We start from the raw sequence: 54,378 nt of genomic DNA, 5'->3' as shown, positions 1-54,378 counted from the left end.
TGCTCGGCATCGTGCCGATGAACAAGATCTGCGTGACGCCGCGCGCCAGCCTCGGCTTCCACCAAGCCTACTACGACAAGGCCTTCACCTTCGGCATCAAGGTCACCAGCGCGGAGGGGACGTCCGACCTGATGGCCTATTACCCCGACACGGTGAAGGACTGGATCCGCCGCAATGGCGGGCTCACCACCGACATGAAAAAGATCAAGAACGGCGTCGAGCTCTGGAAGATCATCGATCCCTGTCCGGACGAATGGTGAGCGGCTGAACCGTCCCGTCCGTCGCAGCGCAGCATCGTCCGGACGAAATTGGCCGAAATTCGCATTGCCGCATTGGTCCCCGGTGGGGCAATGAGGCGGCAATGAATCATAATCAAGAAGCCCTGACCGCCCGCGCCGCGCCGATCCTGTTCGTCCTGCTCTGGAGCACGGGCTTCATCGGCACCAAATACGTCGTCAACAATGCCGATCCCCTGACCTATCTCGCCATCCGCATGGCGTTCGTGGTCGGTCTGATGGCGATCATCGTCGCGATTGCGCGGCCGAAATGGCCGGACCGGATCGGCATCGCGCACAGCGCCGTCGCCGGCATTCTGGTCCATGGCTTCTATCTCGGCGGCACCGCAATCGCGATCGCGCACTCGATTCCGGCCGGGCTCTCCGCGCTCATTCCGGGCCTTCAGCCGATCCTGACCTCGACCATCGCCAACCGCTGGCTCGGGGAGAAGGTGACGCCGGTGCAATGGGCGGGGCTCGTGCTTGGCCTCGGCGGCGTCGTGCTGATCCTGCACGGCCGTCCGATGACCGGCGAAGCCGGGCTCGGTTGGCTCGCCTCCGTGGTCTCGCTGATCAGCATCACGCTCGGCACGCTCTATCAGCGCCGCTACTGCAACCACATCGACTGGCGCGCCGGCAATCTCGTGCAGTACGTGTCCGTCACGATCTTCTTTGCGATCGGCGCCTTCCTGTTCGAGGACCGCGTGGTGCACTGGACGCGCGAGTTCATGCTCGCGCTGGCCTGGCTCGCCGTAGCCCTCTCGATCGGGTCGATCGGGCTGCTGTACTGGCTGATCCGCCATGCCGCCGCCACGTCTGTTGCAAGCCTGTTCTACCTGGTGCCCGCCGTGACGGCGCTGATGGCTTATCTGCTGTTTGGAGAAAAGCTCGATGCGCTGGCGATCGCGGGCATGGTGATGTGCGCGGCCGCGGTGTTCGTGGTCAACCGGCGCTTCTAGGACCGGCGGGCCGGGCCGCCAGAATACATCCCTGACGTGCGCGGCAAGATCGTGCTAGGGTCGGCGCATTTCAGTGGCCCTTTCACAGGTGATTTCCATGAAGAAAGCGAGACGCGCATTGCTTGGCAGGTCCCTGAAGCCGGTCCGGATTGCCTGCATCAACTACGCGGAGCCGACGATCAGCGGCCGCAAGATGGCCAGGCTCACAGCGGCGCTCCAGAAATGCTACGACAAGCACTTCCTGCCGGTGTGGGGCTATCCGGTCGACCTCTATGTCAGCGAAAAGCCGAAGCCGGGCGAGTGGCAGCTGGTCTATTTTGACGAGGCCTCCCACAAGAACATGCTCGGCCGCCATGAGCTGACGCATCGCCGCCAGCCGATCTCAAAGATCTTCGTCAAGGCGCTGGGCGACGAGCCGGTCAGCGTGGCGGCCTCGCACGAGCTGTTCGAGATGGTGCTCGATCCCATGGCCAATCTCTGGGCCGACAAAAACCGGAACACCCAATATGCCTATGAGGTCTGCGACGCGGTGGAAGAGGACACCTTCATCGTCGCCGGCTTCGAAATGTCGAACTTCGTCTATCCGTCCTGGTTCGAACCGTTTAGGCATCCCCGGGGCACCAAGTTCGACCACAAGGGAACGCTGAAAGAGCCGTTCTCGATGACCGAGGGCGGCTACGTCATCAAGAAGGTCAACGGCAGGAAGGTGATCAAGGCGTTCGGCTCGCCCGAGAAACGGCGGCGCTTCAACGCCGAGGACCGGCGCGGTCATCGCAGCGAATTCCGCGATCCGCAGGGCGAGCATCACCCGGGCCGGCGCGCGGCTAAGCGGCGGGGGTAGGGCATCGCTGGAGCCGTCTCCGGGCGCGTCCGCCCCCGGAGACTTGAGCGTTGCGATCAGCGCTTGGCCTTCTTGGCCTTCTTTTTCGACTTGGCAGCTTTCTTCGTCGCCTTCTTTGCGGTCTTCTTCGACGACTTCTTGGCCGCCTTCTTCGACGACTTCTTTGCAGCTTTCTTCGAAGTCTTCTTGGTGGTCTTCTTCGAAGTTTTCTTCGCAGCCTTCTTGGCTTTCTTCGTGGAAGCCTTCTTCGGCGCTACTTTCTTCGCAGCCTTCTTGGCGGCCTTCCTGACCTTCTTCACCGCAGCGACAGCGGCGTCCTTGGTCGTTTCCACGGCGGCGGTGATCGTGTCCATCGCCTGTTCGGTGATCGGCTTGTCGTCGTCCATAGTGTCCCCCACGGTTTGCATGGAGCGATGACGATAGCGCGTTTCATAATTGTGTCAAAGCAACGCTCAACCTTTGCGGATCTTGGCGTAGGCCGCGAGCGCGCGCTCTCGTCCCTTGGCATGATCGACGATCGGCTGCGGATAGGTCTTGCCGAGCGTGACGCCGGCGCTCGCAAGCTCGATCGGCGTGGCTTCCCAGGGCTTGTGGATCAACTTGGCCGGCACGTCCTTTAGCTCGGGCACCCAGCGCCGGACATAGGCTCCATCCGGGTCGAATTTCTCGCCCTGGAGCACCGGACTAAACACGCGGAAATAGGGCGCCGCGTCGGCGCCGCAGCCGGCCACCCACTGCCAGTTGGCGGGATTGCTGCCGGCATCCGCATCGACCAGCGTGTCCCAGAACCAGCTTTCGCCGTCGCGCCAGTCGATCAGGAGGTGCTTGACCAGGAACGAGGCGACCACCATCCGCACCCGGTTGTGCATCACGCCGGTGTGCCACAGCTCGCGCAGGCCGGCGTCGACGATGGGATAGCCGGTGCGCCCGCGCTGCCACGCGGCGAGCGCCTTGGCGTCGGGCTTCCATAGAAAGCCATCGAAGTTTGCTTGGAGGTTTTCAGTGGCGAGGGTGGGATGGTCGTGCAGCAGGTGGCGGCAGAACTCTCGCCAGCCGAGCTCGCTCAGGAACTTGTCGATGCCGGATCCGATCGCGGGATTTTCCGCCGCGGCGAACCGCGCGGCGTGCCAGACTTGGCGCGGGCTGAGCTCGCCGAACCTCAAATGCGGTGACAAATGTGAGGTGCCCTCGCGGTCCGGGCGGTCGCGATCGCCGACATAGCCTTGTGCGGTGTGCTTGAGGAAGTCGCGCAGGCGGGCGCGGGCGGAAGCTTCGCCCGGGGTCCATGTCTCGCGCAGGCCGCCGGCCCAATCGGGCTTGTCCGGCTCGAGCTTCCAGGCCTCCAGCGCGTCGCTGGCGACTGTGGGCGCAGGACGCAGCTCCTTCGGTACCGGCAGGGGCTTCGGCGGATCGCCGAGCGCCAGCACGCGCCGCCAAAACGGCGTGAACACGCGCAAGCCGCGGCCTTCCTTGTTGCGGATCGCCGCAGGCGGAACGAGCAAGTCGCCCTGGAAACTTTGCGAGTCCACGCCGCTCTTTGCCAGTGCCGCTTCGAGCTGCCGCTCGATCGCCTGATGCGGCGCCTGTGCGATCCCGTTCCAGTAGACCGAACGCGCTCCGCTCTCACGCGCCACCTCCGCGATTACCCTGGCCGCCGACCCCTTACGCAGGATCAGCGATCCGCCGCGCGTGGCAATATCGGCGCCTAGCGCCCGCAGCGACTGCGCCAGCCACCAGCGCGCCGCGGCGCCCGGCGCTCGCCCGGCCGCGTCGTCCAGCACATAGAGGCATATCACCGGCGCGCCGGTCTTCGCAGCGGTCTTGGCGGCCGCGTGGAGGGCGGGGTGGTCGGACAGGCGGAGGTCATCGCGAAACCAGACGATGATGGGCGGAGCGCTTGGCGTAGTCCTTAGCGTATTTCTGGGCGTGGTCAGGGGTGTCCTCGTTAACGATTTGGAAAGCATGTCGCGATGGGAACCGCGTTAATGCGGCCGTAAGCCGATTGCACGAATATGCAGGAATTACAGGAGTCATTCCATTCATGTACGGACGAGCAACGGCGAAGTTTCTGCCGCAATTCAAACTTGGCACCAAGGCGCTCCTCTGCGCGGTGCTGCTGATCGCCATGAATACGGCGCTCGTGGTCGGCGCCGGCTATTGGTCGCTCAGCTCCGCTTTCAACGATCGTGCGCTCCGCGACATCGAGGTGAGCTTGCGCACGCTGGCGCTGGCCTTTGCCGAGATCGTTCCCGATGCGAAGATCACGATGCGGGATGGCGCGGTGGCGCGCGCCGAGATTCCCAAGATGCCCGACTTTAAGGATCACGCCATCGTCGATCGCGCGGTGTCCTATGTCGGCGGCAACGCCACCCTGTTCGTGTTCGACGATGCGAGCGGGCAGTTCGTGCGGCGCTCGACCAACGTGAAGAAGGAAAATGGCGACCGCGCCGTCGGGACCCAGCTGGCCGCCGATCACCCGGCGCAGGCGCTGCTGCGTCGTGGCGAGGCCTACAAGGGCCCGGCCACCCTGTTCGGCAAGTCCTTCATGACCGCGTATTTCCCGATCGCCGACGCCAGCGGCAAGGTCGCCGGCATCCTCTACGTCGGCATCCCGATGGCGCAGTTCGAGAGCATGCTGGCCCAGACGATCGAAAGCATGGCGGCTGCCGCCGGCCTCGCCGCGTTGCTGGTGCTGGTCCTGACCTTGCTGGTCGTCCGCCGTGTCACCAAGCCGCTCACCTCGGTCACGCGCTCGCTGACGGCGCTCGCCGAAGGTCAAAGCGACGTCGAGATCGATTGCGAGGATCGCGCCGACGAAATCGGCGAGATCGCCCGCACGGTCGCTGTGTTCAGGAGCAATTCGCAGGAGCGGGCGCGGATGCGCAGCGAGCAGGCGGCGGCTTCGGCTGCAGCCGCCGAGCAGCGCAAATCCGACCTGCGCAATTTCGTCGAAGAGTTCCGCGGCGGCGTCGGCGGCATTCTCGACAAGGTGCTGACGTCGTCAGGCGAATTCGAGCGCGCGGCGCGGCAGCTCACCGACACCGCGCGCTCCACCGCCGATCTGTCGGCGCGCTCGGCCGGAGCTTCCGAAAATGCCTCCGAGCACGTGCGTTCGGCGGCGTCGGCCTCGGACGAGCTGTCTCAATCGATCTCCGAAATCACCCGGCGGGTTCAGGAATCGAACGTCATTTCCGCTGAGGCCGTGCGGCAGGCCGAGGCGACCGATCAGCGCATCGCGCAGCTCTCCGAGGCGGGCGCGCGCATCGGCGATGTCGTCAAGCTGATCACCTCGATCGCCGAGCAGACCAACCTCCTGGCGTTGAACGCGACCATCGAGGCCGCGCGCGCGGGCGATGCCGGCCGCGGCTTTGCGGTGGTGGCCCAGGAGGTCAAGACGCTCGCCGGCCAGACCGCCAAGGCCACCGACGAGATCTCGAACCAGATCGCCAGCATGCAGCTTGCGACCGAGGAATCGGTTGTCGCCATCAAGGCGATCAGCCAGACCATCGAGCGTATCAGTGGCATCGCGGGCTCGATCTCGGCGGCCGTCGAGCAGCAGAAGAGCGCGACCCAGAACATCGTCGCCAGCGTTCGCGCGGCGGTATCGGGCACGGCCGATGTCGCCGTCAACGTCCGTCAGGCCGCCGAGGGTGCGAACGAGACGGGTGAGACGTCCAGCCGGATGTTTGCCTCCGCCCAGGCGTTGTCGGGCGAGAGCCTGCATCTGAAGGCCGAGGTCGAGGGCTTCCTCGAACGCGTGCGCGCGGCGTAAGAGCTGACATCGTCATCCGGAGCGATGCCGACGCATCGCCCCGGATGACAGTTTTTATTTCGGCTGCGGCACGATCCGGATGTAGGGCTTCGGCTCCTTCCAGCCCTGCGGATAGATCGTCTTGGCCTCGTCATTGGAGACCGAGCCCGCGATGATGACGTCGTCACCCTGCGACCAGTCGGCCGGGGTGGCGACCCGGTGCTTGGCGGTGAGCTGGAGCGAGTCGATGACGCGGAGGATCTCCTGGAAGTTCCGGCCCGTCGTCATCGGATAGACCAGCACCAGCTTGATCTTCTTGTCCGGCCCGATGACGAAGACGTTCCGAACAGTCTGGTTGTCGGCGGCGGTGCGGACAAGGGGATCGCCTGAGATGGCAGCCGGCAGCATGCCGTAAAGCTTGGAGACGTTGTAATCGGTATCGGCAATCATCGGGAAGTTCGGCGCCGCGCCTTGCGTCTCCTTGATGTCCTCCGACCATTTGGAATGGCGATCGACCGGATCGACCGAGAGGCCCATCAGCTTGACGCCGCGCTTGTCGAATTCCGGCTTCAGCTTGGCGAGCGCACCGAGCTCGGTCGTGCAAACCGGCGTGAAGTCCTTGGGGTGCGAGAACAGCAGCGCCCAGCTATTGCCGATCCAGTCGTGGAACTTGATCTTCCCTTCGGTGGTCTCGGCTTCGAAGTCGGGGGCTGTGGCGCCGATCGGAAGTGTCATGGTTCTACCTCATGCTATTGAATTTACTTAGGAATTCATCTTTGACCGTTATGACCATTATAGGGTCTCCGCGATCCCAAGTGAACGCTAACTGAACCGCTTCAAGTAAAATGTGAATTCCTTCTTTGAAGGCCTGATTTCCTAGCACCTTTTTGTTACAGCGGCGCCTGCGGCGAAACATCTCCACCGGGGCTATACGGGTGCGATTGCCCCGAGAAAGCCTTTTATGACTTCCATCACGCTCGCCCGTCGCTTCCCAGAACCAAACTGGTCCTGACAGCGACCAATTGGCAACTATCTCAAAAAGTCGCGCTCCCCGTACCGAATCATTAACCACCCCTTTACGCCGGCATGAAAATGCTGGCCGATCAGAAGAAATCTGGAAGTGAACTATGTCTGCCGCTGCGCATAAGTCTGTTGAGTCGCCGTCCCTCGAACCGTCCTGCCGCGATACCGCGGCCCATGCACTGACCATCGTGCGCGACGGCGTGATCACGGGCGAAGGCCCGACCACCAAGGGAAGGGTGCATTTCTCCCGCTCGCTCGATGCCGATGACGCCGCCTGGTGCGTCCGCATTCTCACCGCCTCGGCTGTCAACGACCAGCCGGTCAGCCGTGCTGAAGCCGAAGCGCTGTTCGAGATCAACGAAGCTGCGACCGAGCGCACCGATGGTGGCCGGTTCGACGATTTGCTGGCCAAGGCGGTCGCCCATTATGCGGCGAGCGCCTCCGGCCTGAAGGTACCGCCGCGCAGCGTGGCGCTGTCGGCCGAGTCCGATATCGAGGGCTGGGCGCCGTCCTATGCCTCCAAGGTCAACAGCGAAATGCTGGAGTGGATCGCCGGCCAGATGCGCGGCAAGCGCCACAACAACCGTCGCCTGATGGCGATGGTGGCGACCTTCCTGGGCGCCACCGCGCTGCCTCTGGTGGGCCAATTGCCGAACGTGTTCGACATCGGCATGTAAGATTTTGGGCATGTAAGATTTTGGGCCTCTCACGAGGACGCATCTGAACGGCGGGGTTACTTCCCCGCCGTTTTTTGTTTGCCGGTGTCCAACTCGAGGCCGAGCGTGCGGCCCGGGAAACCGGCAGTGTCGAAATAGCGCTGGCTGCCGACGCGCTGGAAGTTCAGCACGGTCTGAAGGCCGTTCTCGGACTTCTTCGACTTCTCGACCCCCTTGTACGCCTTCGGAACGACGCCATTGGGCAACGCCTCCGACATCACACGGCCGACGAGGCCGCCGTTCTGCGATGCGCGCAGGCCGAGGAGCTGGGCGGCGGTCATGCCGACGTCGGCATTGCTGACCGGGATATCGCTGACATAGCCGGCTTTGAAGTCCGGACCGATCGCGGCCATGAAGTTCATGGTGTCGCCGCGGCTGAAGCTGCCATGCATGCCCTGGCCCTGGCGCAGTACGGTGTCGGCGACCTGCACCGAGCAGTTGGTCGGCGCCTCGCCGCAATCGCTGGCATAGGAGCGGAAGTTGACGACGATCGCCGGCGTCGGCGTCGCCGCCTTGCCGCGCAGGTTGATGCTCGACAGCGGCAGGGTGCCGGGGAAGCGGCCGAGCGAGTCGTCGACGAACAGGCCGGAGACGTAATCCTGCTCGAGCAGCAGCTTGATGGTCCTGGCCGCCAGCTTCTTGTCCTTGTTCGGCAGATAGATCAGGTCGGAGCCGCCATTGGTGGCGACGACGAGATCGGGCTTTTCCGGATCCTTGCCGAGCACGCCGTTGCCGGCCTTGGGGTGCTTGTTGCCGTCGACCTTGGCGTTCTTGTCGTTAGGATCGAACAGCGGCAGCTCGAGCGCCTTGGCAAGGTCGAGCGCCAGGAAGCCCATCGGCAAAAAGTCCTTCGGCGTGTCGTCATAGCTGACCTTGGCCGAGGGGCTGGTCTTGCTTTCCTTGGAGATGGTCGAGAAGCCGTGGTCGGCCTGGACCATGATGTTGGTGTTTGCGGCAAGGCCGAGCTCGTCCAGCGCCTTGCGGAGCTGGGCGAGATTGTTGTCGGCATTCTTGATGCCGGCCATCGAGGTCGGCCCGTTGATGCCGGGCATGATCTGGTTGAGGCTGTCGCCGGTGTTGTGCTGACTGCCGTCGGGGTCGCGCGACCAGAACACCAGCACGAACGGCTTGTTGCGGGCCTTGAACATCGGCAGCACGACCTTTGCGGCGACGTCGGCGAAATAGGCCTGCTGGGCGACGTTGGCGACGGTCGTGCCGGGCGTCTTGGCATCGCCCGCCTTGGAGTTGTCGCCGCGCGGCGGCGTGGCGAGGGGCAGGCCGGCCTTGGTGAGAGCGGCCTTGATCTCGTCCGACAGCGCCACGCCATTTTTGCCGCCGGTGGCGTCGTCGAACACGACCGAATGCAGGCCGGCCTTTTCGGGCTTGTCGGTGTGGTCGAACTGATAGGTCGGACCATGCTTGCCGAGCGCGGCGGTGCTGTAGCCCTTGTCCCGCGCCAGCTTCAGGATCGTGTCTTCGTTGAGATAATCGCCCTTGAAATGCTCGTCGATGTCGCCGAGCACGGCGTCGTTCTCGATGAAGGGGACCACGGTGTCGCCAGCGGGCACCGAGGTGTAGTTGGTCCAGATCGTGTTGGAGAACACGCCGGTATCGCCGAGATAATGGCCGGTCGACATCGCCGAGCCGTTGGCCATGGTGAAGGTCGGGAACAGCGAGTGCGAGTTCTTGAAATTGACACCCTTATCGCGGATTTCGGCCATTGCGGGGGCAGTCTCGGGTGTGACCTTCAGCGCCCGCAGACCGTCCGGAATGAACAGGATCAGGTTACGGGGCGTGTTGTTCTCTGCGGAGGCAGGTCCGGTCGAAAGTCCGGCGGACAACACTGTCAGTCCGGCTGACAGCAACACCAGTGAACGGCGCATCAAAATCTCTCCCTGCGAGGCGGCTTGGCCGCCAACCGCGGCCCCCGGCTTCGTTTAGTTTCGCTGCATGACGGTTTTGTTACAAGAGCGGAGCGCCATGCAAAGAAGGGTAGGGACGGTCCGCGTGTCCCGGACGCGCTGTAGCGCACGGCCAAGAGGCGTTGCGCAGCGTCCGGGGCACGAGACAGGAGTTTTGGCGGGCAGCTGCTTCAGCATCGTCATTGCGAGCGCAGCGAAGCAATCCAGAATCTTTCCGCGGCGGCAGACTGGATTGCTTCGCTGCGCTCGCAATGACGGAGTGTAGGCAAGCGCGTCGCTCTTTAAATTCGCATCTCACTCGCAGACACACCTTCGCCATCTCGCGGCTTGTTCGCCCGAGCTTTGCTTCGTCGTCTCACCCTCAATTGAAAGAGGGCGCAGGGAAGACCGGGTGCCGGCTGGCACCCACGGTCCACTGTGCGAGATTGTCGTAAGAACAATGCACAGCGGCATACAGGTGAAGCCCAACACACGGCCTTCCCTGCGCAGTGGCTTTACGGCTTATGTCGCGCTCTCCCCGGGGAGCGATGCACTATTGCCCCCGTCGCCTTGCGGATGGCTGACGCGCGGGCCCGGTTGAGCCATCACATCACCGCAACGCTTGACGCACAGACCCCGGGCGTCAGGACCACACGATTTTGCCGTACGCCGATCACACCGGTCGTGTGCGCGACACTCTCGCTCACGGTTGCCCGCCCTGCGAAGCCTTCGCGCCGATGTGACTAACGTCCACCGCCGTCCGGCCCGCGTTCGTGACGATCGCGATACGCCCCTCTTCCTTGGGCCGGAGTGAGGAATTGCTAACAAAAATCCGAATTCTAATAAAGAGAAATATTTTGTCGCCGGTCCGTTGACCCCGGACTTGGGTGTTTCGCCCGAAATGACGCAAGGGATTGTGGCGGGCGCGGTCAATCCGGCGACGTCGGCACCGGCGTATTCTGCACGACTGCCTTGGCCGGCGCGGTCGTCGCGGGATTGCGGCCGCCATTGGCCAGGTTGCGGCGAAGCGATGGCGGCGCCGCCTGCAGCGCAAAGATGATCGCGATCTGGGTCCGGTTCTGGAGGCGGTATTTGCGCATGATGTTGCCGATATGCGCCCGCACCGTGTTCTCCGAGATCTTGAGCTCGTAGGCGATGTTCTTGTTCTGCATTCCGCGTGCGATCAGCATCATCAGGTCACGCTCGCGTGGCGTTGGTGTGATCGAATGTTTCGGATCCGGACTCATGACTGCTCCTCCGTGGCCTTTGGTCGATGCGAACACTCCAGCATGTTCTCACTCCGTCTTGAGTGCCTCGATCGGACTGAGCTTGGATGCCTTGTGTGCAGGATAAAAACCGAAGATCAGGCCGGTCGCGATCGAGAAGGCGAGGGCAAGGCCGATCGCCTGGCCGTCGATCGAGGTGATCCATCCTGCCATGCGAGCCACCGTCATCGAGAGCGTGACGCCGGCACCGACGCCGATCGCGCCGCCGAGCAGGCAGAGCACGAGCGCCTCGCAGAGAAACTGAAGACGGATGTCCCGCATCCGCCCGCCAAGCGCGCGGCGGATGCCGATTTCGCGCGTGCGCTCTGTGACCGACACGATCATGACGTTCATGATGCTGATGCCGCCAACGAGCAGCGAGACCGAGGCGATGGCGACGAGCAGGAGCGCGACGGTGCGGATCGCTCCTTGCTGCGCTTCCATGGCGGCGGCGGGATCCTGGACCTTGAAGTCGTCCTCCTGCCCAGCGGGGATACGGTGGCGCTGCCGCAGCAGGTTTTCGATCTCGGTTCGCGCCCCGGCCATCTGTCCGTCCGCAGCCACCTTGGCGATGATGTAGGCGACCGAATCCCGGTTGATGTTGCTTGCACTGCCGAGGAAGCGCAGCTTGGCGGTGGTGAGCGGCACGAAGGCGACGTCATCCTGCGCCGGTCCCTTGCGATCGAGAACGCCGACCACTTCGAGCGGCACCTTCATGATCCTGATCTGTGCGCCGATCGGGTCCTCGCCGGGCGCGAACAGCTCATGCGCCACCGTGCTGCCGAGGATCACGACCTTGCCGGCGCCGGCCTCCTCGGTGCCGGAAAAATAGCGCCCGGTCGCAAGCTGCCAGTCGCGCACCATGAAGTGCCCGGTCGTCGTCCCGTTGATCGTCGTGTTCCAGTTCTTGCTCTCGTGGATGATTTGGGCCGTTCCGGCAATCGAGCCGGCCGCGGCCTGGATCTCGGGGATCTGCTCGAGGATCGCCTGCACGTCGCTCTCGGTCATGGTCAGCTTGCTGCCATCCTTGAGACGCACGCCGCCCTGGTACACCGCGCCGGGGTTGATCATCAGCACATTGGCGCCGATCGAGCGGATCTGCTCCTGGAGGCGAAGCTGCGCGCCGGATCCGATCGCAAACACGGTCACGATGGAGGCGACGCCGATCACGATGCCGAGCATGGTGAGGATGCTGCGCAATGGATTGAGGCGCAAGGCGTGCAAAGCGATCTGAAAGCCCTGGAGCATCGTCATGGCGCAGCGCTCCGTTTCGGCAGGATCGGGGCCGGCGTTTCGTCAGCGACGAGCTCGCCGTCGTGCAGGCGAATCGTGCGCCGGCAGTGGGTCGCGATCCCAGGATCATGCGTGATCATCACGATGGTCTGGCCGGTCCGGTTGAGCGCGGCGAACAGGGCCAGGATCTCGGCGCCGGTACGGCTGTCGAGCGCGCCGGTCGGCTCGTCGGCGAGCACGATCAGCGGGGAGGCGATCAGTGCCCGCGCGATCGCGACGCGCTGCTGCTCGCCGCCCGAGAGCTGCCGCGGGAAGTGGTGGGCCCGGTGCACCATGCCGACGGCCTCCAGGCTCTGTTCGGCGCGGGCCAGACGTTCCTTGCGGCCGATGCCGCAATAGACCAGGGGCAGCGCGACGTTCTCAATCGCATTGTGGCGCGCGAGCAGATTGTAGGACTGGAATACGAAGCCGATGCTGCGGGCGCGCAGGGACGACCGGTGGTCTTCCGAGAGGTCGGCGACGTCCGCTCCCTCGAGATAGAGCGCGCCCTCGCTCGGCAGGTCGAGCAGCCCGATCATGTTCATCAGCGTCGATTTTCCCGAGCCGGATGGTCCCATCACCGCGACGATCTCGCCTCGTTCGATGTCGAAGCTGACATTGCGCACCGCGGCCACCGCCACGCCGTCGGCGCGATAGGTCCTGGAGACCGACTGCAGGCTGATGAGGGGCGGGTGGGCTGTCATGATCCGAACCTGATGCCGAGAAATTCCATGCCGGCCGGCCGGATGGCCTGACCCACGGCGACCTGGCTGCCCTCGACGAGGTCTCCGCTCCTGAGCGCGACCTGTTCGGTGCCGGCTGCGCCGACGGTGACGGGAATACGCCGGAGTGAGCCGCTTGCGGTGCGTGCCCACACTCCGCTGCGCGCCGCGGCATCCGGCTGCGTGCCGGAGGGCTGGAAGCGCAAAGCGGCAAGCGGCACTTTCAGCACGTCGTCCTGCCGCTCGATCACGATCTTCACCAGGGCCGTCATGCCGGGCAGCAGCGCGCCGTCGAGATTGGAAGTCGCCAGGACAACGGTGTAGGTCACGACGTGCTGCTGGTTCTGCGGCGCCTTGCGCACCTGCCGCACCACGGCCTCGAAACGGCGGTCCGGGTAGGCGTCCACCGTGAAATGGGCGCGCTGGTCGGGGGCGATGCGCCCGATATCGGCTTCGTCGACCTGGGCGTGAATTTCCATGTCCTCGAGTCGGTGCGCGACCACGAACGTGGTGCGCGATTCCAGTCCGACCGCGAGCGTCTGGCCCTCGTTGACGAACCTGCCGACGACGACGCCGTCGATCGGCGAGCGGATCACGGTGCGGTCGAGATCGGCCTGGGCCGCAGCGAGAACGGCCGCCTTCTCCGGCACGGCCATTCGTGCCTGCTGCAATTCCGCCTCGATCCGGCGGATATCGGCCTGCGCGCCCTCGACTGAGTAGGCGTTCAGGGACATGAGGACTTCGGCCTCGCGCTCTTGGGCAAGCCTCGCGGTGAACTCCGTCTGGGCGTCATCCACCGCCGTTACCGCCACGACGTTTTGTGACTGGAGTGCCAGCTTGCGCTGCAAGGTCTTCTGCGCCGACGCCTTGACCGCCTGCGCGCTGTCGAGCTTGGCCACGAGGACGTCTCTGCTGCCCCTGGCGTTTTGCAGATCGATCCTGGCGCGGTCGAGCTTGGCCCGCTCGATGTCGACAAAGGAGTTCGCCACCGCCACCGCCGCCCTGGCTTCGTCGACCTTGGCCGCAAAGCTGCGCGGATCGATCAGGGCGAGCGGCTGATCCTTGGTGACGGTGTCGTTGAAATCGACATAGACGCGGGCGAGCTGCCCGGACAGCTGGGAACCGACCTCGATCGTCTTGACCGGCTGCAGGGCGCCGGTGACGGTGATGGTCTGCTCGATACTGCCGCGCTGGATCGAGGCATAGCGGAATACGGGGGCGTCCGATCCGAAGCTTCGTGCTTCCGGCCCGACAGGTTTGAGCAGCCGTTGGGTCGATTCGTAGGCGCGGGCCGCTTTCTGAGCCGCGGCCCCGGCCGCGTCGCCGATGACGGCCGGCCCCGCGGCGTAGACCGTGGCGAGGCCACATGCAGTTCCGAGCAAGGCAATAACTGGCACAAATCGCATATCAAAAACCCGCCTCTTGAAATGGCATCGTTGGCGGCACGGAGAAAGATCGCGCTATGGTTGTAAATCTCAGAAAACGCAGTCGATCGTCAGTGTGTCGCCGCTGCCGGGGCGTCGGTCGGGTGCGCTTGATGATCCAGAAGTAAAGTCTGCGGGGTGCTATCTTTCGTGACTTGCCGGAAATGCATACGGAGCGTATCGATATGATGCGCGCGGTATCGAACTCGACAAGCTGACTGAACGTCCCGTCTGCTCTGGCCGAAGCGGCCAGCACCCGGCGTTCAAGTCGGCACGTGGGTGGCGACGCCATGACGCAGCCGGCGATACCGAAGTTCCGACGCCAGATCGTCGTATTCCCGGTCGTCGTATTCCCGATCGCCGCATTGTCGATATCGCGCCTCGCCATGATGCCGCAGCTCGCGAGGGCGAATCCCCGCAATCACGAAACCCGATATGTGAACACCTTCACTCGTCTTGAACGGGTGTTGGCCCTAAGACGTCGAAGCGGCGGATCGGAGCGACTCGCCCGGTCCCCGCGAATTCATCCAAGCACCTTGATCTCGCTTGCAAGAAGAATGGATGGCTCGTTGCTTGTTCATCGAGCCCCAAGCCGGGGAGCCCGTTGCCATGAGTTCAGGTCAAGCTACAGTTTATATCATTGACGACGAAATTCAGATTCGAACTGCGATAGGAAGTCTCTGCGAGGAGACCGGGCATCAGGTAAAATTGTTTGCATCGACGGACGAGTTCGTCGCTGACAGTATTTCGAGCGGACCTTCATGCCTCGTGCTCGACGTCCGCTTTCCCGGCACCGCGCCGACCGGCCTCGAGCTTCAGCGTCGGCTCGCCGAGACCGGCGTGCTCATCCCGATCGTTTTCATCAGCGGCCATTCCGACGTCCGCGTCTCGGTCGAGGCCATGAAGCGCGGCGCAGTCGAATTTCTTCCAAAACCCTTTCGCGAGCAGGAGATCCTCGACGCGATCAGACACGGCATCGAGCGCGACCGCAGGCGGCTCGAACGCGAAGACAGCGTGCGCGAAGCGCGCCAGCGCGTCGAGACGCTGACCGCGAGGGAGCGCGAGATCATGCTGTTGATGGCCGAAGGTCTCGTCGCCAAGCAGATCGCGGCGAGGCTCGGGGTGAGCGAAGTGACGGCCAAGGTCCATCGCACCAGGATGATGCGAAAGCTGGAGCTTCGCTCGCCGATCGAGGTGGTGCGGTTGGTCGACAGCATGGGACGCGAAGACGAGACGGCACGAACCGCCGCGGGCCAACCGTACAGCTAGTGCCGCGGGCCCCAAGGCATCGCGCAACGTCTAGTCCGTACCGATTAGCATGAACTGCAGTCTGTCGCACGCAGCACGATCGGTTCAAAGTCTGTCCTGCGATGTCGGCCTCCTCCAAGACGGCATCCGAACCCCAGTCAGAGATCTTAGCCAGAAAGGATATTCCATGCGCAAATTGTTTTTTGCTTCCGTTGCAGTGCTCGCCCTGTCCTCCGCCGCGCAGGCCGCCAATACCTCGACCACGGTGCAAGTGGGCGTCGTGAACGGTTCCAGCGTCTCGCAGCAGGGCCTCACCAACGACACCTCGTCGACCAGCCAGCTCGGCATCATCAACAGCGCGACCACGATGCAGGGCACCAGCGCGGCCTCGCTCAACAACGGCAGCACGGTCAACCAGGTCGGCGTGCAGAACTCGGCGACGACCGGCCAGGTGGCGTTCGGCAACAACGGCAGCGCGATCACCCAGAACTCGTTCGGGCCTGCGCCGCTCCAGAACAACGCCGCCGCCGTCGGACAGCTCAGCGTGTTCGGCGTCAACGGCAGCACCGTCTCGCAGACGGCGCACTAAGCCAGCCCCGTTTGGCCGGACGCGTCAACTGCGGCGCGTCCGCGCCATCCTTGAAAGTACCGCCTCGGGCCGGACGACTCGGTGAGAGCTTGTCCGCCGACTTTCGCGGAGGAAATGTCATGCATCAAAAATATCTCGTTGCCACGATCGTCGCGTTCAGCTTGCTGAGGGTTGTTGATGCCCAAGCCGGCAATTCGGCCAGCGTGCTGCAATTCGGCACCACCAACAACTCCTTCATCTCGCAGAGTGGCGGCACCAACAACAGCGCCACCACGATGCAATTCGGCGCGACCAATACTGCGACCACGTTGCAGACGGGCTCGCTCCTCACCGTCAACACCTCGGTGATCGGACAGGGCGGCACGACCGCGACGGCGTCCAACACCGCGTTACTCGGCCAGGCCGGTGGCTCCAATTCGAGCTTGATCGGCCAGATCGGCGCGAACAACGCGGCGGCCGTCGGACAGCTCGGAATCCTGAACGGCTCGACAATTTTGCAGCAGACTCCTTGATCGCAAATCCATTTTCAGTCGCGAGGCAAGTCATGAGACATTTTTCCGGCGCCGCGTGTGGCGCATTCCTCACCTTGTGTTGCATGGGCGCCGGATCGGCCGGTGCGCAGACCGCCGACATCAAGACCATCGTGTCGCTCGGCGGCCCGCCCGTCGTGCTGAACCAGACCAGCCAGCTCAATATGGCGGGCGTGTTCATGATCGGCGGTAGCACCAGCGCGACCGTCACCCAAAACGGCACGAACAACGCGACCGGAATCCTGCAATTCGGCGGGACGACGTCGGCATCGGTCGGGCAGGCGGGCGTGAACAATGTCGCGTTTGTCGGCCAGGCCGGCCAGTCCACCAGCAGTTTCCTGTCCCAGTTCGGTGCGTTCAACTCGGCGACTGTTGTCCAGAATAGCCATTGAGCCGGGCGCGACCTCGTCGTCAGAAATGTAATGGGGGCAAGCGATGAAATGCGCTAGGCTACTCCTGGCATTGGCGGCATTGTTCGCCGTCAGCGTCGCGTCCGAGGCATCCGCCGGATCCGTCCAGCGCGGCGTAACGAACCGGAACGTGAGCATCGAAACGGTCGTGCAGTTCGGCAACAATGTCCAGCCGGTCACGATCGAAGAGAACAGCCGCATCAATATCGCGCGTGTCATCCAGATCGGTGGCACGGGGACGGTCGATGCGACGATCATCCAGAACGGCACGCGAAATTATGTCGATGTGATCCAGGTGGGTGGCACCACCAATGTGGCGATCGGTCAGTCGGGCGTGAGCAACATTGCCGATATCACCCAGGTCGGCACTTCCACCAACGCCCTTCTGCTCCAGATCGGAGACATGAACACGGGAACGGTGCGACAATTCGGGCACTTCAACTGGCTGTCGATATTTCAGTTCAACCGGTGATCGAGAAGGCGAGGTGCAATATGAGGTTCATCGCGCTTGCAGCGGGAACGAGCATCATGATGGCAATGACAGCGGGGCCGGCCGGAGCCGGCGAGTCAGGTGACGGCCATACGACCGTAGTTCAGGATGACAACGGCACGTCCGTCATCACCCAGAGCGGCGATCCGGCGCAGGCCGAGGTCAAGATCGAGAAGGAGCCTGGGCGCACCACGGTCTATCGCCGCAGCGGTGGCAACACCGCCATCGTGACGCAGGGCACTGGAAATGCACAGGATATGCTGGACTGGCTGCGCAAGCAGCAGGGCCGCTGACGCACGAAGGCCCATCGTCCGTGATGGACGATGGGCCACATCGCAAGCGGGCGTTACCAGCTGCGATAGACGCCGGTCAGCGTGCCGTTGTTGTTGCCCTCCGGGCCGACATCGCCCTGCGTCGAGCTCGGCGCCGGATGGTTGGTGCCGTTGAGCGCACCGTATGGTCCAGCGACATCCGGATAGTACGCGCGGGGCTGAACCGGCTGGTAGGCCGGGGCGGTGCGGTCCCATCCCGCGCGCGATCCGTTCCAATCATAGCCCTGGGCCGAGGCGGCCGTCGTGCCCGCGACGAGTGAAGCCGTGATCAGGCAGAGGAGTTTCGACTTGTTCTGCATTGGAGATGCTCCTTGCTGGTGTCGGGAGCCAACGACCGCAGTGCGGGAGCGTTCCGGGCGTTGTCGGCCGAAGCGATCAACTCCGATCAACTGGTTATGAAGTCCGTTTTCCCGGAACACGAGCGACATCAGCCGGAATACCGGGCGTCTTGCCGCAGCTTGTTCCCCGTTAATGCCGTGCCTTAACCAATAATTAATTATACGTTTGCGGGTGGGCGACAGCCCGGCCTAGCGTGTCGTGGGGAGCCGCTATCCGCGAAGCCAAACGAGTTGGTGCGTATCATGATGTCCAGATCATTTGGGGCGTTGCTCGCCTCACTCAGCGCAGCCGCGCTGCTCCTTGCCCCCAGCGACAGTTTTGCCCGACCCGGCGGCGCCGTCGCACATGCCGCCACGCCTTCCGGTCCGGCGGCGCGTCCGCCGATTGCGCCGGGCGCCAGGTTCCGTGGCCGCAACACGCCCTGGGTCTACTGGCCGGGCGGCGGCGGGTTCTACTATGACAATGCAGGTTACGGCCAGCCTTTCGCCGAGACCGCCCAACCCGTATCGAACGACGTGCGCTACACCTATACGTACGACGTTCCCTGGGATTGGACGCATCGCTTCCCGCCGAACGTGGTGCCGTCCGATCGGCCCTACGTGCCGAGCTGTCCGACGGAGCAGGTGACTGTGCCCGGCCGCGGCGGCGGCGAGCACACCGTCAACATCATGCGCTGCTACTGAGCTAGCCCAGCTCGAAACTGGTCACGCCGAAGACGCGGCCGATCCGCAGCGGCGCGATCGGTCCGGTGTACATCCGTGCCGTCTCGAACACCGGCTTCAGCCCGAGCGATTCCACGAGCGCAATCGCCTCGCGATTGATGGCGGGGACGTCGAGGAAGATTTCGCCGCCGTTTGCGCTTTCCAGCAAGGCCTGCGCGATCGCCTCCGCCGCCGCGCGGTCGTCGGCGACGAGCGGGCCGATCTTGCGGCCGGTGCGGCACGGCCGGATCACACCCCATGCGGCGAGCTTGCCGTCGCGCAGCAACGCGCGGCCGACATGTCCTGATGTGCCGATCCAGGCACGCAGGAAGGCACTGCGCGGAGCCGGGAACACCGCGGCATCGTCGGCTTCAACGAGCGCGAACGGGATCGTGTCGAGCGCAACGATTTCGGCGGGCGGCCGCGGTGGGGCGGCGACGATGCCGCCATAGCGGACATTGGCGTAAGCCAGCTGGAAGCCGGACTTTCTGTAATTGCTCTGCTGCGCCACCACGCCGTCGAGGCCGATCACGCGAGCGCCCGCATGCGCGATCGCCGCGTTCCAGATGCGCAGGCCGTGGCCTCTGTCGCGAAAACCCGATCGCACGATGTAGAAGCCGAGAAACGCGAAGCGATCGTCGTAATTGACGCAGGAGACGGTCGCGACCGGTTCGCCATCGATCTCGCCGACGAAGAAGCCATGCGCGTCCGGAATCGAGAAACAGTCCGTGTCGGACAGGCCCGGATTCCAGCCCTCCGCCGCGGCCCACTCGACGGCCATGGCGATCTCCTCGGGACGCAAATTGCGGATCTGCAAATCACTCATCCTTCAAGTCGCTTTCGACGGTGGACCTTTCGGCTGGTCCGGCGGTAGAAGGCCTCATGATAGGCGGGGCCCGCGGCTCGCCTCAACGATATCACAGAGGATGATCGGTCATGGCAGCAGAGATGGCAGAGAAGGTCGCACTCGTGACCGCCGGCGGCAGCGGCATGGGGGCAGGAGCTGCGCGTCGGCTCGCAGCCGACGGCTTTCGTGTCGCCATCCTGTCCTCCTCCGGCAAGGGCGAGGCGCTGGCAGCCGAGCTCGGCGGATTGGGGATCACCGGTTCCAACAAGTCGAACGACGATCTGAAGCGGCTTGTCGACGGGGCAATGGCCAAATGGGGACGCATCGACGTGCTCGTCAACAGCGCGGGCCATGGCCCCCGCGCGGCGATCACGGAGATCACCGACGAGCAATGGCACACCGGCCTCGACACCTATCTGCTCAACGTGATCCGTCCGACCCGGCTGGTGATGCCCATCATGCAGGCGCAAAAGGGCGGCGCCATCATCAACATCTCGACCGCCTGGGCCTTCGAGCCGAGCGCGATGTTTCCGACCTCTGCAGTGTTCCGCGCCGGCCTTGCCGCCTTCACCAAGATCTTCACCGACACCCATGCCGCCGACAACATCCGCATGAACAATGTGCTGCCGGGCTGGATCGACAGCCTGCCGCAGCTGGATGCACGCCGCGACAGCGTGCCGATGCGGCGCTACGGCAAGGTCGAGGAGATCGCCGCGACGATCTCGTTCCTGGCGTCCGACGGCGCGGCCTACATCACGGGACAGAACATCCGTGTCGACGGCGGACTGACGCGTTCGGTCTGAGCGGCGGGGATTCGAATCGCGTTTCGCGCCCTTGTCGCGATGCGACGGCGGACGTGCGTCGTGCGCCACGGAGCAGGGATGACTCGTGGCCCCTCGGTCACACCCGTCGCGCGTTCGCGCGCCGCACGGCCCGCACTACGTCACAGTCCCTATGAACTTCGCTGCAGCCCAAGACGGCAAGCAGTCCACGCCCTATGCCCGATCTGCGCCGGACAACTTCCGCCCGCGCGCATTCGAAACGCGAGATTAATCGCGTGAGGCAAGGAGACTGGAATGAAGAAGTTTTTGCTGGCGGTTGCCGCGGTTGTCTTGGGCTCCGCATCCGTGCAGGCGGCCGACCTCGCGGCGCACTACACCAAGGCGCCGATGATGGCGACGGCCTACAACTGGACCGGCTTTTACGTCGGCGGCAATGTCGGTGGGCAGTGGGGCAGCGCCGATCTGGCCACCTCGACCGCGTTCGCTCCCGCCGGCTATTTCGCGGACACCAGTGTTACTGCGATTGCGGCAGTCGGCGCCCAGCGCGTCAACAGCTCCAGCGTCACGGGCGGTCTCACCGCCGGCTACAACTGGCAGGTCAACAATGCCGTGCTCGGCCTAGAGGGCGACATCAACCATTTCGGCTTCAAGGGCAGTGCGACGGGTTCGGCGCTCTATCCCTGCTGCGCGCCGACCGGCTTCACCGTGTCGTCGTCAGTCTCGGCCGATTGGCTCGCCACCATCCGCGGCCGCATCGGCTTCCTCGCGGCTCCGACCTGGCTGCTCTACGCCACCGGCGGCGCGGCCATCGCCGAGGTGAAGGGCAACTTCAACTTCACCGACACGTTCGCCGCCGCGACCGAGTCGGCCGCGATCCGCGACACGCGGGTCGGCTGGACCGCAGGTGTGGGCACCGAATATGCCGTCGGCGGCGGCTGGTCGCTCAAGGCGGAATATCTCTACGTCGATCTCGGACGGAGCACCGTGACCAGCACCAATCTGCTTGGCGGCGCGTTTCCGACCAACGTCTTCACCCATTCGGTCGATCTCAAATCGAACATCGCGCGCGTCGGCGTGAACTACAAGTTTGGCGGACCCGTCGTCGCCAGGTACTGAGCTTCATCCCGTTCCTGATCTGGCGTGGAAAGCCCCGGCTCAGCCGGGGCTTTCTGTTTTAAGGGATGTGTTCAGTGCGGGCCCATGAGCTTCGCCAGCGCCGGCAGGATCCTGTAGCGCGCGATCTCGTGGGGATATTCGCCCCGATTGGCGAGCAGGACGATCCCGATCCGCTGCGCCGGCACGAGGCCGATATAACCGGAGGCGTTGTTGAGCCCACCCGGCTTGTCGACGACGGCGACACCTGGAAGATGCACCGTCTCCCAGGCCATTCCTTGTCCGAACTTCTCGTCAACGCGGAAAATCTCGTGCTGCGTCATCCGCAACGCCTCGCGCAAGTGAGGCTCGATCGACCGCCCGTCAACGCACGCAGCAACGAATGCGGCGAGATCCCGCGGCGAGGAAAACATCTGGCCGGTGCCGGGGAAATCAAAATAGCTCTGCTGGTTGCCGATGGGGCCGATCGCCATGCCCTGATCCGAGTAGCCCTGGACCGCGCGCTGCATCCAGGCCTCGTCCATGACGGCACGGCTGTCTTCGCCGCGTTCGGGCACGGAGGTCGCATTCATGCCGATCGGCTTGAAGATGCGTTGTTCGAACAGGGTCGAGATCGGAGCGCCGTAACAGCGCTCGAGCACGAGCTGAAGCAGCACGTAGCCGGCGTGGCTGTAGACGCGCTGCTTGCCGGGCGCTTCGCCGGCTTGCGGTCTCCAGCTGTTGAACATGTCGATGAGCTGCGCGCGGGAAAAAATGTCGCTTGGCCAGGGCGGATGGTCGGTCGGCAGCAGCATGCCTGAGGTGTGCGTGACGAGTTCGCCGACGGTGATGCGGCAGACATAGTCGCCGGTGAGCTCCGGGAGATATTTCGCCAGACGATCGTCGAGCCGTAGCTCGCCGCGGAGGGTGCCGAGCGCGACCAGCGTCGCCTCGAACGGCTTGCGTAGCGAACCGAGGTTGAACAGGGTGTCCGGCGTGACCGGCCTTTGCGTGGCGTCGTCGGCAAAGCCGTAGTTGAAGAACTCGACATGGCTGCCGGCATAAAGCGCGGCGGCGAGACCGCCCGGCTGGTCCGGCGTCGCAGTCGGCGCCAGCTCGGTCGCGACGATGTCGCGCATCTGCGCGATCATGTCGGAATCCGCCGCGGCGCCGCGCGGCCAGGCAAGCGCGAGGGGAACGAGCGCAGCCCGGGCGAGCGCCCGTCGGGTGAGGTATGATGAGGTGACAACAGACGGCACGGCTCTGGCGCAGGATTCGATGCGCCCCCGGTCTCTTGTAGCGGGAAGGGCGGTGCCTCCCTATTCACGATTGCGCGTGGTGGGTTCCGCGCGAATGGTTCGTAGCCTGGATGGAGCGAAGCGCAATCCGGGTTACCGCCTCACGGAGAGATTCCTGGATTACGCTTCGCTCCATCCAGGCGACCCGTCGGCAAAATTTAACTTAGCTAATTGGCTAACAATTATTGACGCCGGATGGCGGCAACCCTATAGTTAGCTCCATGGCTAACCAATTATCCCGACTCGATCAGGTTTTCGCGGCGCTTGCCGATCCCACCCGGCGGGCGATCGTGATGCGGCTCTGCGCCGGCGAGGCGTCGGTCGGCGAGCTTGCCGATCCCTTCGAGATGGCGCTGCCGAGCTTCATGAAACACATCCACGTGCTGGAGACGAGCGGGCTCGTCCTGTCGGAGAAATCGGGGCGCGTGCGCACCTGCCGCCTCAGTCCTGACGCGCTCCTCACTGCGGAGGACTGGTTCCAGCATCAGCGCGCGATCTGGGAGGCGCGGCTTGATCGCTTCGAAGCCTATGTGATGAAGCTGAAGAAAGACAGGGCAGCTGCCAAGCGGCCGTCCAAGACAAGTAACAAGACGACCGGCAAGACAACCAAACGGAAAGGTTCCTGACGATGACGAATTCTGCCAATCCCGCTTTGTCGCAATGGTCGCTCGACCGCGAGATCGTGATGTCGCGCGTGATCGACGCGCCGCGCGATCTGGTGTTCGAAGCGTGGTCCGACCCGAAGCACCTGCCGCAATGGTTCGGGCCGAAGGGTTTCAAGCTCGAGACCTTCGAGATCGACGTGCGGGTCGGCGGCGTCTGGCGCTTCAACATGATCGGCCCGGACGGCACGGTCTACCCGAACCGCATGCGCTTCCGCCGCATCGAGCGACCGTCGCTGATGGAGATGGATCACGGCGACGACCAGGATGAGGATCCCGGAATGTTCCGTTTCACAATCACCTTTGCCGAACAGAGCAACGGCAAGACGGTTCTGATGATGCGGCAGCTGGCCTCGAGCACGGCGCAGCGCGACGGCATGATCAGCTTCGGTGCCGTCGAATACGGCTACCAGACGCTCGACAAGCTCGCGGCCTATGTGGGCGGGATGAAGAGGTAGGGCGGGCAGCTACCTTCCTCCTTCATATCGAGGAGGCCGCGGAGCGGCCGCCTCGATGCACGAGGACCATCGGTGAGGCCTTTATTCTTCAAGGCGCGCGCCCCTCAGGACGAGGGGCGGCTTCATTCCTTCGCCTCGTCCGTGACGATGTCGCCGAGTTTCTGCCAACGCTGGCCGTCGAACTGCACCATCTGGAACTGCTTGTTGACGCGGTAGTCGGTCGGCGTCGTCGTCACCGAGATGCCCGGCAGCGTCAAGTCGAGTGTGATGTTGTTCAGGCTGGCGGCCTGGCGCATCACGTTTTCGCGCGTGAGATCGTCGCCGCATTGTTTCAGCACCTGCACCAGCAGCTGCGCGGTGATATAGCCGTAGACGTTCAGGTTCGAATCCTTGTCGCCCTCCGGATAGTACTTGGCCATGAAGGCGAGATATCGCTTCATGCCGGGATCGTCCTTCCATTCGGGATCGGCTGAATCCTTGACATAGCCGACGCTGACGACGCCCTTGGCGTTGTCGAGTCCGGCGGGTTTCAGCACCGCGCTGACCGAGGAGGCGTTGATGTCGATGATGTGCAGCGGCTTCCAGCCGATCTCCGCGACCTTCTTGATCGCCTGCGCGGCCTGTTTCGGCGTCGTGGCGCTGAACAGCACGTCGGCACCGGCATCCTTCAACCGCAGGATCTGCGAGTCGATGGTCGGCTCGGTGATCTCGTAGGACGTCTCGGCGACGATCATCTTCGCCTTGTCACCGAGGCCTGCCTTGAAGCCGGCGAGATAATCCTTGCCGAGATCGTCGTTCTGATAGAGCACGCCGACCTTGGCGTTCGGATGGTTCTTCAGAAGATATTGCGCGTAGATCCGGCCTTCGACGAGGTAGGACGGGTTGAAGCCCATGGTCCAGGGGAAGTTCTTCGGATCGGTGAAACGCGCCGCGCCCGTTGCCGCGAAGAGCTGCGGGACTTTCTTGGCGTTGAGATATTTTTGCACGGCGACATTGGGTGCCGTGCCGATGATCTGGAAGGTCAGCAGCACCTCGTCGCTTTCGACCAGCTTGCGGGTCTGCTCAACCGTCTTCGGAGGCGAATAGGCATCGTCATACTGGATCAGATTGACCTTGCGGCCGTTGACGCCGCCCTGGTCGTTGATCATCTTCATGTAGGCGGCCTGGGTCTTGCCGATGACGGCATAGGCCGAGGCCGGCCCGCTGAGCGGGACGGTCTGGCCGACCTTGATCTCGGTGTCGGACGCGCCGGGATCGTATTTCTTCTGCGCCTGTGCCGCCGGGATCGACAGCGCGAGAACAATCGCGGCTGCCGCGACACGTCTGAGAAGTATGTTTTTCATTTCCATTCCCTGTTCCGACTGTCACTCGCCCTTGAGGCCGGCCTCGCGGATCAGCCCGGTCCACTTTTTTGTTTCGTTGTCGATGAACTGGCCGAACTCGGCCGCGCTGCCGGCGCGCACTTCGAGGCCCTGGGCAGTCAGCTTGTCCTTGATCGCCGGCTCGGCCAGCGCGCGCAACACTTCGGCCTGCAGCTTGTCGATGATGGCGCGCGGCGTCGTCGAAGGCGCCATGAAGCCGTACCAGCCGGCCGCAGCCACGTTGGGAAAACCCTGCTCGCGCAGGGTCGGCGCCTGCGGATAGAGCGCGCTGCGTTCGGCCGAGGCAACGCCGAGCACAATGAATTTGCCGCTCTGGATGTAAGGCAGTGCGGTCGGCAGCGCCGTCAGCGTGGCATCGACGCGGCCGGCGAGCAGCTCGGTGTAGGACGCCGCATCGCCACGGAAGGGAATGTTGAGCCCCTTGACGCCGGCATCCCTGAACAGGAGTTCGCCGGCGAGATGCGGCTGCGAGCCGGCGCCGGGCGAGGCGAAGGTCAGGCCATCCGGCTTCGATTTGCCGTAGGCGATCAATTCGGGGAGCGTCTTGAACGGCGCGTCCGCGCTGATGATCAGGAACAGCGGCGCGATCACCGCCATCGCGACCGGCTGCAGATCCTTGCGCTCATAGGTCAGTTTGCCGAACAGCGCTTCGGCGGTGGCGTAGGGGGCCGCGACATAGAGGAGGGTGTAGCCATCGCCCGGCGCATGCGCGACCGTGTCGTTGGCGATGCGCGTGCCGGCGCCCGGCTTGTTCTCGACGATGAACTGCTGGTGCAGGCTGCGGCCGAACTCTTCGGCCAGCAGCCGCAGCGAGATGTCGTTGGAGCCGCCGGGCCCGTAAGGCGAGATCAGCCGCACCATACGCGACGGCCAGGCGTCCTCAGCGCGTGCGGAGAATGGAAGTCCAGATAGCGAAAGGGCGAGGGCGCCCAAAAATGTTCGCCGTGCGACGGTCATGGTGGCCTCCCGGTGGCGGAGCGCCGATTGTCTTGTTCATCGCTTGGCGCTCTTCTTGTTTTGCTTTTGTGTTTCGGTGGCCGGCGCCGCCCCAATCATGGTGCGGATGCTGTCGGCAAGAGCGGCAATGCGCGGGCCGATCTCGCCCTCCAGCTGGCCGGGCTGGAGCCGGAATGCGGGAATGCCGCAATTGATCGAAAAGGCCTGCTTCGCCTCACGCGCATGAAACAGCGGCGCCGCGACGGCATGGATCGAGGCGATGTACTCGCCGAAGCAGGTGCAGAAGCCGCGGCTGGCGCATTGTGCGAGGCCGGCGCGGTAGGTCTCGCGGAACGCCGACCACAGCTCGGTATCCTCGCTCGCAATGCGCTCTTCGAGCAGCGCGGCATCGGCCTGGGGCAAGGTCGCCGCCGCGGCACGGCCCATCGCCGTCATCACCACGGAAATGGGCATGCCGATGTCGGGGACGTGCGGGCCGACGTCGCCGGAGCGCGCGGTCTCGACATAGATCATGGAGGTCGCATCGAGCAGGCCGATCGAGACCGTGCCGCGCACGCTTTGTGCCAGCTCCTGCATCATCGGACGCGCGACCTGGCGAAACTGCATGTCGGCGAGCAGCGGATGCGCCATGCGGAGTGCGCGCGCGCCGACGCGATATTTGGCGCGTTCAGCATCGTAGCGGAGGTAGCCGAGCTCGGCGAGCGTATGCGTCAGCCGCGCCACCGTCGGGCGCGGAATCCCGGTCAGCGTCGACAGCTCCATGTTGCCGAGCTGCGTCGCCCCCGCCTTGAATGCTTCGAGCACCACGAGACCTTTTGCCAGGGTCGTCGCGAACGCGGCGTCGTCGATGCTGTCCGCCAGCACGGCGGCAGCGGACGAGGAGGCGCGGATCGGTTTCGAGGCGGTTCTGGCCATGCAGGATTAATGGACCCGGTCCGGCCTGTTGTCCAATAGATTCAATAGATGTACATTTGTGTCCACTATCCGGACGATCCCGCGGTTTCGGCGGCGGGGATAAAATGTGCGCGAAGAGCTCCGCCGCACACAGATTTTCGTCGTGATTCCGTGGCTTGTTGTGACAGGATTATTACGACTGAATGTCATATCGATTACAGCGGAGCGATTCATGTTGCAGTGGCAGGCGCGGACAAATCCCCTCGCGTGGTGGTGGGGGTCCCTGACGCTGGTCAGTGCTGCCAACATTCTCGTCTGGTTCATGCTGTACCGCGAGTTCTACCCGACGCCTTCAGGCAGCATCAGCGGCGGCTCCGACATCGGGCTGATGTTCCTGCTCTGCGCCGGCTATGTCTTCGGCTGCGCCTTCCGCTCGTTCCTGCCGCGCGCCGACGTGCAGCGCATCTGTCTGTTCGACACCTGGCTCTCCAGCGTCTTCGTCGGCCGCACCGTGGCGACCGTGGCCGAACTGTGCTTCGCGGCGCAATGGGCGGTCATCCTGCATCAACTCGGGACCATGACGGGCGCCGAGACGGTCGTGAACATCGCGTGGGTGATCGTGCCCATCATCATCATCGCGGAGTGCTTCTCCTGGTATGCGGTGGTGACGACCAACTTCCTCTTCAACGCGATCGAGAACTCGCTGTGGGCGGTGACATTCTTCCTCGCGGGCATCGCGCTGTGCCGGCTGATGCCGGAATTCCAGGGACCGGTGCGTTGGGCGCTGATTGCCGGCATCGTCGGTATTGCCTGCTTCCTGGCCTTCCTCGTCACCGTCGACGTGCCGATGTATCTCAGCCGCTGGCGGGCAGGGCATGAAGAGGGCAACAGGTTGCTCGGCTTCCTCGAAGGCCTGCATGACGTCTCGACGCGTTGGGTCGTGACCCACGACATCGCGCACTGGAAGGGCGAGCTGACCTGGATGTTCCTGTATTTCACCGCCGCCGTGTGGTCGAGCCTCGCGCTCTGTGCGCTCTACGCGATGGAAGGCTATCTCACGCGCTATCTGGCTTGAGCGATCAGGCCTCGCCGAGATCGACCTCCGTCAAGATGCCCTGACGCAGCGCCAGCCGGACCAGCTCGATGTCGGAGCCGACACCGAGCTTGTCCTTGATCATGGAATGCAGGTTCGCCACTGTCTTGGGGCTGACATGGAGCGTCTCCGCGATCTCCTCTGTCGTGTTCTCGGCGAGCAGCAGCCGCAGCACCTCGAACTCGCGCGGCGTGAGGACGTCGGCGGCAGAGCTTTCGCCAGCGAGCCGGCTCAGCGCGAGCTCATGGTCGATGTCGGGGCTGATCGCGATCTTGCCGGCGAGCACGTCCATCACGGCGCGCACCAGCGTCTCCGGTGGACTGGTCTTGGTGACGTAGCCCCTGGCACCGGCGCGGATCGCCTGCACGGCAAAGCCGGCGTTTTCATGCATGGTGAAGACGAGGATTCTCGCGCCCTTGTCCCACTGCCTGATGCGCCTGACCGCCTCGATGCCGCCGATGCCGGGCATGCTCAGATCCATGATGACGAGGTCGGGCGCCTCCGATTTGTAGAGACGGTAGGCCTCCGCGCCGTCGGCGGCTTCGGCGATGACGCGTAGTCCCGGCTGCTTCTGGAGCACGGAGCGGTAGCCCTCGCGGACGACGGAATGGTCGTCGACCAGCAGAATGGTGGCGTCGGCCGCGCTCATGCGGCGTGCTCCAGCGGCGGCCGACCGGCGGCTGCGAGCGGAATGACCACGCGCAGTGCGGAGCCGCCGTTCGGCGCGGCCTCGAAGCTCAATTGGCCGCGCAAAGCCGCGACGCGCTCGCGCATGCCGAGCAGGCCCATTCCCGATTTCGCGACGGAATCGGTCGCGCGTCCGTCATCGTCGATCGCAAGCGCGATCTCGCTGGCTCTCATCGTCAATTCCAGGCTGACCCGCGTGGCGACGGCATGCTTGGCGGCGTTGGTGAGCGCCTCCTGCACGATCCGGTAGAGGCTGGCGCTGATCGTGGCCGGCAGGGTCTCGAATGCGCCGTCGAACCTGATCGAGAAGCGCGTCTCGCCGCGGCTGCGCCCGTTCCAGCCCGCGACGAGGCCTTCGAGGCTGGCGACGAGCCCGAGCTCCTCGACATCGGGCGGCCGCAGCCGGAATAGCGTGCCGCGCAACGTCTCCATCATGCCGGTTGCGGTCCGTGCGATGCCGTCGCATTCGCCAAGCAGGGAGGGACAGTCCTGCGCGGCGGTCTGGCGGGCAGAGGAGGCGAGCGCGCGGATGGCGGCGAGCGACTGGCCGAACTCGTCGTGCAGCTCGCGCGCGAGATGGCGGCGCTCCTCGTCCTGGAGCGCGATCAGCTTCCGCGTCAGCTCGCTGCGTTCGGCAAGCGCAGTCTCGAGGCTTTCGGCGAGATGGTTGAAGCCGTCGCGGATCGCGGAGAGCTCGGCAAGGTCGAACGGCGGCAGCCGCGTGGTGAGGTCGTTGGCGGCAATCCGCTCGAGGCCGGTGCGGATCATGCGGGTGGGGCGCAGCGCGCGTGCTAGCGCGGCGTAGACCAGCGCGCAGAGCAGCGGCAGCGCGATCGCCAGCGCGAGCATCAGGCGGCCGGCCTCGTGCCAGGCCTCCGCGGTCTGCACGGCCGGTTCGACCGAGACCACGGCGTCGCCGAGCTTCGTCCCGCGCACAATCACAGGGCGCGCCGCTTCGCGGCCGGGGTCGAACAAGCCGCGATAGAAGGCCGTGAACGCTTGCGGCGGCGGGTTCGCCGGAACGGGCGCGCCGCTGCAGAAGCGCTGGAGGACGTCGCCGCTGGTGCCGCGGAACGCCAGGCACAGGCCGGGCGTCATCACATAAGCCGAAACGGGGTCGAGGTTGGGAAAGTCCGAGCGCGGGCTGGCGACCCACTGGATCTTGCCCTGCTGAAGCTCCAGCGTCTTGGCCACAATGGCGGCGATATCGTCGAGGCGCGCATGCGCCGCGCGGTCGGCCGTAATCAGGAAGTAGGCGGAGATAACTGCGAAGCAGGCGGCCGATATCGCGGCCACGCGCAACGTCAGACGGACTTTGAGATCGAACCTCGGGCGGTTCCACATCGGCGGGCACCTGGTGCGAACGGGTTGTCGCGACCGCATTAAACGGCAGAACGCATCCGGCGCAAAGCCGCCATGCGTGAGTGCGGTGCACCGTCGTGAAAATTTCCCGGTCATCGCCGGGACCGGCGCTGCTGCGAGCCCTGATTGCGCCGTCCAGATTGGCGCGCCGCTCCGTCATACGAGGCACATTATGCACCTGCGCCGGTTGATCTTGTCTGCTTGTCTCCTCCTCCTTCTCCCGGCGTCTCACGCGCCGGCCGGCGCCGAGACCGCCATCGGCATCGCCATGGACGATTTCAGTTATACCGATACGTCGGCTGAGCCCGCCAACCAGACCGCCGCCCACGAGCGACGGCTGGCGGCCTTCATGGCCGCGCTCCGGCAAGATATCGGCGGAGATCGGCGCTACCGGCTGGTGCCGTCGGCCCAGGACGGCGCGGCGTTCAAGGTGATCGGCGGCATCCAGAAGACGAGCACGCTGGTGCAATGGGCCAAGATCGCCGTGATCGACGTCGGCGCCAGGAAGGTCGTGATGGACAAGCTCTACACCTTCCGCGGCGACAATGATGAATCATGGGAGCGCGCCGAGATCTTCGTGTCGCGCGAGATTATGGCCGCACTCGCCACGCCTGCGCCGATTGCAATGGCCGTGTTCGATTTCGAGCTGGAGGATACGACCGCCGCTTCGGCTGGCGCGTCGGCCACATCGGATGCGTCATATCTGGCCGAGGTCACCGGCAGCGTGCGCGAGGCGCTGGGTCAATCCGGCCGTTACCGCATCGTCGATGTCGGCGGCGAGGCGCTGAAGGCGCGTGCGTTGCGCGACTGCGACGGCTGCGAGGCGGCGATTGCGCAGAAGCTCGGCGCGGACCAGTCGCTGATCGGCGTGGTGCGGCGGGTCAGCCGCACCGAATACACGCTCGGCTTCCAGGTGCGCGACGCCAGGACCGGCGCGGTGCTGGCACGCGGCGACAGCGGCCTGCGCCTGGGCGCGGACTATTCGTGGAAACGGGGCGCCGTGCGGCTGGTCAGCGACCGGTTGATCGAGAACCAATAGCAGCGGCCTCGCTCAGAACGTCAGCTGCACCTTCATCGACTGCGAGCGGTCGCTGGCGAGCTCGAACGCCGCGACCGCGTTCTCGAACGGCATGGTCGCCGTGATCAGCGGCTTGACGTCAATCAGGCCTTCGCCCATCAGCCGCACCGCCAGCTCGAATTCGGGATCGAAGCGGAAGGTGCCGCGCAGCTGCAATTCCTTGGCGACGATGGCGTTGATCGGCAGCGTCATCTCGCCGCCGAGGCCGAGCTGCACCAGTGTGGCACCGGGCCTGAGCACGTCGAGCGCGGCGCGCAGTGCGGCCTGATTGCCCGAGGCTTCGAACAGCGTGTCGAACACGCCTTTGCCGGTGCGCCAGGGATCGAGCGCCGTGGCGTCGGCCGCGACGTTGATGGCGTGAGTGGCGCCGAGTTGCCTTGCGACAGCAAGCGGTGCCTCCGCGACGTCGGTGACCACGATCTCGGCCGCGCCGCCGAAGCGCGAGACCAGGATCATCAGCGCGCCGATCGGGCCGCAGCCGGTGATCAGCACGCGCTTGCCGAGCAGGGGCCCAGCCTGCTTGCCGGCGTGCAGGCACACCGCGAGCGGCTCGGCGACCGCGGCTTCCGCCAGCGAGAGCTTGTCGGCGATCGGAACGGCCTGCGCCGCATCAACCGTGATGAATTCGCGAAAGCCGCCCTGCACATGGGGAAAGCGCATCGCGCTGCCGAGGAAGCGCATGTCCAGGCACTGGTTGCGCATGCCTTCCTGGCAATGCAGACACTGGCCACACGGCTTGCTCGGATTGACCGCGACGCGGGTGCCCGGCTTCACGTTCGTGACGCTGTCACCGACGGCCGCGACGACGCCGGCGATCTCGTGCCCCAGCGCCATCGGCTGCTGGATGCGCACGACGCCGAAGCCGCCGTGATGATAGTAGTGCAGATCGGACCCGCAGATGCCGCCGTTCGCGATCTTGACGCGGACTTCACCCGGACCGGGCGCTGCATCCGGATAGAGATCGATCCGCAGATCTTTCGGTGCGTGAATGACGACGGCGCGCATGGTTGGCTCCCTCAGCGTTTCGCGGCTTACATGGCAGCGATCATGCCGCCATCGACATAGATGATCTGGCCGTTGACATAGGTCGAGGCATCCGACGCCAGGAAGATCGCAGCGCCCACCAGCTCGTCCGGTCGGCCCCAGCGCTTGGAGGGAACGCGGCCCATCAGCCAGGTGTTGAAGTCGGTGTTGTTGACCAGGGCCTCGTTCATGTCGGTGAGCATATAGCCGGGGCCGATCGCGTTGGCCTGGATGCCGTGCTGGGCCCATTCCACCGCCATCGAGCGGGTCAGGTTCTTGATGCCGCCCTTGGCGGCGGTGTAGGGCGCAATCGTGGGACGCGCGAGCTCGCTGCCGAGCGAGCCGATATTGATGATCTTGCCGTGCTTGCGCGGGATCATGCGCTTGGCCGCCTCGCGGCCGATCACGAAGGCGCTGGTGAGGTTGGTCTCGATCACCTTGCGCCACTCGTCGGTGGTGAACTCCACCAGCGGCTTGCGGTGCTGGATGCCGGCATTGTTGACGAGAATGTCGACCGCGAGTCCCTCGCGGTCGAAACGCTCGAAGGCGGCGACGATCGCGGGCTCGTCGGTGACATTGAACGCGGCGCCTTCCGCCTGATGTCCAGCGGCGTGAAACTCGGCGACGGCCTGCTCGACGCGCTTGGGATCGACGCCGTTGACGATGATCCTGGCGCCGGCCTTGGCCATGCCCTCGGCAATGGCGCGGCCGAGGCCGCGGGAGGAGCCGGTCACGAGCGCGGTGCGGCCGGAAAGGTCGAAGAGGGCGGTGCTCATCTCAAGAATCCTCAGACGTTGGAACGGCGCACGGTCAGATCGGAGCGGTCGAAGACGGCGGGCAGAAGATCGACGCCCAGGCCGGGGCCTTCCATCGGATAGACAAAACCGTCCTTGATCGTGGGCATGGCGGTCACGAGCTCATTGTACCAGCCCTTGTAGAAGGCGCGCACCGATTCCTGGATCAATGTGTTGGGCTGGCTGAACGACATGTGGATGGCGGCGATGAAGCCGATCGGGCCGATGCAGTCGTGGGGCGCGAAGGGCCGGTGATAGGTCTCGGCCATCGCCGCGATCTTGCGACCCTCGGTGAGGCCGCCGGTCCAGCACAGATCCGCCATCACCACGTGCATGGCGTCGCGGTCGAGCATGTCCTTGTACGGGAAGCGCGAGCCGAGCGTCTCGCTGGCGCAGACCCAGACGTCGGTGCAGCGGGCATATTCGGCCAGCGCCTGCGGCGAGTTCATCCGGATCGGGTCTTCGTACCAGGTCGGCTTGTAGGGCTCGAGCGCGCGCGCGATCTGTTTTGCCGTCGGCAGATTCCAGAGCGAATGAAGCTCGACCATGATCTCCATCTTGTCGCCGACCGCTTTTCGGATCTTCTCGAACGGCTCGATCGCCTGCTTCATCTGCGCGGCGGAGATGTAGAGACCCTTGTTCTCTTGCGCCGCCGGGTCGAACGGCCAGATCTTCATGGCGGAGATGCCGCTCTCCAGCAGGTTTTCGGCGAGCGCATCGGCGTTGTTCATGAAGCCGTCGAGGTCTTCGTAGGGCCCCTTGGAGCCACCGAGATTCCAATTCGCGACCGGGCTGATATTGGTCGAGCGGACATATTGCGTGCCGGCGCAGGTGTTGTAGATGCGCTGCTTGTCGCGGCAGAGGCCGCCGAGCATCTGGTGTACCGGCTGATTGCAGACCTTGCCGAACAGGTCCCACAGCGCGATGTCGATTGCGGAAGCCGCGCGATATTCGACGCCGGTGGATGACTGCGCCATCGGCAGGTTCAGCATGTCGCGATGGATCGCTTCGATGTGCAGCGGATTGCGGCCGAGCAGGCGGCCGGCAAAGGTGTCGTGGATCTGCGCCTCGACTGCGCCGGCGCCGTAGAAGGTTTCGCCGAGACCGATGATGCCCGTGTCGGTGTGAACGCGCACCCAGATGACGTTGGAGAATTCTTCGGTGCGCAGCGTCTCGATCGACGTGATCTTCACGGCAATACTCCTCCCATCGCAGGCGCGCGCAGCGCCGTCTTGTTGTCATTCTGCACCGCAGCATGGTGCGGGCACGGGCGGAGTCTTACGCCCGCTTGTAATATATCACAACATGTTTTAGGGATATCACCAACAAGGCGTCGCTCTGCAACGACGGCGCGGGCTGAGGGGAGAGACGACATGGCAACGCGCAAGCGCGCGCTCGAGGTGGTGAGGAACGACGACGCCGAGGGCAAGCCCTCCCGGCGCAACCGTCTCAACTTCTTTGAGCTCGCCTATCAGAGGATCGAAGAGCTGCTCGTCCATTGCGAGCTCAAGCCCGGCCAGTTCATGACGATGCTGGAATTGCAGCACATCACCGGCTTCGGCCGCACGCCGGTTCATCACGCCGTCAATTGTCTCTCCGCCGATACGTTGATCATCATCCGTCCGCGCCACGGCCTGCGCATTGCGCCGATCGATCTGGCACGCGAGCGCATGCTGCTGGCCTTGCGCCGCGACATGGAGCGCTTCGTGATCCGACTTGCGGCCGATCGCGCCAGCCTCTCGCATCGCAATCAGGCGCTGCATATCGAGCGACTCTTGCGCGAGCGCCGCGCCACTCTGACCCTCGATGAGTTCAATCATATCGACCGCCGCATCGACGCGCTGGTACTGGAGGCGGCAGGCGAACCGTTTCTGGTGCACACGCTGCGGCCGTTGCACACGCTGTACCGGCGCATCGGCTACATCCACCACCGGTTCATGCCGGGACAGGCCGAGCTGTCAGGAACAATCGACCATCATCTGGCTATTCTTAATGCGGTTGCCAATCGTCGTGTCGAGGACGCGGTGAAGGCGAGCGATGCACTGATCGACTACATGGGCGAGATGTTCACCGGCATGGAGGTCGGGATCGACCCGCGCCTGCTCGATTGCAGCATCGAGCCGCTGCTTGGCACGTAGAGCATGATCCGGAAAAGTGTGCAGCGGTTTTCCGAAGAGATCATGCTCAAACAATGAAGCCAAAGCGCGATGATGATCCTGATCTCATCGCGCTTTAAAGAGTTTTGAAGAGAGGACCAAAGATGTCGACGATGGCGATGCCACAACCGACCGCGAGCGAAGCCGCGGTCCGCTACCTCATCACGAACTACAGTCCCAAGGGCAACAAGGTCGGCTGGCTGATGATGGCCTCGATCCTGGTCGAAGCCTGGGACCTCTATTCGATCGCCTTCGTGCTGATCTTCATCAAGGAGCAGTTCAATCCCGATCCGCTGATGCTGGGCCTGGCCGCGGCCGGAACGCAAGGGGGCGCCATGATCGGCGCACTGCTCGGCGGCTGGCTCTCCGACAAGATCGGCCGCCGCGTCATGTTCCTGGTGACGATGGTGCTGTTCATCGTGCTGGCGCTGGCGCAGGCCTTCGTGCCCAGCGTCGGCTGGCTTGTCGTGATCCGCTTCCTGCTCGGCATTCCGCTCGGTTCGGACATCTCGACCGGCTACACCTACATCATGGAATCCATGGCCAAGGGTGAGCGCGAAGTCATGGGCAACCGCTGGCAGTTCATGTTCGCGGTCGGCGAGGTCTTGACGATCGGCGTCATCGTGATCTTCCTGCTGCTCGACATTCACCACGAGACGCTGTGGCGGGTGACGCTCGGCCTCGGCGCGCTTCCGGCGCTGATCATCCTGGTGATGCGTCACGACGTGCCTGAGACGGCGGTGTGGCTGGTGCAGAAGGGACGTTACCGCGAGGCCAAGCAGGTCGCGCGCGAGATGTTCAACGACGATCTCGCCATGCTGCCGGACCACGACGTGGAGGTGCCCAAGGTCTCCACCCGTGCGTTCCTGGCCGACCTCAAGAAGGATCCGATCCGTTGGCGCGCCACGATCTACGGCTGGATCGCCTGCTTCGCCCAAGCCAGCGAGTTCTCGACTTTCGCGTTCTACCTGCCGGTGCTCTTTGTCATGGTCGGCGTGTCGAGCGTGCTCGGCATCAATCTGGTGACGATGGCGCTGTTCTCGTTCGCCGCCGTGTCGGGCTGGGTCGGTCCGCTGCTGACGCCGAAGATCGGCCATCGCGGCATCTCGATCGCGGGCTTCTCGATCGTGCTGGTCTCGCTGCTGGTCGCGGCCTTCGCGCTCTACACCGACAACAAGATCCTGCTGCCGTTCGCGGCTGCCGCGATGCTGTGGGGCCATTATTGGGATGCGTCGAACTGCATGACGATCCCGACCATGGTCGCCAAGCCGAAATATCGCGGCACCGCCAGCGGCTTCGCCTACATGTTCGTGAAGCTGCCGTCGTTCCTGGCGATCTTCCTGTTCCCTACGGTGTTCGCTGCGATCGGGCAGGCGAATGCCACGCTGATGGTGGCGATCTTCCCGCTGATCGGATTGTTCGCCGCGATCTTCATCCTGCCGGAAGTCTACGGCTACGAGAACGATTGATCTCGCGAGTTACCTGATCGCGGCAGCCAATGCCGCGATCAGGGCTGGCGGGGTCACCAGCAGTCCGAGCTTGAGGAACGGCCAGGCGCCGACTTCGATCTTCTCCCGCCGCAGCGCCACCAGCCACAGGATGGTGGCGAGCGAACCGGTCACCGACAGATTGGGCCCGAGATCGACGCCGATCAGGATGGCGCTCACGACAGATGCAGGCAAATGATCGCTGGCGGCGACCGAGCCTGCGACGAGGCCGACGGGTAAATTGTTGGCGATATTGTCGGCGATCGCGGTGGCGATGCCGACGCTCCAGGCCGCCTTCGTCACGGATTGCCCGACAGCTTCATGCAGCAGCGCGCTGAGCTGCCCGATCACACCGGTCTTGATCAGCGCTTCCACCATCACGAACAGCCCGCCGACCAGCGGTAGCACGCTCCAGGAGACGCCGCGCAGCACGGGTAGCGGCGATTGCCGGCTGAGCAGCAGCACGATGGCGGCCGTCGCCACGCCGCAGACGAAGGTCGGCAGGCCCAATTGCTTGTCCAGCGCGGAGGCCGTGACCAGCACGACGCCGATCGCCACGATGCCGATGGCCGTCAGCTTGCCGCCGCGGCCGAGCTTTGGATGCGGTACGCTGCGCGCGATGGTCTCTTCCTTGAGAGCGCGGTGCTGGGTGAGCCGCAGCACGACATAGGTCAGCAGGATCGAGGCCGCCGAGGGCAGGGCGAACAGGCGCAGCCATGCGGTGAGCTCGGGCATATGTGCCCCGAACACGACGAGATTGGCCGGGTTGGAGATCGGCAGCACGAAGCTCGCGGCGTTGGCGATGAAGGCGCAGACGAAGAGATAAGGCAGCGGCTTGGCGTCGGCGGCGCGCGTCGCGGCATAGACGGCGGGCGTCAGCACGATCGCGGTGGCGTCGTTCGAGAGCAGGACGGTGACGAGCGTGCCGACGATATAGATCAGCAGGAACAGCCGCTGCGGCGAACTGCCGGCATATTCCACAGCGAGCGCCGCGAGATAGTCGAACAGGCCTTCGAGCCGCGCCAGCTCGGCGATCAGCATCATGCCGATCAGGAAGAGATAGACATCGACGCCTTTCTCGATGCCCGTGAGCGCATCCCGCCACGGCAGCAAGCCGAGCAGCACCAGTACGCTGGCGCCGATGACAGCCCAGATCGCCTCCGGCAGGCGAAAGGGCCGGATGATGACACCTGCTGTCGCGGCGACGATGATGCTCCAGGCCCAGATGGCGTCAGACGGCACGTTCGATCCCTAGGATGTGTCGGTTCATTCGGCAGCGATAGCGGAAGCCGTTGCCGATGTCTTCCCCTGCGGGCGCGGACCGCCATCTGTGATTTGCCGCGTCTCGGGCCCGAGCTTCAGTCCACAATTTGTTCAAAAGCCTGTTGGGCTGGAGGGGGCGCGAGCGCCGTCATTGCGAGGAGCGCAGCGATGATGCAATCCAGACTGTTCCCGCGGAAAGATTCTAGATTGCTTCGCTGCGCTCGCAATGACGGAGTTTTTGCCAGCTTCGTGCAATCATAGCACTCACCGCGTCACCGACGGCTTTGCCGTGATCGCCTTGCGCAGGATGCGCGACAGCAATTCCACCGAATACGGCTTCTGGATCAGCTCGAATCCGCGATCGGCGTTCTCGGCGAGAACGTTGCTGTAACCAGAGGTGAGCACGACGGGCAGGCCCGGATAGCGTTCGCGGATGATGCCGGCGAGCTCGACGCCGTTCATGCCGGGCATGATGACGTCGGAGAAGACGAGGTCGACGGCGAACTCGTTCTCGCCGAGGATGGCGAGCGCCGCATTGGCGTTGGCGGCGCGGCGGACGACATAGCCGAGGTCTTCCAGCAGCTCCGTGGAGAAGCGGCCGACTTCGTCGTCGTCTTCCACCACGAGCACGCGATAGCCGCGCCCGGTGGCCGCGGCCTCATAGGTCAGCGCCGCGGCTTCCTGATCCGTCGCGGGGCTTTGCGCCCGCGGCAGATAGATGGTGAAGGTCGCGCCTTCACCATGCGTGCTCGTCACGGCGATGTCGCCCTCCGACTGCTTTGCGAAGCCGAAGGCCTGGCTCAGGCCGAGGCCGGTGCCCTTGCCGACCTCCTTGGTGGTGAAGAACGGCTCGAAGATGGCCTCGATGTTTTCGGGCGCGATGCCGCTGCCGGTGTCGGCGACCGAGATCGCGACATAGTCGCCGCCGCGCGCCGATTGCGCGCGCAGGTTAGGGATGCCCTGGACCTTCCGGACCGCAATGGTGAGACGGCCTTCGCCGTTCATGGCGTCGCGGGCGTTGATGGCGAGGTTGATCAGCGCGGTCTCGAATTGCGCGATATCGGCGACCGTGAAGCAGTCGCCATCGTGAACCTCCACCGCGATTTCGATGCGGCCACCGACCAGCGGCCGGACCAGTTGCGCGACGCCTTCAACCTGGCTGCCGACGTTGAAGATTTGCGGTTTCAGCGGCTGCCGGCGCGCAAACGCCAGCAACTGGGCGGTCAGCTTGGAGGCACGCTCGACGGTGTCGGAGATGGCATCGACATAGCGGCGGCGCCGCTCCTCCGGCAGCTCGCGGCGGCGCAGGAAATCGGTAGCCGAGCGGATGATGGTGAGCAGATTGTTGAAGTCGTGCGCGACGCCGCCGGTGAGCTGGCCGATCGCCTCCATCTTCTGCGATTGCCGCAACGCTTCCTCGCCGCGGCGGCGCTCGGTGATGTCGACAGCCTCGGGCACTGCGCCGGTGATGTTGCCGTGGCGGTCGAGCACCGGGCGCATGCCGAACTCGAAATCGCGCTCGCCGATGGGAAGGCGCAGGCGCATCTCCAGCCGCACGGCTTCGCCCTTGAGCACGGTGTCGAAGGCCTCGCGCACCCGCGCGCTCATGCCCTCCGTCGTGCTGAACCAGGGCGTCTGCCACAACGGCTTTCCAATCACGTCCGCAGAACTCGCCTTGATGGCGTCGAGCACGGTCGTGTTGGCGTAAAGCAGCTCGCCCCTGAGATTGACAAGGCCCTGGTACTGGTTGCTGGTCTCCAGGATCGCGCGCAGCCGCGCCTCATTGGATTCGAGCTCGGCGGTGCGCTCGGCGATGCGTTCTTCCAGCGTCTCGTTGAGCTGCCGCAGCTCGATCTCGGCCTGCTTGGCCACCGTGATGTCATGGGCAACACCGATGAAGCCGATATGCCTGCCGGTCGGGTCCCAGCGCGGCTGCGATTCCGAACGTAGCCAGCGCCATTCGCCGGCGGCGTTTTTGTAGCGGGCTTCCAGCACGAACGGTTTGAGCGATGCTTCGCCCTGAACCGACTGCTGCAGCACATGCGGCAGGTCGTCTGGGTGCAGCACCTTGCGCCAGTCGAAGGAGATGGCCTGGTCATAGGGCAGGCCGACGAAATCGACATAGGCCTGGTTGGCAAAGGACCGTGTGCGGTCGAGCTTGGTGACCCAGATCGGCACCGGCGCGCTGTCGGCGATCAGCCGGAAGCGCTCCTCGCTCTCGCGCAAGGTCTCGCGCACCAGCATCTGGTCGGTGACGTCGATATGGGCGCCCATGAGGCGCAGGGCGCGGCCACCACCGTCGCGCTCGATCTTGGCAACGACGCGGATCCAGCGGGTCTCGCCGTCGCTGGGGCGGATGATGCGGTATTCGGCGGTGTAGTCCTCGCTGCTGCCGGACAGCGCATCGATGAAATGCTTCACCGTAGCGTCGCGGTCGTCGGGATGAATGCGATTGATCCAATCCTCGTGCGACTCGTCGGCGGCTTCCGGCGGCAGGCCGTGGAGCATCAGATATTCCGGCGAACGGCGGTTCTTGAAGCCTTCGCGGAAGTCGACTTCGAGACCGCCGACCTTGCCGATGCGCTGGATGCGCGCAAGCTCGGCTTCGCGTTCCTGGAGCGCGCGATAGGCGTTGTCGCGCTCGCGCGCGACGTCTTCCAGGTGCTGGCGCAGCCTTTCGGCGGCGATGGTCTCGGGCAAAGGATCGTTCAAGGCGTTGGCCGTGGTGATGCGAGAGCGCACGTGGCGGACGGATATTCACACAGACGAAGCGTGATGGCCATTGCCCAAAGGGTATATGGAAAGAAAGACGTCGCCGAATGCAGTGTGGTGGGCATGAAAGAACGCCAGGTCTGGCTATTTGTTCCGAACCTTGGAACGATGAGCCCTCCGTGCGCGTATCCGCGAGGCGCCACAACTTTCACTCATAAAGACTCGCTTTCCGAAGAGGCTAAATCTTGAAGCTTTTTGTCTGCCAGGCCTGCGGCAACGTCATCTATTTTGAGAACCGCGCCTGCGAGCGCTGCGGCCACCGCGTCGCGTTCCTGCCGGAGAAGGAGACGATGTCGGCGATCGAGCCCGACGGAGAGGCCTGGAAGACGCTGGCGACCAAGGGCGAAAGTCGCATGCTGTGCAGCAATGCCGAGCATGATGCCTGCAACTGGCTGACGGACGCGGGCGACACCACCGGCTATTGCCGCGCCTGCCGCCATAACGGCGTCGTGCCGGACCTGTCGGATCAGGCGCAACTCGCTGGCTGGCGCGAGCTGGAGATGGCGAAGCACCGGCTGTTCTATTCCCTGATCCGCTGGAAGCTGCCGCTCCAGACCCGGCAGGACAATCCCGAACATGGCCTGATCTTCAATTTCCTCGCCGACGATCCGCAGAGCGGGCAGAAGGTCCTGACCGGCCACGACAACGGCCTGATCACGATCGCGCTGACCGAGGCCGACGACATCGAGCGCGAGCGGCGCAGGCTGGAGATGGGCGAGCCCTACCGGACGCTGCTCGGGCATTTCCGCCACGAGGTCGGGCACTATTTCTGGGACGTGCTGGTGCGCGACGGCGGCAAGCTGGACGAATGCCGCGCCGTGTTCGGCGACGATTCCGCCGATTATGGCCAGGCCTTGCAGCGCCACTATGCCGAAGGCGCCCCGCCGGACTGGCAGCAGAACTACGTTTCGGCCTATGCGACCACGCACCCCTGGGAGGATTTCGCCGAAACCTGGGCGCACTATCTTCACATCGTCGACACCCTGGAGATGGCCAGCGAGTTCGGCATGGAGGTGCGCCCCAAGGTCGACCGCGACGGGGAGTTGACGACGCGCATCCGATTCAACCCTTACGAGGCGAGGGACGTCGAGGCGATCGTGAACGCATGGCTGCCCTTCACCTTCGCCATGAACAGCGTCAACCGCGCCATGGGCATGCGCGACCTCTATCCGTTCATTCTCTCGCCGGTCGTCGTCGCGAAGCTCGGCTTCATTCACGGCCTGGTCCGGAATGTGGGCAAGGCCGGGAAGCCGTAGGCCACCCAGGGGCCTGCCAGGCCCGTTTCGGTCTTGCTTTGGTCTTGCGCTGGTACGCCAGAGGGGCCGGATTTTGACCGTTGCCTCCCGCCTATTTTGATGTACCACGGGAGCCACACGGCCCGTCCCATAGGCTCCAACGGCCAGGGAAGGGTCCCGCCCAAGGTCGAGACTCAAGAAAAGCATGTTCAAACGCATTCTGATCGCCAATCGCGGCGAAATCGCCTGCCGGGTCATCAAGACCGCTCGCCGCATGGGAGTTCAAACGGTCGCCGTCTATTCCGAAGCCGACCGCGACGCTCTGCATGTCGAGATGGCCGACGAGGCCGTGCTGATCGGCCCGCCGGCTGCGGCCGAGAGTTATCTGGTGATCGAGAAGATCGTGGAGGCCTGCCGCAAGACCGGCGCCGAGGCCGTGCATCCCGGTTACGGCTTCCTGTCCGAGCGCGAGGCGTTTCCGCGCGCACTGGAGGCGGCCGGCATCGTCTTCATCGGCCCCAACCCGGGCGCGATCGCAGCGATGGGCGACAAGATCGAATCCAAGAAGGCCGCCGCGAAAGCAAAAGTCTCGACCGTGCCCGGCTACCTCGGCGTCATCGAGGACGCAACGCACGCGGTCAAGATCGCCGACGAGATCGGTTATCCCGTGATGATCAAGGCCTCCGCTGGTGGCGGCGGCAAGGGCATGCGCATCGCGCATTCGACCTCCGAGGTCGCAGAGGGTTTCAACCTCGCCAAGGCCGAGGCCAAAGCCTCGTTCGGCGACGACCGGGTCTTCATTGAAAAGTTCATCGTCGATCCCCGCCATATCGAGATCCAGCTGCTGGGCGACAAGCACGGCAACGTGATCTATCTCGGCGAGCGCGAATGCTCGATCCAACGCCGCAACCAAAAGGTCATCGAGGAAGCGCCGTCTCCGCTGCTCGACGAAGCCACCCGCCGCAAGATGGGCGAGCAGGCGGTCGCACTCGCTAAGGCGGTGAATTACGACTCTGCCGGCACCGTCGAATTCGTCGCCGGGCAGGACAAGAGCTTCTACTTCCTGGAGATGAACACGCGCCTCCAGGTCGAGCATCCCGTCACCGAGCTTGTCACCGGCGTCGACCTCGTCGAGCAGATGCTCCGCGTCGCCGCCGGCGAGAAGCTCGCCATTGCGCAGAAGGACGTCACACTGACGGGCTGGGCAGTGGAGTCGCGTCTCTACGCCGAGGACCCGTTCCGCAACTTCCTGCCCTCGATCGGGCGCCTCGTGAAATACCGACCGCCGGCGGAAGCGAGCCAGGACGGCATCACCGTGCGCAACGACACCGGCGTGCAGGAGGGCGGCGAGATCTCGATCCATTACGATCCGATGATCGCCAAGCTCGTCACCCACGCGCCGTCGCGCGCGGCCGCGATCGAGGCGCAGGCCACCGCGCTGGATTCGTTCTACGTGGACGGTATCCGCCACAACATCCCGTTCCTGTCGGCGTTGATGCATCATCCGCGCTGGCGCGAAGGCCGGCTCTCCACCGGCTTCATCGCCGAGGAGTTCCCCAAGGGCTTTGCCGTGCGCGTGCCGGAAGGCGAGATCGCACGGCGGCTTGCCGCGGTCGGCGCCGCCATCGATCACGTGCTGGGCGAGCGCAAGCGGCAGATCTCGGGTCAGATGGGCGGCCGCATCGTGCAGCGCGAGCGTCGCCGAGCGGTCTGGCTCGAGCGCCAGGAGATCCTGCTGGAGATCGCGCGCGACGGCGAGGCGGTCGCGGTGCGTTTCGTCGATGCCGACGGCAAGGCCGGCAATGCGCATCTGTTGCAGTCGCCGTGGAAGCCAGGCGATCCGGTCTGGCAGGGCACCATCGACGGCCACGTCGTGGCGGTGCAGGTGCGCCCGATCGCGAACGGCATCCGCCTCGCGCATCAGGGCGTCGAGGTGCCGGTCTATGTCTGGACCGAAGCGGAAGCAGCCTCGGCGCGGCTGATGCCGGTGACCACGGCTGCCGACACCGGCAAGAAGCTGCTTTGTCCGATGCCCGGCCTCGTGGTCTCGATCGCGGTGACCGAAGGGCAGGAGGTCAAGGCCGGCGAGACTCTCGCGGTGGTCGAAGCCATGAAGATGCAGAACGTGCTCCGCGCCGAGCAGGACGGCACCGTAAAGAAGATCCACGCCAGCGCCGGCGCGACGCTCGCGGTGGATGCGCTGATTTTGGAGTTTGCGTAAGCTCTCCGGAGCAAAACACTAGACCCTCACCCTGAGGAGCCGCGCGTGCGCGGCGTCTCGAAGGGCGAGGCCACCAGCCGGGCCTTCATCCTTCGAGACGCGCGCAAGTGCACGCTCCTCAGGATGAGGATTTTGGAGTGAGGCAACCATGGCCTTTCGTTCCCGCCGCGAAAAACTGCGCTCGATCCTGTCGGGCGGAACTTGCGTCCATCCCGGCTCGGTCTACGACGCCATCTCGATCCGCATCGCCGAGGATCTCGGTTTCCCGCTCGGCATGTTCGGCGGCTCGGTGGCTTCGCTCGCGGTGCTCGGCGACCCCGACATCACGCTGATCACGCTCACCGAGCTTGCCGAGCAGATGCGGCGGATGTCGCGTGCGGCAGCGCTTCCGGTGCTGGTTGATGCCGATCACGGCTATGGCAACGCGCTCAACGTGCGCCGCACGGTGCAGGAGCTGGAAACGGCGGGCGCCGCCGGCCTCACCATCGAGGACACGCTGTTGCCGGCTGGCTTCGGCGAAGCGAAGACCCAGCTGATCTCGCTGGAGGAGGGCGTCGGCAAGATGAAGGCGGCACTCGACGGCCGCGGCGATCCTTCGCTCGTCATCATGGGTCGCACCGGTGCGGCCTCGATCACCTCGGTCGAGGATGCGATCCGCCGCGCCAGGGCCTACGAGGCCGCCGGCGTCGATGCGCTGTTCTTCACCGGCATCAAGTCGCGCGCCGAGCTGGACGCCATCGCATCTGCGACGCGCCTGCCGATCGTGCTCGGCGGCGCGCCGGAGGAGTTGAACGTGCTCGAATACCTCGCTGGCCAGCGCGTGCGCATCGCGCTTCAGGGCCACGCGCCGATCGCGGCCGCAACGCAGGCCGTCTACGAGACGCAGAAGGCGTTGCGCGACGGTATCGCGCCGAAGAATCTCAAAGGCCTCCCGTCATCGGACTTGACCAGCCGCCTCACGCGCGAGGCCGACGTCAAGGCGCGCAGCGCCCTTGTCCTCGGATTGAAACAATGAGCCGGGCGATCCTCCAGGTCATGATCCGCGGCCGCGTGCAGGGCGTCGGCTACCGGGCCTGGCTCGAGTATCAGGCGACGACGTGCGGTCTCGAAGGCTGGGTCCGCAACCGCCGCGATGGCAGCGTCGAAGCGCTGTTCGCGGGGCCGCCAAAGCACGTCGCCGATATGGTTGCGCTGTGCCGCCACGGCCCGCCGTCCTCGCGCGTCGACAGCGTCACCAGCGAGACGGCCGACGTCGATGAGCTGAACTTGCGCCGGGCAGGCGAGGCGTTTTCGGTGTTGCCGACGGTGTAGCTAAGGAATCACCGCGGCAGCTTGGCGATCGCTTCGCTCAATTCGTGGATCTCGTAGGGCTTGCGCAGAATCGGGAAATCGCCGCGCACGCCTGCTGCGACTTCGCTGTATCCGGTGGCGAGCAGGATCGGCAGGCCGGGGCGGATCTGGCGAAGGTGATGGGCGAGGCTGAGCCCGTCCATCTTGCCGGGCATGACGATATCCGAGAACACGAAATCGACGCCGTTCTTCTCGATCTCGCTCAAGGCGGCTTCGGCGTCCGCGACCCGGCGCACCTGATAGCCGAGCTGCTCCAGAAGGCCGATGCTGACGGCGGCGACGTCTGGATTGTCCTCGACCAGCAGCACCGTGCCGCTGCCTTGGAACGCCGGTTCTCCCGCCGCCTCGCGCGATGGCTCGTCTTCTCCGCGCGGCAGGAGGATGGTGAACGTCGTGCCCTTGCCGAGCGCGCTCGCGACCCGGATCGTGCCGCCGGCCTGATGGGCGAAGCCGTGCACCTGGGAGAGACCGAGGCCGGTGCCCTTTCCGATCGGCTTGGTGGTGAAGAACGGCTCGAAGATCTTGTCGAGAACGTCGGAGGGAATGCCGAGGCCGGTATCGCTGACGTCGATCGCGATGAATTCGCCCACGAGGGGGTCCTCGTCGAGCACGAGATTGCGCGCTGCGATCGTCACCGTGCCTCCGTCGGGCATCGCGTCGCGGGCATTGATGACGAGGTTGAGCAGGGCGGTCTCGAGCTCGGAAACGTCGGTCCTGATCGGCCAGACGTCGCCGCTGACGTCGAAAGCCACGCGCACGGAGCTGCCGACGCCGGCGTCGAGCACCTCGCGGATCGCCGCGATGCGGTCGGCGAAGTCGATCGCCTGCGGATTGACGCTCTGCCGCCGTGCGAAGGTGAGGAGCTGGTTGGTCAGCGCGGCGCCGCGCCTGGTGGCGGTCTCGATGGCCGAGATCGCGCGCTGAAGCTTGGCTTCGTCGTCGGCCCCTCGCTTCAGCATGTGGAGGCTGCCGCTGATGATCATCAGGAGGTTGTTGAAATCGTGGGCGACCCCGCCGGTGAGTTGGCCGAGCGCGTCGAATTTCTGCGATTCGGCGAGCTGCTTCTGCATCGCCTCGAGCTTGATGTGGGTATTGCGGCGCTCGGTGATGTCGCGTGTGATCTTGGCGAAGCCGACCAGCTTGCCGTCCTCGTAGATCGGATCGATCACGACGCTGGCCCAGAAGAAGGTGCCGTCCTTGCGGACGCGCCAGCCTTCCTCCTCGTAGCGGCCCTTGTCCCGCGCGATCCCGAGCGCACGGGCGGGCTTGCCGTTGGCGCGGTCGGTCTCGGTGTAGAAACGGGAAAAGTGCTGGCCGAGGATCTCCCCGGGCGAATAGCCCTTGATGCGCTCGCCGCCGATGTTCCAGCTGGTGATTCTCCCGGTGGGATCCAGCATGTAGAGCGCGTAGTCGGCAACTCCTTCAACTAACAGGCGGAAACTGCGTTCGCTTTCGAACAAGTCCCTCTGCTGACTAGACTTCTCGACCATTCCCGCACCCTGCCTCAACGGGGGCAAACGCAGCACGTGGCGGATTGTTCCCGGGAGTTTGGAACCTTTTTAGGCAATATTGCGAGCCCGTATGCAGGACGCAAGCCAGCGGATGCTCTTGACACCCGATCCTATCCGTCAGATATTTCTGTTATGACAGAAATAACCGGAAGAAAGAAACTCCCAGCCGCCGTCGAGCTATTCATCCTGCATTGGGGTGACATGGGGGACGAGTGGGGCGTCAATCGCTCGGTCAGCCAGATCCACGGGCTGCTCTATCTGGCCGAGGCGCCGATGACGGCCGAGGACATCGCCGACACCCTCGGCATGGCCCGCTCCAACGTCTCCAACTCGCTCAAGGAGCTGCTTGCCTGGAACCTGATCCGGCGCGTCCCGATTCTCGGCGATCGCCGCGACCATTACGAGGCCGAGACCGACATCTGGGAGGTTGCGGCCAGGATCGCGGCGCGGCGCAAGGAGCGGGAGCTTGATCCGGCGATCACAGCGCTCAGAGCCTGCGTGTCCGATGCTGCGGACGATCCGACCATCAATCCGGTCGCGAGCAAACGGCTGAAGGAGATGCTCGCCTTCACCGAGCTCGCCGACCACTGGTTCATGCAGATGCTGAAGGTGCCGCGGCCGCGGCTGGCCGCCTTGATGCGGCTTGGTGAGAAGATCGCCAATCTGCTGCCGCTGGGCAAGGCCAAATAGGTTTGAGGAGGGTGCGATGACGTCGGCAAGATTATCAGGCTCCAACGCATCGACCTTCGCTCACACGAAACTGCTCGACGATCGCCGCTTCCGCGCGCTGCTGTCGGACGAGGATTGGGGCCGGCTGCCGCTGGCGACGTGGCGACGTTTTTCGAAACGCGTCGCCGACGGCGACAGCGTCGTCTATGTCGGTGTGGTCGACGAGATCAGCTTCAGCGACATCGGCTGGTGGTTCGCACAAGCCGCGCGCCTGATCGGCGGTCCGCTGCCGACCGGCCGCGACACCGGCGTCCCCATCATCGTCACGGTGACCGAAGACGCCGGCGGGGGCGGCCAGACCTGGACCCGCATCTGCGCGCGCAAGCGCGGCTTTCCGCAAGTGATCCATTCCGCCAAACGTTTTGCCGGCCCGACCGGGCTGGAAGAATATGTCGGCTTCGGCGTCTCGATGGCGCTGCGCATCACGGTCGAGGACCAAGCGCTGACGTTTCGCAGCGCCGGCTACGGACTCCAGTTTGGACGCGTGTGGATTCCGCTGCCGCGATGGCTGACGCCGGGCGATCTCACGGTGACACACAGCGATCTCGGCGAGGGCGCCTTCCGCTTCACCCTCGATGTCGTTCATCCGCGTTACGGCGGGCTGATCCACCAGTCCGCCATGTTCAGGGAGGCCGTGTCATGACACAGCTCATGTGGACGCTTATCGCCATCCAGATCGTAATGGGCGTGTTCGACACCTTCTATCATCACGAATTCACCGAGCGCCTGGCCTGGCGTCCGTCGCAGCGTTTCGAATTGAAGCTGCACGGCATTCGCAACATGCTTTATGCGCTGCTGTTCCTCGTGCTCGGCTGGCTCGAAGTCCATGGCGCGCTGGCGCTGCTGATCGTCGCGGTGCTGGTCGCCGAGATCGTCATCACGCTGATGGATTTCGTCGAGGAGGATCTCAGCCGAAAACTGCCGCCGAGCGAGCGGATCAATCACACGCTGCTCGCGATCAATTACGGCGCCATCCTGGTGTTGCTGTTGCCGGTGCTGATCGATTGGGCCACGCAGCCCCTCGGCGTGATGGTCGTGTATCAGGGCCTGCTCAGCATTGCCGCGACGGCGTGTGCGGTCGGCGCGGCGCTGTGCGGTGTCAGGGATTTTGCGGCGATGCGCCGGCTCAGCCGCATGAAAAGCGTTCCCGCGCATGGGCTCGTCGAAAAGCTGTCCGGCCGCAAGACGGTGCTGATATCTGGCGCCACCGGCTTCATCGGCAGCCGCCTCGCAGCGAGCCTCAGCGGAGCGGGGCATCACGTCATCGCGCTGATCCGCAATCCCGCGAAGGCCGAGATGCTGCCGCCCCCGGTCACGCTGATCACGAGCCTCGATCAGCTCGCCTCTGACGCGCCTATCGACGCTGTCGTCAATCTCGCCGGCGAGCCCATCGGCAACGGCCTGTGGACCGAGGCGAAGCGCGCGAAGATTCTCGGCTCGCGCATCGACATGACCGGCGAGATCGTCAAGCTGATCGCGCGGCTCGAACGCAAGCCCGAGGTGCTCGTCAGCGGCTCTGCGATCGGCTGGTATGGCCTGTGGGCCGACCAGGTGCTGACGGAATCGGCGAAGTCGCACGCCTGCTTCAGCCACGAGCTGTGTGCGGCCTGGGAGGCGGCGGCGCGGCCGGCGGAGGAGCTCGGCGTCCGCGTGGTCAATTTGCGCATCGGCCTCGTGCTCGGCACCGAAGGCGGCTTCGTCACGCGCTTGCTGACGCCGTTCGAGTTCGGGCTCGGCGGTCCCATCGGCAACGGGCGGCAATGGATGTCCTGGATCGAGCGCGACGATCTGATCCGGCTGATCGCCTATGTGATGGCGACGCCCGATCTCGCCGGTCCCGTCAACGCCACCGCGCCGATCCCCGTCACCAACGCAAAGTTCAGCGAGGAGCTAGGCCGCCGCCTGCATCGGCCTGCGGTGTTCCGGATTCCCGGCGGCCTGCTGCGCCGGATCGGCGGCGGTTTCGCCGACGAGCTCCTGCTCGGCGGTCAGCGCGTGCTGCCCAACAAGGCGCTGAGCCGCGGTTTTGTGTTCCGGCACGAGACGCTGCGCAGCGCGTTCGAAGCAATCTTGTAAAGCCGTGCGGCGTCAGATCGCCGCCACGCTCCGGAACGTTGCCGCGACTGCGCGCAGCGCCGCCAGCTTGGCGGGATCGCTGACCTTCGAATGTAACATCACCTTCGAGCTGCCGAGTTTCGGCAGCTTGTGGGTCGGTCCGATGTCGACCAGCCCGGGGGGCGCGATCCGTCGCGCCAGCGGCGCGATTGCAAGTCCGGCGAGCGCGGCTGCAACCACGGCGGTGACGCCGCCGCCAACGAAGCGCTCACGCCATTTCAGGCCGGCTTTGTCGAGCGCGCGCACCGCGATGGCGCGGACCCCACAGGGCCGGGCGAGCGTCGCAAGCGGCAAAGGCTGCCCCTTTGGCACCGTGAAGCGTCGTGACGCGAACCAGCCGAACTCATCCTCGGCCAGCTTCTCGCCGCCGCGCCGGCTGCCTTCCTGGCGCACGATCACCGCATCCAGTCGGCCCGAATCATAGGCCTTCTGCATCTCGCGCGAGAAACCGATGGCGACGGCGAGCGTGAGGTTCGACGACATCGCATGCAGGCGTTCGAGCAGGGGTACCAGCTCTGGGCCCGCGGCATGGTCGGAGATGCCGAGCGAGAGCGACTGCGCGACTGAGGCCTCGCCCGACAGCGCGCGATCATGCGCCGCGATCAGCGCGCGGGCGCGCTCGAGGAACGCTGCGCCATCCGCGGTAAGACGGACCGCGCGCGGCGAGCGCTCGACGAGACGTTTTCCCAGCAGCGTCTCCAGCCGTTGAAGCTTGAGGCTGACGGCCGCCTGGGTCGTGCCAAGCGCTTCGGCGGTACGCGTAAAGCTCTGGAGGTCGGCGACCAGCAGGAAGGCCTGGACGGTGGCAATGTCGAGCGTTGCTGTCATTATGATATCTTATCACTGGTATCAACAGAGATAAGATACCAAAATGTCGAGGGCGGGTCTAGCTTCTCCCCAACGCCGCGCAACACCTGCGCGACATCCGAGGAGAACGACCATGCCGCTGATCACCGTGTCCTACACCACCTCCCGCCAGTCGCCCTCGCTGAAGGCCGACATCGCGAGCGCCGTGTCCGAGCTCACCGCAAAAATCCTGCACAAGGATCCTGAGGTCACCGCTATCATCGTGAAGTCGGTGGAGGCGGCCGACTGGTTCGCCGGCGGCAAGTCGCTCGCAGAGCAAAAGCTCGCGAGCTACTGGATCGACATCCATGTCAGCGAAGGCACCAACACCAAGGACGAGAAGGCCACCTATCTCGCCGCGATGTTCAAGCGCATGGCCGGGATCCTGGGCCCGCTGCATCACGAGACCTATCTGCACGTCGACGAGGTCAAGGGCGATGCCTACGGCTTTGGCGGCCTGACCCAGGAGCGGCGCTACATCGCCGGCAAGCTCGAGGTTTCGCCCGAGAAGGCGTGAGGAGGGAGGCCGCGGGTGAATAACCGCACCCGCGGCCTGAACCGGTTGGGCCTCCTGATCGTCAGCTCGCTATTCGAAACTGAACTTCGTCCTTGTTCAGGAAACAAGTCTTGTCGAACAGCTTCAGGTCGAGCGGGTTCGGCAGCCTGACATCGTCCAGGTCAGGGCAAGGCTTGAGCGAGGGATCATAGGAACGGTCGATCTGCGAGATGAAGACGACGATCAATCCCTTGTCGCGCGCGAATGATTTCAACGCGCGCACCTGAACGGTGAGGTCGGGATTTTCCCGCCGCTGGTCGAGCAGTTGCAGATAGTCGATCACCACGACCGTGCCGCGCGGTGCTGCGGCCATCTGCTTGACGACGTAGTCGGCACTGATGGCGTCGGAGCAATCGACCTCGAACAGTTTTTCGAATTGCGCCAGGTCCACGCCGATCGCCCGAAAGCGATCGAAGACGTCTTTCTCGGTGTATTCCAGCGAGAAGAACGCGGCGCGATGGCCTGACCGCATCGCCTCCACGGCAAGCTCGAGGCTCATCAGGGTCTTGCCCTGGCCGGGACGCGCGCCCACCAACACCAGGTCCCCCGGTTGGAATTGCGGGAAGAGCCTGTTGGTCGGCGTCGCTGCGGTAGCTTTCGCCGCGAGCATGCTCCATGCGGAAAAACCTTCCGTCGCGGCGATGCGGTCGAGCGCATCGTGCAGCGGGATGCCTTCCTGGCGGGACAGACGCCTCGCTCGTCGCTTCAGATGATAGATGGGTGCAGACAGTCTCATCGCAAAAACCTCCCATTGCGAGCTGAAACGCAATCCCTCCTTATGCCTGGCGCTCGAACAGTCGGTCCGATGGTCAATTCGCCCGGCATGACATCTACTTTCCCGGCGGAGGGGGGAGGCGTGGGCGACACCGAGATCAAGCGTAGCTGATTCCGGGTTTGCGGAGAATGAGGGAGACCGGAAGTTAGGCCGCTGCTTCCGGCATCAGCGCCCGGGTGGGCCCGAACAGCTCCTCGAACGCCTGCCGGAGCGCGACGTCGACATCGGCCATCGTCACGAGCTGGCCGAGGTCGACCAGCGAGGTGACGCCGTAGCGGGGATCGGCGACGCCGCAGGGCACGATGCCGGCGAAATGCGACAGCTCCGGCTCGACATTGATGGCGATGCCGTGGAACGAGACCCAGCGCTTCAGCCGGACGCCGATCGCCGCGATCTTGTCCTCGTGCTCGGGTCCCTTGTCGGGCCGCTTGACCCAGACGCCGACCCGGTCCTCGCGCCGCTCGCCACGGATGTTGAAGGCGGCGAGTGTCCGCAGGATCAACTCTTCCAGGCTCGCGACATAGGCCCGGACATCCGGCCGGCGGCGCCTCAGGTCGAGCATGACATAGGCCACGCGCTGGCCGGGCCCGTGGTAGGTGAGCTGCCCGCCGCGCCCGGTGGCAAAGATCGGGAATCGGGCATCGAGCAGGTCGGTGGCCTTGCCGGAGGTGCCGGACGTGTAGAGCGGGGGGTGCTCCAGCAGCCAGACCCGCTCCGGAGCTTCATCCGCCGCAATCGCCGCGACGCGCGCCTCCATTTCGGCCACGGCCTCCGGATAGGGCACGGGCGCGTCCGAAATCCGCCACTCCACGGGCTCGCCGGAGGAGGCGGAAAACGACGTTAAATCGAGCTCTTGGCGGGGGTTTTGGGGTGAATTAACCATTGGCTAACCATAACCGGGTGATGATCCGAGGCGCAAATACCAAGTCCCTAGTCCTAGTCCCAAGTTGCGGTGGTGCTGAAGTGCCGACTCTCGACAAAGTCACCGTGGATCTCATGGTCGTCCTCGGGACGACAACCATGCCGATCCATCAGGTATTACGTCTTTCCCGCGGCGCCATCATCGAGCTGGACGCAACCGAGGCCGACGAGGTCAAGGTTTTGGCCAATAATCTGCCGGTCGCCTCCGGCGTTGTGCTGGTCGACCGCAACCGGATCGCGGTCGAGGTCAAGCAGATGCTGCCACGTATCCCGGGCACGCGGTAGCGGCCAGGGCACGCGTAGCGGCCTGGGCAGGCGGAAAAAGGCTGATCCCGGCGCAAGGAGCCGGAACTTTCCCGCCAAGCTTGTGGAATTCAGGGCCTTTGGAGGCTTGTACCCCTCTGATGGATTTGTTAGATCGGCGCCGTTGATCCGGTTGGCCTTCAAAGCCTCAAGCCGGCATCCCCAAAAGCGCTCGTGGCGGAATTGGTAGACGCGCTGCCTTGAGGTGGCAGTGAGTAAAATCGTGGGGGTTCGAGTCCCTCCGAGCGCACCAAGCAAACAGACACGCGAAAGATTGTTTCGCGATTTTCGGTGCCCGCCGTGTTCGCGCTGCGGACCCTGGAACGAGGCCTCCCCAAATCTTCGATGTTCGATCTCGCGGCCGAGAGTCGGCGCGATCGTCGTCCGCGCCTCGCAATCACTTCGGCAAGGTCAGCAGGAGCCACGCGCCCGCGGCCACACAGGCAATGCCGGCAGCGCGCGCGATCCAGCGTCCCACCGGCGTGACTTTCTCCAAAAGTACAAGCAACGACAGAAGCGCAATCCAGAGCACGTTCATCACGCCGCCCACGAACAACAGCGCCATCAAGACCCAGCAGCAGCCGACACAATAGCCTCCATGCCGAAAACCCAGCAGCAAGCAGCCTCGCAGGTCGCTGCGAAAGCCGCCGTGGCGCATCAGGAACAGAAACGGCGACTGGCATTGGGCGAGACAGATGTCTTTGAACCGTGTCCATTGATAGACGCCCGCCGCGATCAGCACGATGCCGCCGAGCAAGTTGCTCGCGATCGCCATCCGGGAATCCAGCAGGGTGGCCCGCTCGATCGCCCATTGGAGCAGGGTGGCTGCCAGCGAAAAGCCGCACCAGGCCAGGAGATAGCCGGCGGCAAACCAGCCGGTCGCGGCGAATGGCTTGCCTTGCGCTTTGCCTTGTCGACCTACGCGGGCGTACATCAGGATC

At 64.6% G+C, this 54,378-nt stretch carries 55 protein-coding genes and 1 tRNA gene (1 of these 56 only partly in view); 30 read left to right on the top strand and 26 right to left on the bottom strand.

The window, feature by feature from the left end:
* The 3 genes from AC0L20_RS03900 to AC0L20_RS03890 form a co-directional block, all read left to right on the top strand.
* Positions 1-260: the 3' portion of a hypothetical protein gene (locus AC0L20_RS03900; protein ID WP_473287520.1), read on the top strand. It extends 187 nt beyond the left edge of the window; 260 of the gene's 447 nt are visible here — the last part of the coding sequence; its start codon lies beyond the left edge, outside the window; it ends in the stop codon at positions 258-260.
* A gap of 101 nt (positions 261-361) precedes the next feature.
* Positions 362-1,234, top strand: coding sequence for a DMT family transporter (locus AC0L20_RS03895; RefSeq protein WP_247361829.1), 873 nt, complete (start codon positions 362-364; stop codon positions 1,232-1,234).
* Positions 1,235-1,331: 97 nt separating this feature from the next.
* The gene (locus AC0L20_RS03890) at positions 1,332-2,075 is read left to right on the top strand and encodes a hypothetical protein (protein ID WP_473287519.1); all 744 of its coding nucleotides are present in this window, start codon (positions 1,332-1,334) and stop codon (positions 2,073-2,075) included.
* A 56-nt stretch (positions 2,076-2,131) separates the two neighbouring features.
* Here AC0L20_RS03890 and AC0L20_RS03885 read toward each other — a convergent pair whose 3' ends face one another.
* Complete coding sequence (locus AC0L20_RS03885) at positions 2,132-2,461, bottom strand: histone (protein WP_473287518.1); 330 nt, start codon at positions 2,459-2,461, stop codon at positions 2,132-2,134.
* 66 nt (positions 2,462-2,527) lie between these two features.
* Positions 2,528-4,039: a cryptochrome/photolyase family protein gene (locus AC0L20_RS03880; protein ID WP_473287517.1), complete on the bottom strand. Its 1,512-nt coding sequence runs from the start codon at positions 4,037-4,039 to the stop codon at positions 2,528-2,530.
* Between the two features lie 77 nt (positions 4,040-4,116).
* On the opposite strand from AC0L20_RS03880, the gene AC0L20_RS03875 reads away from it, so the two are divergent.
* On the top strand, positions 4,117-5,847 hold the full coding sequence (locus tag AC0L20_RS03875) for a methyl-accepting chemotaxis protein (protein WP_473287516.1): 1,731 nt from the start codon (positions 4,117-4,119) through the stop codon (positions 5,845-5,847).
* Positions 5,848-5,901: 54 nt separating this feature from the next.
* Here AC0L20_RS03875 and AC0L20_RS03870 read toward each other — a convergent pair whose 3' ends face one another.
* Positions 5,902-6,561 carry a peroxiredoxin gene (locus AC0L20_RS03870; protein WP_456769485.1) on the bottom strand — a complete coding sequence of 220 codons (660 nt, stop codon included), beginning with the start codon at positions 6,559-6,561 and terminating at the stop codon, positions 5,902-5,904.
* A 392-nt stretch (positions 6,562-6,953) separates the two neighbouring features.
* Here AC0L20_RS03870 and AC0L20_RS03865 point away from each other — a divergent pair, with 392 nt between their 5' ends.
* Positions 6,954-7,526, top strand: coding sequence for a hypothetical protein (locus AC0L20_RS03865; protein ID WP_473287515.1), 573 nt, complete (start codon positions 6,954-6,956; stop codon positions 7,524-7,526).
* A gap of 56 nt (positions 7,527-7,582) precedes the next feature.
* On the opposite strand, the gene AC0L20_RS03860 is transcribed toward AC0L20_RS03865, so the two are convergent.
* The 5 genes from AC0L20_RS03860 to AC0L20_RS03840 form a co-directional block, all read right to left on the bottom strand.
* Positions 7,583-9,448, bottom strand: coding sequence for an alkaline phosphatase family protein (locus tag AC0L20_RS03860; RefSeq protein ID WP_473287514.1), 1,866 nt, complete (start codon positions 9,446-9,448; stop codon positions 7,583-7,585).
* 947 nt (positions 9,449-10,395) lie between these two features.
* Positions 10,396-10,713: a response regulator transcription factor gene (locus AC0L20_RS03855; RefSeq protein WP_473287513.1), complete on the bottom strand. Its 318-nt coding sequence runs from the start codon at positions 10,711-10,713 to the stop codon at positions 10,396-10,398.
* A gap of 48 nt (positions 10,714-10,761) precedes the next feature.
* Positions 10,762-11,985 (bottom strand): ABC transporter permease, encoded by a 1,224-nt coding sequence (locus tag AC0L20_RS03850; protein ID WP_456769489.1) that lies wholly within the window; start codon positions 11,983-11,985, stop codon positions 10,762-10,764.
* Complete coding sequence (locus tag AC0L20_RS03845) at positions 11,982-12,707, bottom strand: ABC transporter ATP-binding protein (protein ID WP_456769490.1); 726 nt, start codon at positions 12,705-12,707, stop codon at positions 11,982-11,984. Before AC0L20_RS03845 ends, AC0L20_RS03850 begins: the two co-directional genes overlap by 4 nt.
* On the bottom strand, positions 12,704-14,131 hold the full coding sequence (locus AC0L20_RS03840; RefSeq protein ID WP_473287512.1) for an efflux RND transporter periplasmic adaptor subunit: 1,428 nt from the start codon (positions 14,129-14,131) through the stop codon (positions 12,704-12,706). Before AC0L20_RS03840 ends, AC0L20_RS03845 begins: the two co-directional genes overlap by 4 nt.
* 627 nt (positions 14,132-14,758) lie before the next feature.
* On the opposite strand from AC0L20_RS03840, the gene AC0L20_RS03835 reads away from it, so the two are divergent.
* The 6 genes from AC0L20_RS03835 (at position 14,759) to AC0L20_RS03810 (ending at position 17,709) form a co-directional block, all read left to right on the top strand.
* Positions 14,759-15,418, top strand: a complete 660-nt coding sequence (locus AC0L20_RS03835; protein ID WP_473287511.1) for a response regulator transcription factor — start codon at positions 14,759-14,761, stop codon at positions 15,416-15,418.
* Between the two features lie 166 nt (positions 15,419-15,584).
* The gene (locus tag AC0L20_RS03830; RefSeq protein ID WP_456769493.1) at positions 15,585-15,986 is read left to right on the top strand and encodes a curlin subunit CsgB; all 402 of its coding nucleotides are present in this window, start codon (positions 15,585-15,587) and stop codon (positions 15,984-15,986) included.
* Positions 15,987-16,105: 119 nt separating this feature from the next.
* Positions 16,106-16,498, top strand: a complete 393-nt coding sequence (locus tag AC0L20_RS03825; protein ID WP_473287510.1) for a curlin — start codon at positions 16,106-16,108, stop codon at positions 16,496-16,498.
* A gap of 32 nt (positions 16,499-16,530) precedes the next feature.
* Positions 16,531-16,908 (top strand): curlin, encoded by a 378-nt coding sequence (locus AC0L20_RS03820; RefSeq protein WP_473287508.1) that lies wholly within the window; start codon positions 16,531-16,533, stop codon positions 16,906-16,908.
* 148 nt (positions 16,909-17,056) lie between these two features.
* The gene (locus AC0L20_RS03815) at positions 17,057-17,398 is read left to right on the top strand and encodes a curlin (protein WP_473287507.1); all 342 of its coding nucleotides are present in this window, start codon (positions 17,057-17,059) and stop codon (positions 17,396-17,398) included.
* A gap of 20 nt (positions 17,399-17,418) precedes the next feature.
* A complete protein-coding gene (locus tag AC0L20_RS03810; RefSeq protein WP_473287506.1) occupies positions 17,419-17,709 on the top strand; it encodes a hypothetical protein in 291 nt (96 codons plus the stop codon).
* A 53-nt stretch (positions 17,710-17,762) separates the two neighbouring features.
* On the opposite strand, the gene AC0L20_RS03805 is transcribed toward AC0L20_RS03810, so the two are convergent.
* Positions 17,763-18,047 (bottom strand): hypothetical protein, encoded by a 285-nt coding sequence (locus AC0L20_RS03805; protein WP_377830111.1) that lies wholly within the window; start codon positions 18,045-18,047, stop codon positions 17,763-17,765.
* 282 nt (positions 18,048-18,329) lie between these two features.
* Here AC0L20_RS03805 and AC0L20_RS03800 point away from each other — a divergent pair, with 282 nt between their 5' ends.
* Complete coding sequence (locus tag AC0L20_RS03800; protein ID WP_473263903.1) at positions 18,330-18,770, top strand: hypothetical protein; 441 nt, start codon at positions 18,330-18,332, stop codon at positions 18,768-18,770.
* A 1-nt stretch (position 18,771) separates the two neighbouring features.
* On the opposite strand, the gene AC0L20_RS03795 is transcribed toward AC0L20_RS03800, so the two are convergent.
* A complete protein-coding gene (locus AC0L20_RS03795; RefSeq protein WP_473287505.1) occupies positions 18,772-19,614 on the bottom strand; it encodes a GNAT family N-acetyltransferase in 843 nt (280 codons plus the stop codon).
* A 110-nt stretch (positions 19,615-19,724) separates the two neighbouring features.
* Here AC0L20_RS03795 and AC0L20_RS03790 point away from each other — a divergent pair, with 110 nt between their 5' ends.
* Both AC0L20_RS03790 and AC0L20_RS03785 read left to right on the top strand, forming a co-directional pair.
* The gene (locus tag AC0L20_RS03790; RefSeq protein ID WP_473287504.1) at positions 19,725-20,438 is read left to right on the top strand and encodes an SDR family oxidoreductase; all 714 of its coding nucleotides are present in this window, start codon (positions 19,725-19,727) and stop codon (positions 20,436-20,438) included.
* 273 nt (positions 20,439-20,711) lie between these two features.
* Positions 20,712-21,533, top strand: a complete 822-nt coding sequence (locus AC0L20_RS03785; RefSeq protein ID WP_473287503.1) for an outer membrane protein — start codon at positions 20,712-20,714, stop codon at positions 21,531-21,533.
* A gap of 71 nt (positions 21,534-21,604) precedes the next feature.
* Here AC0L20_RS03785 and AC0L20_RS03780 read toward each other — a convergent pair whose 3' ends face one another.
* Positions 21,605-22,768, bottom strand: coding sequence for a serine hydrolase (locus AC0L20_RS03780; RefSeq protein ID WP_473287502.1), 1,164 nt, complete (start codon positions 22,766-22,768; stop codon positions 21,605-21,607).
* 260 nt (positions 22,769-23,028) lie between these two features.
* On the opposite strand from AC0L20_RS03780, the gene AC0L20_RS03775 reads away from it, so the two are divergent.
* Together AC0L20_RS03775 and AC0L20_RS03770 are read left to right on the top strand one after the other, a co-directional pair.
* The gene (locus AC0L20_RS03775; protein WP_473287846.1) at positions 23,029-23,433 is read left to right on the top strand and encodes an ArsR/SmtB family transcription factor; all 405 of its coding nucleotides are present in this window, start codon (positions 23,029-23,031) and stop codon (positions 23,431-23,433) included.
* A 2-nt stretch (positions 23,434-23,435) separates the two neighbouring features.
* Positions 23,436-23,927 carry an SRPBCC family protein gene (locus AC0L20_RS03770; protein WP_456769501.1) on the top strand — a complete coding sequence of 164 codons (492 nt, stop codon included), beginning with the start codon at positions 23,436-23,438 and terminating at the stop codon, positions 23,925-23,927.
* 122 nt (positions 23,928-24,049) lie between these two features.
* Here the strand turns inward: AC0L20_RS03770 and AC0L20_RS03765 are convergent, their stop codons facing one another.
* From AC0L20_RS03765 to AC0L20_RS03755, 3 genes are read right to left on the bottom strand one after another with little or no spacing between them, the layout of a single operon-like run.
* A complete protein-coding gene (locus AC0L20_RS03765) occupies positions 24,050-25,270 on the bottom strand; it encodes an ABC transporter substrate-binding protein (protein ID WP_473287501.1) in 1,221 nt (406 codons plus the stop codon).
* A 21-nt stretch (positions 25,271-25,291) separates the two neighbouring features.
* Positions 25,292-26,266, bottom strand: a complete 975-nt coding sequence (locus AC0L20_RS03760; protein ID WP_473287500.1) for a Bug family tripartite tricarboxylate transporter substrate binding protein — start codon at positions 26,264-26,266, stop codon at positions 25,292-25,294.
* Between the two features lie 36 nt (positions 26,267-26,302).
* Positions 26,303-27,181, bottom strand: a complete 879-nt coding sequence (locus AC0L20_RS03755) for an IclR family transcriptional regulator (RefSeq protein WP_473287499.1) — start codon at positions 27,179-27,181, stop codon at positions 26,303-26,305.
* Between the two features lie 211 nt (positions 27,182-27,392).
* On the opposite strand from AC0L20_RS03755, the gene AC0L20_RS03750 reads away from it, so the two are divergent.
* On the top strand, positions 27,393-28,235 hold the full coding sequence (locus AC0L20_RS03750) for a hypothetical protein (RefSeq protein WP_456769505.1): 843 nt from the start codon (positions 27,393-27,395) through the stop codon (positions 28,233-28,235).
* A gap of 4 nt (positions 28,236-28,239) precedes the next feature.
* Here AC0L20_RS03750 and AC0L20_RS03745 read toward each other — a convergent pair whose 3' ends face one another.
* Together AC0L20_RS03745 and AC0L20_RS03740 are read right to left on the bottom strand one after the other, a co-directional pair.
* The gene (locus AC0L20_RS03745) at positions 28,240-28,902 is read right to left on the bottom strand and encodes a response regulator (protein ID WP_007611428.1); all 663 of its coding nucleotides are present in this window, start codon (positions 28,900-28,902) and stop codon (positions 28,240-28,242) included.
* On the bottom strand, positions 28,899-30,284 hold the full coding sequence (locus tag AC0L20_RS03740; RefSeq protein ID WP_473287498.1) for a HAMP domain-containing sensor histidine kinase: 1,386 nt from the start codon (positions 30,282-30,284) through the stop codon (positions 28,899-28,901). The genes AC0L20_RS03745 and AC0L20_RS03740 overlap by 4 nt, the downstream gene beginning before the upstream one ends.
* A gap of 190 nt (positions 30,285-30,474) precedes the next feature.
* Here AC0L20_RS03740 and AC0L20_RS03735 point away from each other — a divergent pair, with 190 nt between their 5' ends.
* Complete coding sequence (locus AC0L20_RS03735; protein WP_473287497.1) at positions 30,475-31,341, top strand: DUF3280 domain-containing protein; 867 nt, start codon at positions 30,475-30,477, stop codon at positions 31,339-31,341.
* Positions 31,342-31,353: 12 nt separating this feature from the next.
* Here AC0L20_RS03735 and AC0L20_RS03730 read toward each other — a convergent pair whose 3' ends face one another.
* Genes AC0L20_RS03730 through AC0L20_RS03720 form a run of 3 tightly spaced genes read right to left on the bottom strand, consistent with a single transcriptional unit; the run spans position 31,354 to position 34,390 of the window.
* Complete coding sequence (locus AC0L20_RS03730; RefSeq protein WP_473287496.1) at positions 31,354-32,385, bottom strand: L-idonate 5-dehydrogenase; 1,032 nt, start codon at positions 32,383-32,385, stop codon at positions 31,354-31,356.
* A gap of 26 nt (positions 32,386-32,411) precedes the next feature.
* Entirely contained in the window at positions 32,412-33,179 is a 768-nt protein-coding gene (locus AC0L20_RS03725; protein WP_473287495.1) for an SDR family oxidoreductase, read from the bottom strand.
* Between the two features lie 11 nt (positions 33,180-33,190).
* Complete coding sequence (locus AC0L20_RS03720; protein ID WP_473287494.1) at positions 33,191-34,390, bottom strand: mandelate racemase/muconate lactonizing enzyme family protein; 1,200 nt, start codon at positions 34,388-34,390, stop codon at positions 33,191-33,193.
* A gap of 180 nt (positions 34,391-34,570) precedes the next feature.
* On the opposite strand from AC0L20_RS03720, the gene AC0L20_RS03715 reads away from it, so the two are divergent.
* Positions 34,571-35,335, top strand: coding sequence for a GntR family transcriptional regulator (locus tag AC0L20_RS03715; protein ID WP_473287492.1), 765 nt, complete (start codon positions 34,571-34,573; stop codon positions 35,333-35,335).
* Between the two features lie 122 nt (positions 35,336-35,457).
* Complete coding sequence (locus AC0L20_RS03710) at positions 35,458-36,822, top strand: MFS transporter (RefSeq protein ID WP_473287491.1); 1,365 nt, start codon at positions 35,458-35,460, stop codon at positions 36,820-36,822.
* A gap of 9 nt (positions 36,823-36,831) precedes the next feature.
* Here AC0L20_RS03710 and AC0L20_RS03705 read toward each other — a convergent pair whose 3' ends face one another.
* Together AC0L20_RS03705 and AC0L20_RS03700 are read right to left on the bottom strand one after the other, a co-directional pair.
* Positions 36,832-38,082 (bottom strand): arsenic transporter, encoded by a 1,251-nt coding sequence (locus AC0L20_RS03705; RefSeq protein ID WP_473287490.1) that lies wholly within the window; start codon positions 38,080-38,082, stop codon positions 36,832-36,834.
* A 285-nt stretch (positions 38,083-38,367) separates the two neighbouring features.
* On the bottom strand, positions 38,368-40,845 hold the full coding sequence (locus AC0L20_RS03700) for a PAS domain S-box protein (RefSeq protein ID WP_473287489.1): 2,478 nt from the start codon (positions 40,843-40,845) through the stop codon (positions 38,368-38,370).
* 215 nt (positions 40,846-41,060) lie between these two features.
* On the opposite strand from AC0L20_RS03700, the gene AC0L20_RS03695 reads away from it, so the two are divergent.
* The 4 genes from AC0L20_RS03695 (at position 41,061) to AC0L20_RS03680 (ending at position 45,642) form a co-directional block, all read left to right on the top strand.
* Entirely contained in the window at positions 41,061-42,131 is a 1,071-nt protein-coding gene (locus AC0L20_RS03695) for a zinc-binding metallopeptidase family protein (protein ID WP_473287488.1), read from the top strand.
* 184 nt (positions 42,132-42,315) lie between these two features.
* Positions 42,316-44,331 (top strand): acetyl-CoA carboxylase biotin carboxylase subunit, encoded by a 2,016-nt coding sequence (locus tag AC0L20_RS03690; protein WP_473287487.1) that lies wholly within the window; start codon positions 42,316-42,318, stop codon positions 44,329-44,331.
* 148 nt (positions 44,332-44,479) lie between these two features.
* A complete protein-coding gene (locus tag AC0L20_RS03685; protein ID WP_473287486.1) occupies positions 44,480-45,346 on the top strand; it encodes an isocitrate lyase/PEP mutase family protein in 867 nt (288 codons plus the stop codon).
* Positions 45,343-45,642 (top strand): acylphosphatase, encoded by a 300-nt coding sequence (locus AC0L20_RS03680; RefSeq protein WP_007603158.1) that lies wholly within the window; start codon positions 45,343-45,345, stop codon positions 45,640-45,642. The genes AC0L20_RS03685 and AC0L20_RS03680 overlap by 4 nt, the downstream gene beginning before the upstream one ends.
* An 8-nt stretch (positions 45,643-45,650) precedes the next feature.
* Here AC0L20_RS03680 and AC0L20_RS03675 read toward each other — a convergent pair whose 3' ends face one another.
* Positions 45,651-47,171: an ATP-binding protein gene (locus AC0L20_RS03675; protein WP_473287485.1), complete on the bottom strand. Its 1,521-nt coding sequence runs from the start codon at positions 47,169-47,171 to the stop codon at positions 45,651-45,653.
* 153 nt (positions 47,172-47,324) lie between these two features.
* Here AC0L20_RS03675 and AC0L20_RS03670 point away from each other — a divergent pair, with 153 nt between their 5' ends.
* The 3 genes from AC0L20_RS03670 to AC0L20_RS03660 are packed head-to-tail and all read left to right on the top strand — an operon-like array spanning position 47,325 to position 49,997.
* Positions 47,325-47,882: a GbsR/MarR family transcriptional regulator gene (locus tag AC0L20_RS03670; RefSeq protein WP_473287484.1), complete on the top strand. Its 558-nt coding sequence runs from the start codon at positions 47,325-47,327 to the stop codon at positions 47,880-47,882.
* Positions 47,883-47,898: 16 nt separating this feature from the next.
* Positions 47,899-48,564, top strand: a complete 666-nt coding sequence (locus tag AC0L20_RS03665; protein WP_473287483.1) for a DUF4166 domain-containing protein — start codon at positions 47,899-47,901, stop codon at positions 48,562-48,564.
* Positions 48,561-49,997, top strand: coding sequence for a TIGR01777 family oxidoreductase (locus AC0L20_RS03660; protein WP_473287482.1), 1,437 nt, complete (start codon positions 48,561-48,563; stop codon positions 49,995-49,997). Before AC0L20_RS03665 ends, AC0L20_RS03660 begins: the two co-directional genes overlap by 4 nt.
* A gap of 12 nt (positions 49,998-50,009) precedes the next feature.
* Here the strand turns inward: AC0L20_RS03660 and AC0L20_RS03655 are convergent, their stop codons facing one another.
* Positions 50,010-50,864 carry a LysR family transcriptional regulator gene (locus AC0L20_RS03655; RefSeq protein ID WP_473287481.1) on the bottom strand — a complete coding sequence of 285 codons (855 nt, stop codon included), beginning with the start codon at positions 50,862-50,864 and terminating at the stop codon, positions 50,010-50,012.
* A 112-nt stretch (positions 50,865-50,976) separates the two neighbouring features.
* Here AC0L20_RS03655 and AC0L20_RS03650 point away from each other — a divergent pair, with 112 nt between their 5' ends.
* The gene (locus tag AC0L20_RS03650) at positions 50,977-51,399 is read left to right on the top strand and encodes a tautomerase family protein (protein WP_473287480.1); all 423 of its coding nucleotides are present in this window, start codon (positions 50,977-50,979) and stop codon (positions 51,397-51,399) included.
* Between the two features lie 61 nt (positions 51,400-51,460).
* Here the strand turns inward: AC0L20_RS03650 and AC0L20_RS03645 are convergent, their stop codons facing one another.
* A complete protein-coding gene (locus AC0L20_RS03645) occupies positions 51,461-52,174 on the bottom strand; it encodes a DNA helicase (protein ID WP_473287479.1) in 714 nt (237 codons plus the stop codon).
* Positions 52,175-52,358: 184 nt separating this feature from the next.
* Positions 52,359-53,096 (bottom strand): lipoyl(octanoyl) transferase LipB, encoded by a 738-nt coding sequence (gene lipB, locus AC0L20_RS03640; RefSeq protein ID WP_473287478.1) that lies wholly within the window; start codon positions 53,094-53,096, stop codon positions 52,359-52,361.
* Between the two features lie 80 nt (positions 53,097-53,176).
* On the opposite strand from lipB, the gene AC0L20_RS03635 reads away from it, so the two are divergent.
* Positions 53,177-53,419 carry a FliM/FliN family flagellar motor switch protein gene (locus AC0L20_RS03635; RefSeq protein ID WP_007603171.1) on the top strand — a complete coding sequence of 81 codons (243 nt, stop codon included), beginning with the start codon at positions 53,177-53,179 and terminating at the stop codon, positions 53,417-53,419.
* A gap of 186 nt (positions 53,420-53,605) precedes the next feature.
* A tRNA-Leu gene (locus AC0L20_RS03630) sits at positions 53,606-53,690 on the top strand.
* A gap of 144 nt (positions 53,691-53,834) precedes the next feature.
* On the opposite strand, the gene AC0L20_RS03625 is transcribed toward AC0L20_RS03630, so the two are convergent.
* A partial coding sequence (locus AC0L20_RS03625) for a DUF2182 domain-containing protein (protein WP_473287477.1) occupies positions 53,835-54,378 on the bottom strand: 544 nt, incomplete at its 5' end.

The sequence above is a fragment of the Bradyrhizobium sp. Kon58 genome (assembly GCF_055807455.1).
This window is presented reverse-complemented; position numbering and strand designations above follow the sequence as displayed.

What these genes read in the sequence shown, in the direction of transcription:
- AC0L20_RS03685 (WP_473287486.1), top strand. Translation starts at nt 44,480, where the DNA reads ATGGCCTTTCGTTCCCGCCGCGAAAAACTGCGCTCGATCCTGTCGGGC.
- AC0L20_RS03750 (WP_456769505.1), top strand. Translation starts at nt 27,393, where the DNA reads ATGTTGCAGTGGCAGGCGCGGACAAATCCCCTCGCGTGGTGGTGGGGG.
- AC0L20_RS03865 (WP_473287515.1), top strand. Translation starts at nt 6,954, where the DNA reads ATGTCTGCCGCTGCGCATAAGTCTGTTGAGTCGCCGTCCCTCGAACCG.
- AC0L20_RS03885 (WP_473287518.1), bottom strand. Translation starts at nt 2,461, where the DNA reads ATGGACGACGACAAGCCGATCACCGAACAGGCGATGGACACGATCACC.
- AC0L20_RS03835 (WP_473287511.1), top strand. Translation starts at nt 14,759, where the DNA reads ATGAGTTCAGGTCAAGCTACAGTTTATATCATTGACGACGAAATTCAG.
- AC0L20_RS03810 (WP_473287506.1), top strand. Translation starts at nt 17,419, where the DNA reads ATGAGGTTCATCGCGCTTGCAGCGGGAACGAGCATCATGATGGCAATG.
- AC0L20_RS03680 (WP_007603158.1), top strand. Translation starts at nt 45,343, where the DNA reads ATGAGCCGGGCGATCCTCCAGGTCATGATCCGCGGCCGCGTGCAGGGC.
- AC0L20_RS03725 (WP_473287495.1), bottom strand. Translation starts at nt 33,179, where the DNA reads ATGAGCACCGCCCTCTTCGACCTTTCCGGCCGCACCGCGCTCGTGACC.
- AC0L20_RS03790 (WP_473287504.1), top strand. Translation starts at nt 19,725, where the DNA reads ATGGCAGCAGAGATGGCAGAGAAGGTCGCACTCGTGACCGCCGGCGGC.
- AC0L20_RS03730 (WP_473287496.1), bottom strand. Translation starts at nt 32,385, where the DNA reads ATGCGCGCCGTCGTCATTCACGCACCGAAAGATCTGCGGATCGATCTC.
- AC0L20_RS03650 (WP_473287480.1), top strand. Translation starts at nt 50,977, where the DNA reads ATGCCGCTGATCACCGTGTCCTACACCACCTCCCGCCAGTCGCCCTCG.
- AC0L20_RS03845 (WP_456769490.1), bottom strand. Translation starts at nt 12,707, where the DNA reads ATGACAGCCCACCCGCCCCTCATCAGCCTGCAGTCGGTCTCCAGGACC.
- AC0L20_RS03860 (WP_473287514.1), bottom strand. Translation starts at nt 9,448, where the DNA reads ATGCGCCGTTCACTGGTGTTGCTGTCAGCCGGACTGACAGTGTTGTCC.
- AC0L20_RS03775 (WP_473287846.1), top strand. Translation starts at nt 23,029, where the DNA reads ATGGCTAACCAATTATCCCGACTCGATCAGGTTTTCGCGGCGCTTGCC.
- AC0L20_RS03830 (WP_456769493.1), top strand. Translation starts at nt 15,585, where the DNA reads ATGCGCAAATTGTTTTTTGCTTCCGTTGCAGTGCTCGCCCTGTCCTCC.
- AC0L20_RS03890 (WP_473287519.1), top strand. Translation starts at nt 1,332, where the DNA reads ATGAAGAAAGCGAGACGCGCATTGCTTGGCAGGTCCCTGAAGCCGGTC.
- AC0L20_RS03820 (WP_473287508.1), top strand. Translation starts at nt 16,531, where the DNA reads ATGAGACATTTTTCCGGCGCCGCGTGTGGCGCATTCCTCACCTTGTGT.
- AC0L20_RS03875 (WP_473287516.1), top strand. Translation starts at nt 4,117, where the DNA reads ATGTACGGACGAGCAACGGCGAAGTTTCTGCCGCAATTCAAACTTGGC.
- AC0L20_RS03895 (WP_247361829.1), top strand. Translation starts at nt 362, where the DNA reads ATGAATCATAATCAAGAAGCCCTGACCGCCCGCGCCGCGCCGATCCTG.
- AC0L20_RS03800 (WP_473263903.1), top strand. Translation starts at nt 18,330, where the DNA reads ATGATGTCCAGATCATTTGGGGCGTTGCTCGCCTCACTCAGCGCAGCC.
- AC0L20_RS03690 (WP_473287487.1), top strand. Translation starts at nt 42,316, where the DNA reads ATGTTCAAACGCATTCTGATCGCCAATCGCGGCGAAATCGCCTGCCGG.
- AC0L20_RS03850 (WP_456769489.1), bottom strand. Translation starts at nt 11,985, where the DNA reads ATGACGATGCTCCAGGGCTTTCAGATCGCTTTGCACGCCTTGCGCCTC.
- AC0L20_RS03710 (WP_473287491.1), top strand. Translation starts at nt 35,458, where the DNA reads ATGTCGACGATGGCGATGCCACAACCGACCGCGAGCGAAGCCGCGGTC.
- AC0L20_RS03740 (WP_473287498.1), bottom strand. Translation starts at nt 30,284, where the DNA reads ATGTGGAACCGCCCGAGGTTCGATCTCAAAGTCCGTCTGACGTTGCGC.
- AC0L20_RS03735 (WP_473287497.1), top strand. Translation starts at nt 30,475, where the DNA reads ATGCACCTGCGCCGGTTGATCTTGTCTGCTTGTCTCCTCCTCCTTCTC.
- AC0L20_RS03665 (WP_473287483.1), top strand. Translation starts at nt 47,899, where the DNA reads ATGACGTCGGCAAGATTATCAGGCTCCAACGCATCGACCTTCGCTCAC.
- AC0L20_RS03675 (WP_473287485.1), bottom strand. Translation starts at nt 47,171, where the DNA reads ATGGTCGAGAAGTCTAGTCAGCAGAGGGACTTGTTCGAAAGCGAACGC.
- AC0L20_RS03840 (WP_473287512.1), bottom strand. Translation starts at nt 14,131, where the DNA reads ATGCGATTTGTGCCAGTTATTGCCTTGCTCGGAACTGCATGTGGCCTC.
- AC0L20_RS03770 (WP_456769501.1), top strand. Translation starts at nt 23,436, where the DNA reads ATGACGAATTCTGCCAATCCCGCTTTGTCGCAATGGTCGCTCGACCGC.
- AC0L20_RS03825 (WP_473287510.1), top strand. Translation starts at nt 16,106, where the DNA reads ATGCATCAAAAATATCTCGTTGCCACGATCGTCGCGTTCAGCTTGCTG.
- AC0L20_RS03715 (WP_473287492.1), top strand. Translation starts at nt 34,571, where the DNA reads ATGGCAACGCGCAAGCGCGCGCTCGAGGTGGTGAGGAACGACGACGCC.
- AC0L20_RS03855 (WP_473287513.1), bottom strand. Translation starts at nt 10,713, where the DNA reads ATGAGTCCGGATCCGAAACATTCGATCACACCAACGCCACGCGAGCGT.
- AC0L20_RS03745 (WP_007611428.1), bottom strand. Translation starts at nt 28,902, where the DNA reads ATGAGCGCGGCCGACGCCACCATTCTGCTGGTCGACGACCATTCCGTC.
- AC0L20_RS03655 (WP_473287481.1), bottom strand. Translation starts at nt 50,864, where the DNA reads ATGACAGCAACGCTCGACATTGCCACCGTCCAGGCCTTCCTGCTGGTC.
- AC0L20_RS03760 (WP_473287500.1), bottom strand. Translation starts at nt 26,266, where the DNA reads ATGACCGTCGCACGGCGAACATTTTTGGGCGCCCTCGCCCTTTCGCTA.
- AC0L20_RS03645 (WP_473287479.1), bottom strand. Translation starts at nt 52,174, where the DNA reads ATGAGACTGTCTGCACCCATCTATCATCTGAAGCGACGAGCGAGGCGT.
- AC0L20_RS03880 (WP_473287517.1), bottom strand. Translation starts at nt 4,039, where the DNA reads ATGCTTTCCAAATCGTTAACGAGGACACCCCTGACCACGCCCAGAAAT.
- AC0L20_RS03670 (WP_473287484.1), top strand. Translation starts at nt 47,325, where the DNA reads ATGACAGAAATAACCGGAAGAAAGAAACTCCCAGCCGCCGTCGAGCTA.
- lipB (WP_473287478.1), bottom strand. Translation starts at nt 53,096, where the DNA reads ATGGTTAATTCACCCCAAAACCCCCGCCAAGAGCTCGATTTAACGTCG.
- AC0L20_RS03765 (WP_473287501.1), bottom strand. Translation starts at nt 25,270, where the DNA reads ATGAAAAACATACTTCTCAGACGTGTCGCGGCAGCCGCGATTGTTCTC.
- AC0L20_RS03660 (WP_473287482.1), top strand. Translation starts at nt 48,561, where the DNA reads ATGACACAGCTCATGTGGACGCTTATCGCCATCCAGATCGTAATGGGC.
- AC0L20_RS03785 (WP_473287503.1), top strand. Translation starts at nt 20,712, where the DNA reads ATGAAGAAGTTTTTGCTGGCGGTTGCCGCGGTTGTCTTGGGCTCCGCA.
- AC0L20_RS03870 (WP_456769485.1), bottom strand. Translation starts at nt 6,561, where the DNA reads ATGACACTTCCGATCGGCGCCACAGCCCCCGACTTCGAAGCCGAGACC.
- AC0L20_RS03755 (WP_473287499.1), bottom strand. Translation starts at nt 27,181, where the DNA reads ATGGCCAGAACCGCCTCGAAACCGATCCGCGCCTCCTCGTCCGCTGCC.
- AC0L20_RS03805 (WP_377830111.1), bottom strand. Translation starts at nt 18,047, where the DNA reads ATGCAGAACAAGTCGAAACTCCTCTGCCTGATCACGGCTTCACTCGTC.
- AC0L20_RS03795 (WP_473287505.1), bottom strand. Translation starts at nt 19,614, where the DNA reads ATGAGTGATTTGCAGATCCGCAATTTGCGTCCCGAGGAGATCGCCATG.